Genomic DNA, 49,825 nt, shown 5'->3' on the forward strand with positions numbered 1-49,825 from the left:
GCGGGCCGACATCTTCGACTACATCGAGCGCTTCTACAATCCCACCCGGAGGCACTCGACCCTCGGCAACAAGAGCCCGATCAACTTCGAGCGGGCGGCAGTAGCTTAACTCCCTGTCTACCGAACCCAGTGCATCTCAGCGGAGGCAGCCGGCACCGCACGTCGTCGAGGCTAGGCCGAGGGCGATGAGGTGCACTTTGCGAAGATACGGGACTTGGGCCAAGGCGCCAGTGATCGATCCGAATCCGGACAGGCGGGAGGACGCGGCACCACCGCCGTCCATTCGTCACGTGCCTGGGAACGCTGTAGCTACGTCGAGCGCGCCGGTCGCAGCGCATCACGAGCTTGCGGATTCGGCAAGAACACTCCACTCTAGCTGTCCCAGAGCGATGGCGGTGCCTGAATAGTCCTCGCCAAAACTCTCATGCCCCCCGGCTGAAGTGGGGAAGGATGGCAGGATGCGGATGCAGACGCGAGTGCTATTGCTCGGCACGATGATCGCGACGCTCGGTGCGGCGAGCGTCGCGCGGGCGCAGGCGAGCGACCCCGTGATTGGAACGTGGGTGCTGAACGTCGCGAAGTCGACCTACAGTCTCGGCACGGCACCGAAGAGTTCTACGCGGAGCTACACTGCCGTCGAGAACGGCTACACGTTTACCTCGAAGGGCGTGGACGCTACGGGGAAGGCCGTGTCCACCACCTTCACCGTCCACTTCGACGGTAAGTATGCGCCGATGACCGGTGGTGCCGATTCGGATGCCATCATGGTGAAACGCATCGATGCGAACACCACCGAGTCCACACAGAAGCGGGGCGACAAGGTGGTCATTCACACGCGCCGAGTGGTCTCGAAAGACGGCAAGACGCTGACTGGGACCAGCTCGGGGACGAACGCGGCCGGCAAGGAGTACAAGAATGTGGAGGTGTTCGACAAGAAGTAGCGGTTTCGATGGCGTCGATGATCGGGCGACGTGCGGCCGAAGTGCGCGCGGTCCGAGGTTCACGCTTCGATCATCCGCTGATACGAACACAACGCCCCACCGGCAGATGCCGGTGGGGCGTTGTTGTTTTTCCTGTTCTCCGATGCGCTATTTACACCCGCGTATTCGAAACGCCCCAATCCGACTCGAATAGCTCGTTGCATCCTTCTTGAAATAGTCCCCCACATACCAAATCGTGCAGTCATCGCTCGGATCCACGCCGGTCTGCGTGTAGTCCTCCCAGCGGAGCGTAGTGGTCTGCGGCGCCGCACCTTCCGCGAGACGCACTTCGCGCAGCGAGAGCGTTCCCGTTTTATCGCCCGCGAGTCGCCCCGCCGCGCGCTGGCCGGCGTAGATGCCGAGCCCGCCGTGCGAGTAGCCGATGAGCATATTGCCAAGTTTGTCCATCGCGGCGCTGCCCATCCAGCGATACGAGCTGTCCGGAGCGAAGGTGCCCTGCTGATGCAGCGTGACCGCGCGACTTTTGCCGGCGACCCGGAACTCGTACCATCGCACGCCGCCGGCACCGGCGGTGGTGTTCACCGAGTGTGTGGCGACAATCGACTCGTGCCCATTCACGTTGCGGTATGCGAGGCGCGCCATGAGTTTGTCGCCCTGCGAATCGAGTCGACGATCGGTGCCTTGCTGCGGCACGCAGTTGCTGAGCTGGCCATCGCAGAGGTAGTGATACGGCGCCACCGGGATCGCGGATGGGCCAGTCGCTTTCGTTTTGGATGGATCAGTCCAGTCCACGTGGAACTGCCACACGTTAATGATCTGGTCCTCGAAGTTCTTGTCGAGTTGCCGGCCACCGGCGGCCATCATGATGTTCGGTGCTCCAGCGGGGGGGAGTCTCGTACCGTCTACATCCGCGTTATTGAGAAAATTCACATTTTCAATGATGAGGCACTGCTCCGTGGCCGGCTCGCCTTTGAGCATCCGCGCGCGATCGGCGACGCAGGCATGCTTCTGCGTTGCCACTGACTCTGAGATGCGATCATCGCTCGTGCTGGTGGGCACGTAGTAGCCGTCGGGCCACACGGCGGGGCGCGGGTAGTCGGGGAAGAGCGGGCGCAGAAATTCGTAGCGGAAGTATGCACCCATCGGATCGGCCGTTTCGCTGACCGCGTAGCACATCGAGTATTGGCCCTGCGGCTGACCCGGCGCCGGAGCGGCGGGCGCAGCAGCCCCGGCGCGTCCACGCCCGGGCTGCGCGGCCGGCGCGTTGGGATCCACCGGTGGCGGGGGAGGCGGCACAAAGAGTGCGGCCGCGCCGCCCGGTTGCCCCGCAACGCCTGGCACACTTAGCTGCGCGGGGTCACCGACTTTTGATGCCTCGATCTGATCAGGGCGCACGGCGCCGCGCTGAAAGATTGGCAGCACGAACAACCAACGCTTGGCCAGTTGATCGTAGCGCACCACGGCGTCGCCGCTGAGTCGCGACTCGCAGGGGCCGGTGAAGTTTTTGAAGATGGTGTTCGTCGCTACGGGGCCGTATAGCACCACGCCGGTGGAATCGTAGCGTTTACCTTTCTTGGTGAAGATCGCCATGCGCGAATTCACAATCTGAACAATGTGATCGGGACCCACGGCCACGCTGTTGTCCGACGGATTGCGGAGCGTGGTGGTGCCTTGCGGTCCGGTGAAGCCAACGCCGAGTCCGTCGAAACTGACGACGATGCGGATGCCGTCTTTGCTCCCGTGCTTCTTCTGCTCAGCGGCGCCTGATCCTTTGGGCGTCGTGATGACGGGGATCACGATTGGCGCCTGCTGCTGTGGAGTGGGCACGGGCATGGCGATCGCGCTATTCCATGTGGTCGCGGCGGAGATAACGGTCGCCACAAGCGATCCGGCGAGCGTGCGGGGCAATCGCGGCATTCGGGTTCCTCTCTGAGGCTGTGACTGCAAAATACCGACGCTAACTACCGCGGCACACTCGCTCATCGACACCGGGCACGCGAGACCAAAGGTATACATCCACCAGCGCCGGTGAGCGCAAGAACTGTATGTTGAGCGGCATACCATTGCGCGTAATGTCCAGCGCGAGCTTCCTCGCCTCTGGACTCGTAAGCACTTCAACGGCAAGCGGAGTGAGTACCACATCCCCGTTACGCAGCCCCGCGATCGACGCGGCCGAACCGGGCACGAGACTCACGACGGTGCGCGCCTCCGGCACTCGGCGATCAAACGCGAAGTCAGGGCGAACATGCTTTTCGATTCGCCGTTCGAAACACGGCCCAAAAGCATCCGGTGCAAGCACGACGGTCTTGGTGCCTCGCACAATAATCGAGTCAAAGTCTGCCGCGGCGGAGGTGCCGAGCTCGCGCCTTAACGTTTCAATCCAGGTCTGTACAGTGACGTTTTCACCGCCGCTCCGGCGCCGGTTGAGGTCGAACATTTCCTGCGCGAGTGTCCGGCGCCCGCCCGTCGCTTTGCGGAGTTTGTCGTCGAGATCAAAGAAGTACAGCGCGCCGCGATTGTACGGGAGCACTTCGCCATTCTTGTCAGCCCAGAATGCGGCAGCGGCGGCTTCCCCCGACGCGTTGCGGTACGGGTTGGCGTAGTAGTCGCGGGAAATGCGATTGACGTCGCGCACGAACTCTTCAACAGGTTGCAGCCCGGTCCGAAGCTGCACGTACGCTGTGTAAAATGTGGTGAGCCCTTCCGTAGACCACTGGCCGCCGCCGGGGCCGCCAGCCCATCCGTGAATCATTTCGTGCGCAAGAACTCCACGAAGACTTGGCGCCGCTCCTGCGGGCCGCACGGGAGGATGCAACGGCACTTGAATCATGAACGAGCGATAGCCGGCGTTGCCACCTGACGTTGTTGTTTCAGGCAACACGCGCAGGAAGAGACGGTACGGGCGAACGGCCGTGTCGCCGAAAAAACGGCTCAGGGCATCATACGCACGAGATGACCACTGCATGTCGTCCTGCATCTGCAGACTCGGCGACTCGCCTGCCCAGTACGCGCTAAACGCTCCGGTATTGCCACCCACGGGATAGCGGCCGAGCTGCCCAGCCATAAAGAAGGTGGCATTGAGCAGGCTGAGTGGGCCTTCCGTATCAGCGTCACCGTCAGCGAGGCTAGACGCACCGATCGCTCCCGCGCCGAGCAGGGTGAGGTCCCAGTGGAGCACGATGTGGTAGGTGCGGTTGTCGTCGGGCAACGCGAGAAAGCCGGGGCCTCGGCCACTCACGCCGCCTGCGAATGTGCGAAGATCCATTGGCGGCCCAGCGCGAAATCTCCGTGGCGCGACCACCGCGCGGTAGCGCACTTCCACCGGGAGGGCGAGCGCGCGACCCACGCGCCAATGGCGCATGAATCCCGTGGCCGTGGAGTCGGGCGAGTCGTCGACGACGGTGAGCGGAACGTTCCCCGCGCGGTCCGTGACACGGAACTGTTCCATGCGGTCGGCGATGCCCGGCAGGTTATTAAGCACCACCGCCGCGCGAAATTCGCGGATGGATGTGCCCGTATCCGTAATGACGTAGCGTACGTTGATGGCCGCCACATTTCCTACGGGGTCTCGTTCCGGCTGCAGCGTAATCTGGATTTGCGACGAGGCCGGCTTCGGTGGCTTCTGCGAATCGCTTTGTCGTGGCGCGGCCAACGCGCGTCTGCTGGCGAGTGCCAGTGAAATGGCAACGATCGCACGGCGAGTGAGGGAGCGCATGGGAGTGGCCGAAAGAATGGGACGGCGTACGGCGGCGCGATGCATCGGTGCACCACCCCGAGCAGACGGATCGCGGCAGATTGGCCGCGGCGAACTTATCGCAGCGTGTCTCGCATACGGAGCGCGCGCATGCTCCGGCTCGCGCGATCGCCGAGCATCACCCAGTAGACGCATCCGGCGGCAATCCAGACCGCGAGCACCGCGTAGAGCCGACGGTCGGCACCCGCACCGGCGGCAATAATCAGCACGCCGAACACAATGCCGGCGGCAGACCAGAGTTTTACGGCTCTCCGGCTCAACCGGAAGTGTGCCGCCGCGTGCAGCGCAGGATGCTGGTCCACCAGACGCCACGCCGACCAGCAGGTGCTGATGTACTTCAGCAATGTGGGAATCGTGACGGCGAGAAAAAGGAACACGAGACTCGTCGGCAGTAACAGGCCAATCACGGCAAGCACGAATACCGCGGTGATCGCCACATGCGGCGTCGACCAACGCGGATGAATCTTCGCGAGCGCGGCGGGGAATACGCCATCGCGTCCCATTGCAAACAAAAAGCGTGCGAAGGTGATGTAGATGGCGTTGATGGATGTGCCGATGGACGCGACGGCTGCGACGAGAATTAGCGGCGTGTTCCAGCGACCGAGAAACACCGCGCCCGCGTCGAAGAGCGGGGCGTCGCTGGTTCCAAGTGCGGTGGCGCCGAGCGCTCCGAGCGCTACGCCTGATACGCTGAGGTACACTACGATGGTCACGATGAGCGCGACGCCGAGTCCGCGTGCGATCACGGCCGTGCTGTCGATGATTTCCTCGCCGACCTCCGTCGCACTCTCGAGGCCCATGTACAGGGCCATCAGAATGGGCAATACGGCGAACAGCCCGCCGGTACCGGTGCCGAGCACCGGCTGGAGATTCGCGGTATGCACGGAGGTCGCGCCGACGACTACAAACGTCGCGAACGCAATCAACTTGAACGCCACGAGAATCCGCTCCACGCTAGCGGCGAAGCGAACGCCGAGGAGATTCGCCAGATAAAACAGGAACAGTAGCGCGATCATAGTCGGCACACGTGGCAGTGCGACAACGCGTGACGCGTAGTTCACGAGCACGAGTGTCAGTAGTGTCATGGCGCCGACGTTCGCCAGAATTCGCAGCCACGCGATCATGAAACCGACAAACGGATGCACGAACCGCGTTGGCCAGTCGAATGAGGCGCCGGATCGTGGTACCGCGGAGCCCATGAATCCGTAGACTACGGCGAACACAATCATGGGGACGGCGGCGATAGCAAAGGCGAGCAGCATTCCCGAACCGGCGACCGTTGCGGCTGGTGCCATCACAGAGAAAATGGACACGCCCACCGCTGAGCCAACGCCTATCGATACGACATCGACGAGGGTGAGCGCACGCTTTAATTGGGGTGTTCCGGTGCTGCTATCCGTCACCGGCTGGGTCGGAAGAAGGCGTTGCCCGAGCGTACGGTGTCACCGTGCCGCGGGGTAGTGGCTTCGAGGAAGTCCATGCGCCAGTCCAACGCCTGCGCGGTATCGACCCCAACGCGCACGCTCGTGGCACCAGTCGCGTTGAGGGTGGCTTCCATTCCTTTCTCGAGCATGTCGCCGGGCATCGCAACTTCGAGTTCGGAACGCACGGTCGCCTTTCCCTCGGTCACGAGCACATGCACCGCGGTATCAGCCGAGTAACCCCGCACGACGAACTTGGTGCCGAAGTCGCGGACCATCACGTTCTTGACGTGCACAATGAATGGGAGCGTGTTCCGGTGTTCCACTTCAAAATATCCACGGCCGTCCAGCGTGACCTCACGCGTGGTGCGGTCGAATCCGACCGGCACGACGAGCCGGCTCTCCGGTGCGAGCGTGACTCGGGTTCCGTCGGTCAGACGGATGTCCGTGCGCGCCTCTGCGGTCGACACAAAGATTTGCGGTTGCGGGCCTGATCCTGTGCCCGGCATCCCAAGCTCAAGTCGCGCCCACCACGCCGAACCAGCGAGGAGAACAACGGTAGCCGCGCGTACGCTCACGTCACGCCAACGACGCGCCGGTGCTTGGCGGTGCGCACCGAGAAGACCGTTGCGCTCCGCATGAATGGTCAACGCGGACGGGAGTAGATCAGGCGCGGTCGACGCGTTCACCTCAGCGCGGAACCGGTCCCACGCGGCATCGACGTGCTGCGGTGTGACTCGTACGGCCGCCGCTTCGCGGATGGTGCGCAGGTCGTTCAGGACGTCGAGCCGAGCTGGGTCGCCCGCGAGCCACTCGTGCACGGCATCAACCGCCGTCGAATCGCCGTCAAGATAGCGATCCAGCAGCAGCCAGATGTGTTCGTCGTGAGGAAAGCCTTCCTCAGGTGTATCGATCAGCACTGCGAGGTCTCCGAGGTCCTGTGACTCAAAGTGAGGACAGGGCGGGGTACGATTCTCCCCCAAGGGGAGCCGCCGCGGAGGGAGACCGGAGCGAGCCGGCGTGCGTGTTCGAGCGAGGTCACGGGACTACCCCAACAGCAGGCGCATACGCTGCCGAAGGAACTTCAAGCCGCGCGCGAGTTGTGTCTCAACAGTCTTGGGCGCGATCTGCAGGCGCTGTGCGATTTCGGCGTAGCTGAACCCGTCGACGAGTCGCATTTCGCAGATGACCCGGCGTTTTTTCGGCATCTCCGCGAGCGACGTGGCCAGGGCACGATCGATATCCGAGACCTCGAGATCGTCGTAGTTCGGTTCTTCTAATGGTACGGACGCGAACTCGATCGCCGCTCGTTCCATGAACCGTGTGGTCGTCCGGTCGTGCTCAATCCTATTGAGGCTCACGTTGCGCACCGCGTAGAGCAGGTACGCACGTACGGAACTCTGAGGGCTCCAGGTGGCGTGGTTTCGCCACACGCGCATGAAGACTTCCTGCGCGGCTTCTTCGGCGGCCTCTCGGGTACGCAGGAGCCGAAAAGCGTACTGGTAGAGCGCTTCCCAATGCGTGCGAAAGACCAACTCAAAGGCCGCCGCATCGCCCGCGCGCACACGCTCCGCTACCGCAACATCCGTCTCAGGTTGAGTCGGGATGGCCAATGGACGCGTGAGAGGGATCACGCGCGGATAATGCCGTTTTGGTAAGGCGCTGTCAATCGGTGCGTCGCTCTGATTTGGGGGCGAAACGCCAGCTGTGCGGTTTCCCGTTGGTGATGGCGCGTGCGGCGCCGCCAACAATAACACCTCGAAACAGGGTGATCCCCATGCCTCGCGACCTCGTTCCTGCTACGCCCGCGCATTCGCCTGAGGCGTTTCTCCTTGCGGCTGGCATCACGCTGCCGAACGCCTCTCCGCCAGCCGCCAACTATGTACCGGCGGTGCGAACGGGGAACCTGATCTACCTCGCGGGACAGGGACCGATAGCGAATGGAAAGCCTGTGATGACGGGCAAGGTGGGCGGGAGCCTCTCCGAGGACGAGGGCTATCAGGCCGCTCGGCTCGCCGGATTGAACGCGCTTGCGGTGCTACGCGCGGAACTCGGATCGCTCGACCGCGTGCGCCGGATCGTGAAGCTGATGGCGTGGGTGAATAGCGCTCCCGGCTTCACGAGGCAACCGGCGGTGGTGAATGGCGTTTCCGACCTCATGGTTGAGGTGTTTGGAGACGCGGGGCGTCACGCCCGGAGTGCCGTTGGGGCGAATGAGTTGCCGTTCGACATCCCCGTTGAAGTCGAAATGATTGTCGAAGTGGACTCAGTTCCGGCATAGATGAGCGGCGCTGCGCTCTCCGATTTGGGGGTATCCAGCCGGTCGCCTTGTCTGTGCCTGTATTACGAGCGTCGCAGGTGGGAATCGCTGCACAGTGAACTCGAGATTGGTCTCAATCACGGATGCACCATCGTCAGGAGACGTTAAATGGGATACGGCATTAATCGACGCGCACGCGGATTCGCAGTCGCTCTCGCAGTGCTGGCGGGAGTCTCTGCCGCAGGCGCGCAAACGAACCGGCCCGCCGGAGGAGTGAGCGGGAAGGTCACGGACAAGGGATCGGGTGCGCCGATTGTCGGCGTGGCGGTTCAGGTTGAGGGCTCCAGCGCCGGAGTCGTGACGGGTTCGGACGGTTCCTACCGTATTGCGTCGGTGGCGTCGGGAGCACAGACCATCACGACACGACGCATCGGCTACGTGTCCGCGAAGAAGACAGTGACGGTGGCCGATAACCAAACCGTCACCGCCGACTTTGCCCTTGAGGCAGCGGCAACGTCGCTCCAAGCTGTCGTCATGACAGCGACGGGCGCGCAACGCCGCATCGAACTCGGCAACGCGGTCTCGACCATTGAAGCGTCCGCGCGCATCGCCGAAACGCCGGTCAAGAACATCGGCGACCTGCTGTCGGCGCAGATGCCTGGCGTGCAGGTCTCGACCGCGGGGCTCACGGGCGGCACGAGCCGCATCCGTATTCGCGGCCAGAGTTCTTTGGCGCTGGCGAACGATCCGATCTACATCATTGATGGGGTGCGTATGACGAGCACCTCGAGCGGCAACGGCACGGGCGGCGGTACGGTGCCGAGTCGCGCCAACGACATCAATCCCGAAGAAATCGAGAGTATTGAAGTCGTGAAGGGTCCCTCCGCCGCCACCCTCTATGGCACGGATGCCGCGAACGGCGTGATCGTGATCACCACCAAGCGTGGCCGCGCCGGGAAGCCGGTCTTTGCATTCCACACGGAGCAAGGGCGTCTCGACGACCGCAACAACTATCCGGCGACGTATTCGCTCCTCGGGCATTCGCCCGGCGCCACGGCGCAGAAGCGTTGCTTCACGTACGACATCGCCGAAGGGTCGTGCTTGCTGGACAGCGCGACCGTGCTCAACCTGTGGAAGAACCCCGCGACGACCACCATCAAGTACGGCTCACGTCGTCTGGTTGGCGGGCAGGTTTCCGGCGGCAGCGAACAGGTGCGCTACTTCATCAGTGCCGATATGAACGAAGAGACCGGTCCGGTGGGTCTCCCCGCAGTGGACAAGCAGCGGTTTGACTCGCTCGGCGTACAGATCCGGCCGAATATGCTCCGGCCGAATAATCTGCAGCAGCTGTCGTTGCGCTCAAATGTCGATGTTGCGATCACGCCGCACCTCGATGTGTCGGTGTCGGCTGGGCTCACCTCGCTCGACCAGCGTTTTCCGCAGAGTGAAAACGGCAATGTGGCGAGTTATGTGCAGCAGATGACGTTCGGCCCTGGCTACCGCACCGGCCCTGGGTACAGCGGCGTTGGCGCGGCCGGCGAGCCGCTCTTTGGCTACGCGGCCATGACGCCGGGCGAAGTCTTTCAGTTTGTGTCGTCGCAGAACGTGGTGCGTTTCGTCGGAAGCTCCACCGTCAACTGGCGGCCAATGAACTGGCTGCAGGTGCGCGGCGACGTGGGCTACGATATGGCGAATCAGGACGACTATACGCTCCAACGCTTCGGCGAAGGCCCGACGGGCGGCACGAACCTGCTCGGCTCCTCCGGCGACACCCGCACGACGCACGTGAACTTCACGTCGAACCTCGGCGCCACCGGGACATGGCAACTGCGCCCGTGGGCGCAGCTCCGGTCGACGGTCGGAACGCAGTACGTCGTCAACTCGCGCAACATCACGTCGGCGCGCGGCACGCAGTTGGTGCCCGGCGGCGAACTGCCGAGTCAGGGCACGATCTTCTCGGTCACAGCGAGCAGCGTGCCGTCGAAGACGCTCGGTATGTTCATCGAAGAGCAGTTGGCGTTGCGCGACCGTCTGTATTTCACGGTTGCGGTGCGATCGGACAAAAACAGCGCGTTCGGTGTCAACTACGCTGGCGTCTATTATCCCAAGGCGTCGGTGTCGTGGATATTGTCGGACGAATCGTTCTTCCCGCACATGAAGTACCTAGAGCAGCTCCGGGTGCGTACGTCGTTCGGTGCGTCGGGCGTGCAGCCTGGCGCGACGGCGGCGTTGCGGACGTACACGAGCGCCACGGTGAACTTCGGTAATGCGGCGGTGGCAGGTTTGGCGGTTTCCAATCCAGGCAATCCGAACCTCCGGCCGGAGCGCACGAGCGAAGTTGAGGCTGGTATCGATGCCAAGCTGTTCGGTGGCCGTGCCAACATCGAACTCACGTACTACAAGAAGAACACGAACGACGCCCTCATCAATCAGCCAGTGGCGCCGTCTGCAGGCGTGAGCGGTTATCTGGCCAATCTCGGCGGCGTGCAAAACTCCGGTGTGGAGTACAGCCTGCACGCGCAGCTGATTGATCGGCGCGACCTCGGCTGGGATGTGACGTATGCCGGTTCGTACAACGCCAACAAGGTTGTTTCGCTCGGTGGCATTATTGCCGCTCCGTTTGCGAGTGCGAGCGTCGGCTATCCGGTGGGCTCGGCGTACGGGCGCATCCTGACGTACGCAGATGCTAACAATGACGGGCTGCTCTCGCGCGGTGAGGTGACCATCTCGACCGCAGCGAATCAGGTATTCCTTGGCCCCTTCAATCCGCCCACGCAGGTGTCCGTGTCGACGGGGGTGGAACTGTTCAGTCACCGTCTGCGTCTCTCGGCGCTCGCCGATCGTCGCGCGGGTGGCCGTATTGCGAACCTTGAGTTGATGCTTCCCTGTCTTGTGGCCATTGGGTGCGGCGACTTGCAGCGGATGAACGCGCCGTTGGCCGTTCAGGCTCGTGGCATTGCGGTGAAGCAAGGGGTCACGTCGGTCTACAATCAGGATATGAGCTTCACGCGTCTGCGCGAGATCACGGCCAGCTATACGCTGGACGAGACGCTCGTGCGTCAGCTCATGCGTGGTTCGTCGGCGCGGATCAGTCTGTCGGTCCGCAATGTCGCGCTCTGGAAGACGTCGTATGACGGGACGGATCCGGAAAGTTCGTACGGCAGCTCGGCCGACCTTGGCTCAGCCGCCGCACAGAACGTGGCCGCGACCTCTCCGCCGATGTACCTCATGCTGCGCCTCAACATCACTTACTGACGACTGGGGATTCCTAACGATGACGCCCATTTACGTGCGTATCCGCTCTGTCGTCACCGCGGCGGCCGTCTTGCTCGGCTCGACCGCGTGCGACAAGTTGCAACACGACCTGCTGACGGCGAACATCGTCGGCACGGTCACGCCGGCGAGTATCAATAACGCCGCCGCCGCCGACGCGCTGCGCGTTGGTGCGCTCGGTGCCTTCAATAACATCACGGGCGCTGGACAAGTCTGGACATTCAGCGATCTCGCCACCGATGTGTGGAAGACCGCTGATGCCCGCCAGCAGAGCGGGGAGTTCGATATTGGATTGGTGTTCAATACTGACGTCGACCTCCAGGCCAACTACGCCAGTCTGTATGTGGCGATTGCACGGTCCAACGAAGCCATCACCGCGCTTCGGACCTATATGCCGAACCCCGCGTGGGGCATCGGCCAGATGTATCTCGTCAAGGGTTTTGCTGAGATGCAGCTCGCCGAGTACTTCTGCAACGGCACGCCGCTCACCACTATTCAGAACGGGGCCATCGTCTACGGCACGCCGCTCTCGAACCAGCAGGTGTTCACGATTGCGGCGGCGCATGTCGATTCGGCGATGGCGTTGTTCACGGCCACGGACGCCACGACCGCAGCGCTCCTGAGTGCTGCCAAAATCACGAAGGGGCGCATTCTGGTGGATATGGGTCGCTTTAGTAATGCCGCAACGGCGGTGGCAGGCGTTGCCACTTCGTTTGCATATCAAAACACGTTCGCGCTCGCGACCGGCGACAACGGTGTGTGGAACATCAATAACAATCTCAAGCGGTTTACGGTCGGCGACAGCATGGACGCGTCTGGCGTTATTGGTAACGCGCTTCCGTTTGCGTCGTCGGGCGATCCGCGGGTGAAGGTCACCGGCACGACGCTGGGCACCTCGCCGCTTGGACGCGGGAATGACGGATCCACCAACCTGGTCGGGCAATCGATCTGGGGTCGGTCGGACGCGATCAACATTGTCTCTGGCTTGGATGCGCGTTTGATCGAAGCCGAGGCGGCGCTGAACGCGAGCGATCTCGCCGGAATGACGGCCATTCTCAATACGTTGCGATTGACGCCACCGGCGTTGTCGCCCACGTACACGCCTGCGGCGATGGCGCCGCTCGCCGTGCCGGCCTCGGCGGCGCTCGCCGCCACGCTATTCTTCCGCGAAAAAGCGTTCTGGACGTTTGGTCGCGGCACGCGGCTCGGCGACCTGCGCCGTTTGATGCGCCAGTATGGGCGTACCCACGATGCGGTGTTTCCGACCGGTGTCTACTTCAAGACGTCGGCGCAGTACGTGAGCGAGGCCAATCTGCAGATCAGCAGCCTCGAGGCGACGAACCCCAATGTGGTGCTCGGTGCCAACTCGTCGTACTGCACGGACCGACTCCCATGACCCTCGACACGCGGACCGCCGCATGAGCTCCAAAGCTACCGCAGTTCCTGCGTCGACATTGACGCAGGGGCTGACGATGGTCGATGTCATCTCCTTTGGCGTCGGGTCCGCCGTTGGTGTTTCGATATTCTCGATTATGGCACCGGCCGCGCAGTTGGCCGGGAGCGGTATGTTGTTGGCCTTGGCCGTGGCCGCGGTGCCGATGGTGATTTTTGCTGTTGTCTACGCCTTTATGGGATCGACGGTTCCTCGCTCGGGCGCATCGTTTGATTGGCCCGCGCAGTTTATCCATCCGTTTGTAGGATTTATGGTGGCGTGGTTGCGCGTCATCGGGAACACGGGCGCGCTGACGGTGCTCACACTCGTGCTCGTGAGTTACGTCGGACGCGTGTATCCGCTTCCGCAGAAGCCGGCGATGTTCGCGTTGCTCGTGGTCTTCACGCTCGCGAATCTCGTTGGCGTGAAGGTCGCCGCCGGTGTGGAGCGGGTGCTCGTGGTGGTCAAACTCACGGCGTTCGCGATCTTTGCTTTTGTGGGAATGTCCTCTGTGAGTTCTGTGAACTTTCACCCGGTCGTTGGTCATGGGCTGGGTGGCGTGTTCATGTCACTCCCGCTGCTTGTGTCGCTCTACATGGGCATCGAGGGCGCGACAGAGGTTGGTGAAGAAATCAAGAACGGTCCCGCCGTCATCGCACGGGGACTCGCAGTGGCCGTCGGCATCACGATTGTCGTCTACCTGTTGGTCTCGAGTGTGGCCCTCGGTGTGCTCGGCGCTCCGGCGCTCGGCGCGAGCGATGCTCCGCTGTTCGACGCGGGCAAGCATTTCCTCGGTGCGTGGAATACACCGCTGATGCTCATCGCGGCCGTCGCGTCCATCAGCACTTCCATCAACGCCGTGTTCTTGACTTTTACCCGGTTTCTCTTTGCGATGGGGCGTGACGGGGTGCTCCCAGGCGCCTTTGCTCGCGTGCATCCGAAGTGGGGCACGCCGCACGTTGCCGTGTTCGCCGTTTTCGCACTCGGCGTGGCTGGGCTGGCGCTGCCGTCGGGACTCGTGTTCCTTTTCTTAGCCATCAGTATTCCTACCACGCTGAAGTACGTCAGCAACTGCTGGTCTGCGTGGCGGTTAGTGAATCATCATCCTGCGCTGCACGCCCGTGCGAAATTCGCACTGAGTGCGCGCGCCGTAAAATTGTGGTCTGGTGCAGGGATCGTCTGCGGCCTTGGAATTATCGTGGCGGGAATCGAAGCCGACTGGCGCCCGTACGGGATTCTGGGCGCTTGGTTCGCAATCGGCTGTGTGTATTGGCTTGTCAGGGGGCAGCGTATGAGTCGTAGCATGCAGGCACTTTCGGCCACGCCCGCGCCGTGAACTATCGGCGGGGGCAGTGCCTAGCGGTGGTCATCGCGGTGGCCTGCGCTAGCGCCACGGCGCCCGCGCAAGTCGCCGACTCGCTCGTGATCGCCGCCGCTCGCTGGCGCACGATCGGTCCGGCCCTGAGTAGCGGGCGGCTGGCCGACGTGGTGGGCATTCCAGGGCCTTCCAAAACGTTTTTCATTGCCGCGGCAGCAGGCGGCGTGTGGAAATCGGGCAACAATGGGATCACTTGGCGCCCTGTCTTCGACGACAAACGCATCGCATCCATGGGCGCGCTCGCCATCGCACCATCCGACACGCAGACCGTGTGGGCTGGGTCGGGTGAACCGAACGTGCGCTATCCATCAGAGCCGGGCGGTGGCGTCTTCAAGTCATCAGACGGTGGCGCGACCTGGCGCCTGATGGGCCTGAATAAATCGGAACGAATTGGGCGCATCGTGGTGCATCCGCGAGATCCCAACATTGTGTATGTGGCGGCACTCGGCGCCCTGTATGGCCGCAATGCGGAACGCGGACTCTACAAGACCACCGACGGCGGAAAAACGTGGGTCCTCAGCAAGTTCATTGACGACCGCACGGGCTTTGTCGATGTCGTCATGGATCCCCGCAATCCAGAGGTGCTGTACGCGGCGAGCTGGCAGGTACGCCGTACGGCCTACTCCCTGGAGAGTGGTGGCCCAGGGTCGGGTCTCTGGAAAACCGTCGATGGTGGCCGCACGTGGACGGAGATCGTCGGCTCCGGATTCCCCACTGGGGTAAAGGGGCGCATCGGACTCGCACTGGCGCCGAGCAACCCCGACGTCGTGTACGCGCTCACAGAGGCGGGCCGGCCGACCACAGACAAGTCGTACGTGCCTGAGTATCACGCGCCGAACAGCGGCTTGTATCGTTCGGCCGACGCGGGGCGGACCTGGACCAAGACGAGCGACTACAACGATCGGCCATTTTACTACTCGCAGGTCCGCGTCGATCCGCGCGACAGTGACCGCATCTATTTTTCGTCGAGTCCGCTGCAGCTCTCAACCGATGGCGGTAGAACCTCCCGGTTGGCCTCGGAAGGCGTGCATTCCGATACGCACGGCATCTGGATTGACCCCAGTGACCCCGAGCGATGGGCGATCGCTGGGGACGGTGGCTTCTCCATCACGTTCGATAAAGGGGGGACGTTCCTCTCCCCAATGAATCTGCCGCTGAGCCAGTTCTATCATGTTGGGCTCGACAATGCGATTCCGTACAACGTGTGTGCGGGCGGTCAGGACAATGGCGTGCACTGTGGGCCGAGTCGCCGAAAGGGCGGCACAACCACGAACGCGGACTGGTCGTTGGTGCAAGGCGGGGACATGGCCTACGCCATTCCAGATCCGTTCAATCCATCGCTCTGGTTCACGGAGTCGAGCAGCGCGTTGATCACGCGCCTGAATCTGAACACGAGCGAAGGGATGACGGTGCGTCGCCCGCACTGGGAAGCCCGCTATCAAACGTGGGAGGATTCCATTGCTACGGTGCGTGGTAATCCGTTGACTCCTGCCGCGCCAACGGTGGTTGCCGCGATCGCCGCGCTACGCGCCAAGCAGCATCAGGATTCGCTTGACCTCGACATCCGCTTTGGCTGGGATGCGGGACTCGTGGTATCGGCGCACAAGCAGGGAGTCGTCTACTGGGGCGGAAGTCGGGTGCTCAAGTCGACGCAGGGCGGAGAGCATATGACGCCCATCTCGCCAGACCTCACCAAGAAACTCTACGCCAAAATTGACACGTCGCAGCATCTCACCGGCGGCGTGAACCTCGAGACGACGTACACGGAGTCGTTTGGATACACGGTCGCGCTCGCGGAGTCACCAATTAAAGCCGGCCTGCTGTACGCGGGGACAGATGACGGCAACGTCTGGGTGACGCACGATGACGGCGCGAAGTGGGAAGATCTCTCCGATCGTTTTCCGGGCCTGCCGGCTACGGAGCCGTATGTGGCAAGCATCGAGCCTTCGCATGCCGACACGCTGACGTTCTATGTCGTGTTCGACAACCATCGCGTCAACGATGGAAAACCATACCTGTATGCCACGCACGATGGTGGCCGCACCTTCCGTCGCATCTCCAGCGGACTGCCCGCTGACGGGCCCGCCGACTATTTGCATGTGGTGCGTGAGGATCCGCACAACGCGAGTCTGCTCTTCGTCGGTTCGTCGATCGGCGTCTTTGTGTCGGTCGACGGCGGAGCAACGTGGGGACGTTTCATGACTGGGCTCCCGTCCGTCCCAGTGTTTGATTTGCAGATCCACGCACGCGACCACGAACTGGTGGCGGCGACCCACGGGCGTAGCATCTGGGTGGTAGATATTGCGCCGCTCGAAGATCGCGATGCCCGTGCGCGCACCGCGCAGTCGTATCTCTTTTCCCCACGCTCGGCGCTGCAGTGGTCGGAGCCCGCCACGCGCGGCAACGCAGAGGGGAACGCGACGTTCGAGACCATCAGTCCGCCATACGGCGCGCGCATCACCTATCGTCTCGCGGCAGCCGTCCCAAGCGGAGTCGTCTCCATTAGTGTGGCAAACGCCGCCGGCGACGTGCTGACGACGCTTCGCGGCCCAGGCGACGGAGCAGGCGTCCGTTCTGTAGTGTGGGACTATCTGATTCCCGCACCCGCGTCGGCTCCCGCTCCGCTGTCAGCCTCGATGCGCCGCGATAGTGTCTTGCGTGCCGTTCGAGTGCCGGTCGTTCTCGACTCCCTCCGGAAGGCAGGGTATGATCCGGTCTCACTCACGCGAGCCAGTGAACTGATCGCGAGCGCGCGGTTCAGCGGCACCTCTGCCGGTGGTCGAGGAGCGCGCGGCGGACGTGGGGCGAGTGTCGGCGGCGCCTCAACCGGATGCGAGCGGCCGTCGACGCCGCAAGAACTGTTCTGCCCACGCCCGGCGGAAGGTGGTCCACAAGGACCGAGAGGCATCCAGGGCCCCTTCACAAGCCCGTTGGTCGTCAACGGAGCAGATCCCAAGCGGGTGCTCCGTGTGTTTGATATCGTGGGATTCTCCTACTTCAATACTCCCAGCGGACGATCGTGGCTCGGCTCCGGAAATGAGGGCGCGCCGAGTCCTTCGTTAGCCCCTCCGGGGGAGTACACGCTCACGCTTATCGCGGGTAGTGACACCACGAGGCAGCGTTTGCGGGTGGAGCGTGCATCGAGTGCGTCCGGCGGGATCCCACGAAGACACTAATATTGTGTTGCAGGTTGAGCACGGCGAACGCCCTTCCGAGAATTACTATGTCCGTCCGTTCATCTAACGGTTCGCTGTGCGGTCGCCGCACCATGTGCTCCGCCATCGTCTCGGTGCTCTTGGTCACCGCAGCGGCCAACCGAAGCCTGTACGCGCAGGGCACTCCAGTCGTCGCGGCGCCCGTGCACGCCCCAGTCGTTACGCATCGGGAGGGCGTGTTCAACGGAAAGAAGGTGGCGTACACTGCGACAGTGCAGGAGACGGTCGTTCCCAACGCCGCTGGCGCTCCAGGCGCGCGCATCGTGAGCACCGCCTACACGGCAGACGGCAGCAGCGCGCCCGCGCGCCCGGTGCTCTTTGTGTGCAACGGCGGTCCGATTGGTCCGTCGAATCCATTGCATATGCTCGCGATGGGGCCACGCCGACTTGCGATCCCATCTGATCTGACGGCAGCTGCGGCGTCATTTACGCTGGTCGATAACGGATATGCGGTGCTCGATGTCGCCGATATTGTGTTCTTCGATCCGGCCAGCACAGGGTGGAGCCGCGTGATGGACGGCGTGAAGCCAGAGTCGTACTACACAACGGATGACGACGCCCAGCAGTTTGCGGCGTTCATCGATCGTTGGCTCCGCGAACATCACCGCATGGCGTCGCCGAAGTATGTCCTCGGCGAGAGCTACGCTACCATTCGCGTTCCGGAAACGGCGCGGCAGTTGCTGCACCTTCCAGCGCCGATCATCCTCGACGGCGTGTTTCTCATGGGACAAGCCGCGAATCAGCTCGAGATCAACACGCGTCCCTACAACATCCTCGCCCCAGTTGTCGGCCTGCCCTCCGTGGCTGCCACCGCGTGGTACCACAATAAAGTGGATCGCAAAGGGCGCACGGTGTATCAGGTGATGGCCGAGGCCGCGCAGTTTGCGAACGGCGAGTATCTGACCGCGCTCTTTAAGGGCAATGCGGCCCTATCCGAGCGGGAGCGGTCGCGGATCGCGGAACGGCTCGAATCATTCACCGCGATTCCTGCCTCGTACTTCCTGGCGAACAATCTGCGCATCACGCGGCCAACGTTTCAAAATGAGTTGCTCAAGCAACAAGGGCTCAAACTCGGCTCCGATGACGCGCGATACGTGGGACCGGTGAAGGGGCCGGAGCCGGATGCGGTGCTCGCATCGGCAGCCTACGCAGCAATGTTGCGCTATTTTCGGGACGAGCTGAAAGTTGACCGCCCCGATGAGTATCGGCGTCGTCAGTTTCCGGCCGAAGTGTCCGATCGCAATGGGTGGGCGTATGCACCCGCGGGATCGCCCTTCTCGGATTTTCCGTACACCGCCTCGATTACCGAAGTCATGAACGCGAATCCAAACTTCCGCGTGGTGGTGGGTTCCGGGATCTACGATATGAAGACGACCACCGGCGCCGCCGAATACCTGATCGCGCAATCCGGGTGGCCCGCGACTCGCGTTCGCATCTCGTACTATGAGGGCGGTCATATGGCCTACACCAACGAAAGCGCCCTCAAAGTTTTCGCGGCCGACGTGCGAGCATTGGTGACGGGAAAATAAGGTGCCAGCGAGAATCTCCACGGCGTTGGCGTACACACTCGCGCGGAAAGCGCTCTCATGACACCACCCGAAACATCCGTTCTGTCCGACGAGGCCCGTCGTTTGCGCCGCGACTTTCCGTACGTCGACGAATGCGTCTATCTCAACACGGCGTCCGCGGGGCTCTCGTGGCAGGGGCAAGGAACCGCCGCCGCGGCGTTTTATGATATGGCGAAGTCACGCGGCATGAACGGCATGCCCGTCTGGCAGACCTCCGCAGCGGCCGTGCGCGAGCGTCTCGCTCGGCATCTTTCGGTGCAACCCGATGAGATCCGTTTTGCCGGCAGCACCACTGAGGCGCTGAATCTGGTTGTCGGTGCGGTGCGCTGGCTGCCGGGCGACGAAGTGGTCTGGACGGCGGATGAATTTCCTTCCGTGGCGCTCGCATGCGAAAGCGCAGGCCGCGCGGGCGCGACGCTCTGTCCCGTTGTCGTCCACTCCGAGGAAGAACGCCTAGCGGCCATCTTGGATGCGCTCACGCCAGCGACGCGTGTCGTCGCGGTATCGCACGTGCATTGGGTGACAGGCACGCGCCTCGATCTCGTGCGTCTTTCAGCGGCGTGCCATGCCGTAGGCGCCATGCTGGTGGTGGACGGCATTCAGGCGCTTGGGGCTGTTCCCGTCGATCTTGGCGAAACGGACGTGTACTGCGCGTCGGTATTTAAATGGCTGCTGTCAGGTTTCGGTCTCGCCGTGCTCGTCGTGCGCGATCGCGTGCGCGCGGAGCTGACGCCCGGTATTCGCGGGTACAATAACGAATCACCGTCGAGCGATCTCCACTACAGTCACGTGAACTATCCGGGTCTCTACGCGCTCGCTGCGTGTTTGTCGTATCTCGAAACCGTCGTCGGCTGGGAAACCGTGCATCGGCGCGTACGGACATTGACTGGGGAACTTGCCGTCGATTTATCGAATCGCGGATTTCGCGTGATCACACCGCTGGACGCACGGGCCGGCATCGTCAGCTTCGCGCTCCCAGGGGCGGATCCAGTTGTAGGGCGCGACCGCCTTGCCAAAGAAGGCATCTATGTAGAGGCGCGCGGTGGACTGATGCGTGTGTCGCCTCACTTCTACAACACGAGTAACGAACTCACCCGGTTCATCGACGCCGTCACGCGGCTCTGACCGCGCTCGTCGTGTTGAACGTGATCAAAAGGAGCATCGTCGCATGATTCAGACGTTCCAGAGACTCGCGCGTCGCTCGGTACGCGTAGGGCTTGCGGCTCTTGCCGCGACATCAGTGAGCGGTGCGCAGGACAACGCCGTTGTGACAACGCATCATCAGGTGAAAGTGGGAGGGCGCACCATCGCCTATACCACGCGCGCGGGGCGGCTCCCGATTATCGACAACGACGCGGGCGATGTGCACGCCAACATCTTCTTTGTCGCGTACACGGTTGATCGTGTCGCTGGGCAGCCCGCGAGGCCGCTCACCTTTGCGTGGAACGGCGGCCCTGGTTCAAATGCCGGGCTCGTCCACTTGCTCGGCTTCGGGCCGCGTCGCATTCGCCGAGTGGGCGATGCGTCTCGCCCTGAGCAGCAAACGTCGGTCGTCGAGGATAATCCGGGCACCTGGATCGATCAAACTGACCTCGTGTTTGTGGATCCCGTTGGCACGGGGTATAGCCGTCCAACCAAGCCAGAGTACGCTGCCGAGTTTTATCAAACACGCGGCGACAATGAGTCGATCGCCGAGTTCATTCGCACGTATCGCAATCGCTTCGATGCGTGGGATTCGCCGCTCTTCCTCGCCGGAGAATCCTACGGGGTGACGCGCGCGGCGGGCGTGTCGGAAGCACTCACGCGGCGTGGCGTCAAGCTGAAGGGCATTACCCTGATCTCGCTCGCGCTGCCGCTCGGACCGCTGCCTGCGACGATGGCGACCGCGCTCTCTCTGCCGACGCTGACAGCGGCAGCGTTTTATCACAAGAAGCTCGCGCCGGATTTGATGGGCAATCTCGAAAATACGCTGCGGCTGGCAGGCACCTTCGCCGAGCAGGAGTACGCGCCAGCGCTCGCGCGTCGCGACAGCCTGACCGCATCGCAGCGCTCCGCACTCCTCGCGCAGCTGTCGCGCTTTACCGGTCTTGACGCCCGAACGTTTGACGTGCCAGCGCTCGGCATTGGTATGTCGCAGATCGACGACCAACTGTTGCGGCGAGAAGGCCGCTACGTAGGACGATACGACACGCGACTGACCTCCGTGCTCGATACCACACCTCGACCGTACGATCCCAAAGAGGATCCGAGTCTCAGTAACTTGCTGAGCGACGTGGCAGTCATTCGGTACCTGCGGAACGAGCTGGGATATAAGAGCGATTTGTTGTATCAGGGGCCGTGGGGCGGGGGATACCCTGCGCCGACCACGTTTCGTGGTGACTGGATGTCGATGCGATGGGGCGCCCGTCGAGAGTCCGCAGCCGGAGGGCGAGGGGGCGCCGATTCAACCGCCAGCCGCCCAGGCTCCGGCAGAGGCGCCACGCCGTCCACCACAACGGTTGAGCCACTGCGAGCCGCGCTCCTCGCCGATCATGATCTCCGCGTGCTCTCCGTATGCGGCTACTACGACTTGATGTGCGCCTACGCAGCCAATGATTGGGTGGTGAACCACCTGGATGCATCGATTCGTGATCGTGTGGTGACCCGCGTGTATGCGGGTGGACATGCTATCTATACAGACCCCGCAGCACAGGCCGCACTCAAGCGCGATGTCGGGAAGTTGCTGCAGGGGACGTTGTCGCGCGGAGTGCAGCCGTAGGCAGCCTCCGACGGCGCGGGCGCCGAGCCCGTGCGGTGGACAACAGAACGCACCGAGTCTCCGTTTCTCGTTGAGGAGTATCGCTCGCATGAGCCAGCACCCGCAGTACCGCCGCATCGCCCCGTTGGCGCTCCTCGCGCTACTCGCGCTACTCTCCGCCTCCGCGCCAGCCCAGCGGCGCCCGCGCACGACCGGCGCCGTCGTCGGTACCGTGGAGCACGTCTGGAAACCGGTGCGCGACGGTGGCGCCGAGGTCACGGCCATCGAAGTGCGTACCGTTGTGCAGATACAATCGGACTCCGTCGCTCAGGCGTTCAGCTTAAACGCGCCTATCACGTATGCCGGCGTTGCGGGCATTGCTGAGCGCGTGCGAAACTTCGAGGTCAAAGACGCCCTTGGCACCGTGCCCTTTCGCATTGAGAACGACGCGCCGAATGCCGGAGGCTTTCCGTTCTATCGTCACTGGCGTGCGGAACGAGCGGTGCGTTTCCCTCTCACGATGACGTACCGGTCGCTCGCGCCCGACAAAGCGCTCCGCGAACCGCCCTTTGGTTTGTTTGCCACCGCCGGCGGCGTGAGTGGTGCCGGCTCCGGCTTCTTAGTGCTTCCCGAAACACCGGCGCGCGTCACCACGCGCGTGCATTGGGATCTCAGTGACCTCGCGGCGGGCTCCAGCGGCGTCACCTCTTTCGGTGACGGCGACGTGCAACTCGATGGCCCCGCCGACGGCGTACGGCAGGGATGGATCATGGCGGGCCCCTTGGGCAAATACCCAGCAAAGAGCGGCGCCGAGGGCTTTAGTGCGGTATGGCTCGGCACACCGGCGTGGGACCCGGAACCGGAAATGCGTTGGACGGCTACCATGTACGAATACCTCGGCAAGAGCTACCACTATTTGAATCCGCTGCCGAGTTACCGCGTCTTCGTGCGCGTCGGCGCACAGGGCGGTACGGCACTCGGCGCATCCTTTATGGGTGGCGCGGCAGCGCGGCAGCCGGGTGCGGCGCCGCAGGGGCTGTCACCCCGTGAGACCTTTACTCACGAGATGGGCCATCTCTTTGTGGGCGCGGTCAGAGCACCGGACGGCATTTCCAGCTGGTTCAGCGAGGGTTTGAACACGTACTACACGAGACTATTGCCGATGCGCGGCGGCTTCACCTCGGTGGACGATTACGGCAAGGACATCAATCGCGCCTTCCGCGAGTACTACGACGGCTCCGCTCGTAACTTCTCGGCGGATTCCATCACGCGCGTCGGTTTTACCGACAACACTGTCCGGCACATGCCGTATGTGCGCAGCAGCCTCTATTTCGCCGACCTCGACTCACGGATCCGAGCACATTCCCGCGGCGTGCGCAACCTCGACGCGGTGATGCAGGAGCTGTTCGTGCGTCGAGCGAGTGGCACCGCGTTTGATCATGCGGCGTGGATCGAGATCGTCGTGCGCGAAGCCGGCGCAGAGGCGGCGGCCATGTTTCAAAACATTATCATCGCCGGCACACAAACACTGGTGCCCGCCTCCGATGCATTCGGGCCATGCTTTGAGCGCCGCGATGTGTCGGCGCAAGTCGCGGACGGTAAAGAAACCCGACGCGCCGGATACGAGTGGGTGCGCGTGCCGGGGCGCTCGGACGAGCAGTGTCGCGCGCCATGGTGACAGCGCTCACCATCACCCCCGTCGCTCCGCACGAGTGTGACGCCCTCGCGTCCCTCATGCGCCGCACTATCGAGCCGCTCTCGTACTACAACGCGCGCGCCATCCGCGCCGAGCTCATCAAATACACCGCCGACACATTGCGCACACTCGCGGCCGCCGAGCCACAGGCCGTGCTCGTGGCCCGGCGCGGCGCCGAGATCATCGGGTTCTGCGTGAGCCGCTTTGACGACGGCACCATTTGGCTCTCCTGGTTTGGCACCGACGCCAGTGCGCGCGGCCAAGGCGTGGGCGCAGCACTCCTCGCCGCGCTGGCGAGCACACTCCCGGCTCGACACGCGCACAAAATCTGGTGCGACTCGCGGGTGGAGAACGTGGAATCGAAGTCCGTCCTCGAACGTGCTGGTTTTAAGCGCATTGCCACGCTCGCCAATCACTGGTACGAGCAGGACTACTTCCTGTGGGAGTGGTACCCGTCGTAAGTCGAGAGCGGTGTGCCCGCGCGCGCAAAAAGAGAACGGTCCCCGAGCGATTGCTCAGGGACCGTTCTCTTTGCCATGCAGTCGTCGCCACCCAACAAGGCTACTCGTTTACGTGCACCACCTTTGCCGGCGAAAATCCGTTGAATGTCGTCGCCGATGCGTAGGTGTACGCGCCAATCTTTTCGCTATACACCAAGTCATCTCGATTGAGCGCCGGCAAATACTCTGCCTGAGAAATCACGTCAAAGGCGTCGCACGTGGGCCCAAAGACCGCCGACAGTTGCGCCTTGCCGCGTTTGAACGCTTTCACGGGATACATGCAGTGGTCAAAGACCTGACCGGAATACGTGTGATACACGCCGTCATCCAAATAGTAGGACGGCTTGCCGTCGCGAATGGCGCGGCCAATAATCTTCGACACCGAGTAGCCCGCTGTCGCCACAAAAAAACGACCTGGCTCAGCGAGAATCTCAATGTTCTTTGGGAACAGGCGCTTGATCTCGGAGTTGATGAGTCGCGCAAGTTCGCGGAAGGGACGCACCGTCTTGTCGTACGGAGCGGGGAAGCCGCCGCCAATGTCCACCAGGTTCATCTTGGTGTAGCCGCGAGCCTTGGCTTCCGCGTAAATGTCCGCGGTGAGGTTCAGCGCCTCGACGTAGTTCTGGAAGTTCGTCGTCTGGCTGCCCACGTGAAAGCTGATCCCCTCCACCACGAGCCCGCGTCGGTCGGCTTCGAGAATCAAATCCACCGCCTCGCCGGGCGACGCGCCGAACTTTGACGACAGCTCAACCATCGCGCCCGTGTTCGACACCTTGAGCCGCAACACGAGCCCAGCCTTGGGCGCGTGCTCCTTGATCTTCTCGATTTCGTCAAGGTTGTCGAACGTCACGAGCGGCTTGTACTTGTTGAGCTCCCGCAGCGTCTCAACCGGCTTGATCGGGTTGGCGTAGATGATCTTGTCCCAGATCCACTGCTGACGCTCGCGCGCCGGCAAATGTTTGATCTTCTCGTACACAACTTTGAACTCGGGCATCGACGCCACGTCAAAGCTCGCCCCTTCTTCAAAGAGCGTGCGCACGATCGCCGGATCCGCCCCTGCCTTGACGGCAAAATACGGTTGCACGCGCGGCAGGTACTTCCGAAACATCTGGAAGTTTTTCCGCAGCTCGTCGTGGTCAATCACGAGCAGCGGCGTGCCGTGCTCCTCAGCCAGTTTCTGCAGCCGAGCCTTCGAAATCATTCGCCGTCCTTCATGAGGAAGTTCTTGAACTGCCACGGGTCTTTCTTGTCCATGTCCGGTTTGTTGTACCCCGGGAACGGATTCTGGTAGTTCTTGAGCGGTGTCCAATCCGACGGCGTCGAGATGAACTTACCGAGGTACGGCTTGGCAATGCCGAGGATGTACTCGTGCGGCAGGTCGTCCGGCACCACCACGCCCATATCCGGATTCTCGATCATCCACGAGGTGGCGGCCACTACGGAAATGGCGACCTGCATGGTGGTCGCATTCTGGTGCGGCACCAAGCGGCGCGATTCTTCAATGCTCAAATCACTGCCCGTCCACCACGACTGATACGGGTGGCCCATCAGCAGGGCGCCGAGGATGTCGGAGCCGCTGGTGATTTCGTCATTCATGATGCGCTGATTGTCGTTCAGCTTGTAGTCGTAGCCGCGCATTTCGTTGAGCGAGGCAATGGCCGCGTCGGTGGGGCAGTAGGCGTAGTGCACCGTCGGGCGGTACACGGCTTTCCCCTTCTCCCACACCGTGAGATGATCGGAGATGGTGAACGCTTCGCCGTGACGCACGACCATCCCGCGGATGGTGTAGTTCGGCACCCAGGTGCGGACCCACACATCCATGCCCATACGCGCGAGGCAGATCTGATTCTTGGGGCCTTCCTTGTGCTTGAAGGCGTGCGCGGGCAGTTCCTTCTCGTGCGTGCCCCAACCCATTTCGGAAGTGGTCTGTCCTTCCTCGCGGAAGCCTTCGATGCTCCACGTATTCACGAACTCGTCCACGAGCTTGGGCTTGTTCGAAATTTGCGTGTCGCGCTCGGAGCAGTGGATGACCTTCACGCCGAGTTGGTGCGCGAGGTGGTTCCACGCCTGCGTCTGCGCGAGTTCGCCAATGAGTTCGGCTTTTTTGCCCTTGAACTTCTTATCGGCCAGCGAGGCGGTGGCAATGTCGAGGAGCCCCTGCTTGGTGAAGTGCGAGATCAGTCCCGGGTTCGCGCCGTGTTCGAGCACGGCCGTCGGGCCCTTGGTTTTCCACTTGGCCATCATACGGCGGACGTTCATGTGCCGCCAATAGAGCGTCTTCTCGGTGGGATGCTGCTTGGGGCCAGCGGCGTAGGGGTCCCACAGTTCGGTGGAGGTGTTGATGTAGAGCACGCCGTGCGTGTGGCACCAGTCGAGGATTTCGCAGGCGTCAATGTTCCACGCGAGGTCAATCACCACATCGCCTGCGCCCACATACGAGGCGAGGAGCGAGCCCATATTCTTTTTGGTCACGCGGTCGCGCACCCAGTGGACGCCCTTGGCGGTCCATTTCTTGAGCTTGTCGGCGCGATCCTCAAAGTCCATGACCGTGACGTTCTCGGGCGCGACCTTGATGTGCTTGAAGAGAATCGGCAGCGCGCATTCGGCCACGGCGCCGTAGCCGACGAAGAGAATCTTATTCTTGAATCGTGTCATGACATGTCTCGGGATGAACGCGAGCCGTTGGGCCGCGCAGGCACAATAAGGATGCGCGGATTGGCCGCGCAGGCACAAACAGGCACAAGCAGGACGCGCGGATGGGCCGCGCAAACATCGATACCACCGCGATACCACCGCGATACCACCGCGCGGTTCCCGCGCGACTGCAATTGAACAGAAGAGCAGGCGTTTTGCCAGCGAAAATCCGGCGCGGGCCACAAGCCGGCCACAAGCCGGCCACAAGCCGGCCACAAGCCGGCCGCAAGCGGGCCGCAAGTCGGCCGGCGGTGCCGCCGCCGGTGGTGGTCGGCGACACCAGGCGCGTTATCTTGCCCTCAGCTCCACCACCCTCAGAGGCAGGCCACATGAAGACCAGCGCGCCGCACGACGGCGTCTACGCCCGCATCGGGCCCTCGCGTATCCACGGCGTGGGCGTGCGCGCCATTCGCGCGATTCCAGCCGGGACGCTCGTCTTCCACGGCGAGAGCGAGCGCGTGGTGTGGCGGTCGCGGGCCGCCGTACGGCGGATGCCCAAGGCCATTCGCGCCCTCTACGAGGACTTCGGCATGGTCTCCGGCAGCCAGATTGGCGTGCCGCCCACGCTCAACATGCTCTCAGTGGGCTGGTACGTGAATCACGCCGACCGCCCCAACCTCGAGGCGGGCGAGGACGGCCGCTTTCGCGCGCTCCGGCGCATCAGGGCGGGGGAGGAGCTCACGGCCGACTACCGGACTTTTGTAGACGAACCCCTCCCGTTCCGCCCGCGGCGCGCGCCCTAGTGCTTATGCGCGTCCGCATCCCCGCGCGCCAACGCGAGGTGATGCCGCACGTGGTGATCCCCTTCCGTCATCATCCCCATAAACCCAAGGCCGCGAATCCGCGCCACCTGCGCCGCGTCGTTGGCATCCGTCGCCACCACAACCATCCGCGCGCCACCCTTGATCTCCGTGGCCGTGGCGCGATACGGCATCCCTTGGCTCAACATCTTGGTATGCGTGCCCAGCATCCGGCGAATCGCCCCCATCGTCTTGGCGTTCCCCGTGACATCGGCTTCAAATCCGCCGGGGACGGAGCGCTGCGCCACGCGAGAACGCATCGTCACCTCGTCCATGTCAATCAAATGCTGCCGTAGCGCCTCAATGTTGACCTTCGACCAATCCGTCTTGGGATCGGCCTTGAGTAATCCAACAATCTCTGAGATCGCGCCGAACGCTGCCTGCCCTGGCCGCGTCGGAAGTTTTTCCGGCACGGCGCACTGTTGCATGAGCGCCTGATGCGCCGCGTGATCCATGTTGGCGTGGTCGGCTGCTGGAGCGTTCAGCGTGGAGCAGTCCACCGCCTGCGCCTCGAGCGCGGACGGCGCAGCCAGTACTACCAGCAGAGGCACGGTAATCAGGAACCGGCGCATCAACGTACCCTCACCAATTGAATGTTTTTCATCCGCGACGCGTCGAGTACGAGCGCCGTCACTCTTCCGGATTTATCGCGCAACACCGTCGCCTTGGCCTGCCCAGTCGAGAACTGATCCGGTTGAAACGGCTCCATCGACATCCAATCGCCGTAGCCGCCGCGCACCATCAGCTGCCCATCGCGCTCTTTCACGACGTACGTCGCCTGCAACTCCTCACTGAAATACGAACCAACCAATCGCGCACGGTCAGCCGCCGAGAGCACCGGTGCGGGTAACAACGGTGCGGCCGGCGCATCCATCGTCGCGGACGCCATCAGCCCCGTGCGTCCATCGGCGAGCCTGCGAAACGCGAGCGTGCCCGGTAATCCATCAGCGGAATACGTCGAGTCGTTGAGCGCCGCGAGCGGCCAGTCGCGCCCCATCGCCTTCATGCTGAGGCCGTTACCGGCTCGTTCGATGCTCGCGGCCACGCCGGGAAGGAACTCAAAGCGTCCCACAAAGCGGTCGCTCGGGCGTTGCGCGGCCTGAGCGCTTGCCCCCGCACCGCTCTGAGCCGTCGCACTCGGCGCCGCGCTCCTCGCAAACGCATCCCGCAGCACCACATTCGCCACCGCCAGCGCCATCGCCGAGGGGTCGGCCGTGTAATCGTTGCACAGAATGCCGACGGACGTGTGCGCCGACGGAAACCGGAGCAGCTCCGCTCGGAATCCAATGAACGATCCACCGTGACTCACCGTTGGTAGCCCGAGGTACGGCTTTATGAAAAGGCCTGCCGCGTACTCCGTGGTGTCGCCGCTGCTCAGCACCCCACGGGTATATAGGCGCTGCACAAACGACGCGCCGCCGCCCACCGTCGTATTGAAAAAGTTTTCATCCCACTTGGCCAAGTCTTCGACCGTCGTGTGAAGACCGCCGTCGCCCACCAGTGCGAAACTCGTTCGCACAATGCGATATCCGCCGGTGCCATTGGGCTCATACCCTTCGGCGCGGCGCGGCACGATCATCGTGCGGTCGTCGTGAAAGTGCGTGTCGCGCATGCCGAGCGGCTCAAACAGGCTGTGATTGGCATAGTCGCGCAGCGACTCACCAGTCACGCGCCGCACGATCACCGAGAGCAAGAAATAATTGGAGTTGCTATACGCCCAGTGGCTCCCCGGCGTAAAGTCGAGCCCCTTCTGGCGCACAATTAGATCGAGCGCTTGTTCTTCGGGGATTTCGTCGCCCCCCAAGCGGCCCGATATCGCCCAGAGCCCGAGGTAGTCGCGGATGCCACTGAGGTGATGCACGAGGTGGCGCAGCGTGACGCCGTCTGCATAGGCGGGAAGTTCGGGAACGTACTTCCGCACGGGATCGTCGAGCGACAGCTTGCCCTGCGTGGCGAGTAGCATCACACTCGCCGCCGTGAACTGCTTGGACGTCGAGGCGATGTAAAACACCGTCTTGGGAGTTATGGCGATCCCTTGGTTGAGCTCTGCCATGCCATAACCGTGGGAGTACACCACGCGGCCATTGCGGTACACCCCCACCGCGCACCCCGGCCGATCCGTGCGATTGTATACCGAAAAAACCGAGTCCACCGAAGCGGACGGAAAGCTGCCCTGTGCCACGAGCCGCGGTGCGGGGAGGAGCAGAGCAAGGCCGACGAGCACCGCCGGAAAACGAATGCTGACCATGGGTTCTCTCTATGGAAGAAGCGCAACTGGCAACATATGCCGCAGCGGCCCGCCGTCCAGTAGAAAGCCAGGTTCCCCTGCAGGGATAACCTGACTGCCGGGACGGACATTTTGCCCTATCACGAGAACCACTCCAATGAGTTATGTATTCCACTCACTCGATTGTGACTGCATTTGGCCGTATCGAAGGACGAGCCCTTAGTGCCTCCGAAAAAACGTTCCGCGCCGCTCGCAAACGAGCTCCCCCCGGTGCCGGCAACGCCTACGCCTGACACGGCGGAAGCCAGCACGCTTGGTTCTCCCCTCCGCGCGGCCGCCGAAGCGCGGTTTGCCGAACTGGCATCGATTGCAGATCGCCTTCCAACCGAACTCTCCCCTGCGGCCGATGTGGTGAAGCGCGCCTTGCACGAACTGCGTGTGCACCAGATTGAGCTCGAGATGCAGAATGAGGAACTGCGTGTGGCGCAGGCCGCTCTCCAAGAGTCGCGTGCGCAGTTTGTGGATCTCTATGATTTTGCGCCGGTCGGCTACGTCACGGTGGCGGAATCGGGACTCGTCGTGCACGCGAATCTGCTCGCCGGAACCATGCTGGGCGCCACCCGCTCAGCCATAGTGGGTACGGCATTCTCGCGCTACCTCGATCCACGCGATCGCGACACATTCTTTCTGCTACGCCAGCGCTTAGTCTCGCTCGGTAGCACCCCACCCGTTGACGTGCGGGCAGATAAGCGCGACGGGACTACGCTGTGGGTGCATATCGCGGCGAGTCTCGCCCCAACCACCGACGGCGCCAAGGTTTGCCTCCTGTCGATCACCGATATCACCGCGCGCATCAAGGCAGAGTCCGCGCACCATGCGAGCGAAGAAAAGCTGCAGAGTTTGGTCGAACTCGCTCCGGTCGGCATTGCGATTGTGCACCCCGATAACACCATGTCGTCGTACAACCCAGCATTCGAGCGGATGCTGGGTGCTCCGCCGGTTCAGCTCAAAACCGGGCATTTTGTCTCGCCGAACTACCTGCGCGCCGACGGCACCCCCATGCCGCCAGAAGAGTTTCCTGCCGCACGGGCCGTGCAAGAACAGCGCGCGGTGCGGAACGTGGAAGTGGGGCTCGTCGGGGCTCACGGCGCCATTACCTGGGCAGAGGTCAGTGCCGCGCCGCTCCGCTCCGCCTCCCCGCCTACAACTGCGTGGTGGTGTACACCGATCTCACCGCGCGGAAGCGAGCCACGGAGCAACTGCGCCAGGGCGAAGCGCGCTATCACGGGCTCGTGGAGTGGTCGTATGAGCCGCTGATTGTGCACCGCGACGGCGTGATCGTGTACGTGAATGCCGCCGCCGTGCGCCTCTTCGGAGCAACGTCCGCGAGCCAGCTGGTCGGCACCCCCATATTGGATCGGGTGCATCCGGAGTACCGCGAGCTGTCGAGCGGGCGCATGCGCAAAGTCTCCGCCGAGGGCATTGATGCGTTGCTGCTCGAACTCGTCTTTCAGCAACTCGACGGCAGCAATCTGAACGTGGAGGTGCAGCAAACGTCGGTCGTATTCGACGGTATCCCCGCCATGCTGGCCTCGCTGCACGACGTGACGGCCGCGCGCCAAGCCGATGCCGCCATCCGCCTGCACAGCGCCGCCCTCTCGGCGGCAGCGAACGGCATTGTCATCACCGACGCGAAGGGCGTGATCGTGTGGACCAACGCATCCTTCGGGGCGATGAGCGGATATTCGCCTGAGGAAACCGTCGGCAAGACGTTCCGCGAACTGATCAACTCCGGTGCACAGGGACCCGGATTCTACCAGAATCTCTGGTCCACGATTCTCCGCGGCGAAACCTGGCGCGGCGAGCTCGTCAACCGGCGCAAAGATGGCACCCATTACACCGAAGCGGAGACAATCACGCCGCTGATCGGCCTGCAAGGCGCCATCACACATTTTATTGCCGTCAAACAGGATCTCACCGAACGCCTCGTACTCGAAGAGCAAGTGCGGCAGTCGCAAAAAAAATGGAGTCGGTGGGGCAGCTGGCCGGCGGAATCGCGCACGACTTCAATAACATGCTGGCCGTCATCCTCGGTCAGACAGAACTTGCCCTCGCGCATGAGACCGCAGATTCACCGCGGCGCGCGGGGCTCCTCGAGATTCACGCCGCTGGCTCTCGCTCGGCCGACCTCACGAGATCGCTCCTCGCCTTCGCGCGAAAACAACGCTTGGAGTCGCGCGCGTTAAACGTGAACGACGTCGTGAACGGCTCGCTTGAAATGCTGCGGCGCGTCATCGGCGAGAACGTGCATCTCGAGTTTGCGCCGGCCGCGGATTTGTGGCCGGTGCTCGCCGACGCAATCCAACTCGACCACATCCTCACAAACCTTTGTTTGAATGCCCGTGACGCGATCGGTGATTCGGGCTCGGTCGTGGTGACCACCAGCAACGAAATCATTGGCGAGGCAGGGCACGTCGCCAAGCCCGAGGCGGTTCCTGGCGACTATGTGCGCCTGACGGTGCGCGACGACGGATCCGGCATTTCCCAAGAGGTACTCCCGCACATCTTCGAGCCGTTCTTCACCACCAAGGGCGTAGGCAAAGGCACAGGGATCGGCCTCGCCGCCGTGTACGGAGCGGTGCACCAGATGCACGGATTCATCACCGTGCACAGCGAACGAGGAAGGGGCGCCGCCTTCGACATCTATCTGCCGCGCTACGGAAAAGATCTAGTGGAATTCCCCCAACCCGTTGCGGAAGCCGATGCGGAAACCCCTCGGCACGGGTCGCGTGGTCAGGAGACGATTTTGCTCGTCGAGGACGACGCGGGACTCCTGCTCTTTGCGCAGCGTGTGCTGGAAGAGGAGGGATACTGCGTGATCGCCGCTCGGAGCCCGGCCGATGCTGTCCGCTTCGCGGCCGCCGAGCCGCGACTCGATCTGCTCCTGACCGATGTGGTCATGCCCGGAATGAACGGCCTAGATTTGATGCGCACCTTGCAGGCCACGCGCCCCTCGCTCAAGTGCGTGTTTATGTCCGCGTACCGCGCCGACGACATGATCGAACGCTACGGACTGCCTCCGGAAGGCCCGTTCGTGGCCAAACCGTTTAGGTTGCAAGAGATTCGAGCAACCGTGCGCGCCGAACTCGACCGCTCATAGCGCGCCATTGCGCGCGCTTGGTGGGCGTTCACCCGCCTGCCCACCGCGGCCGGCCGGCGCGTAGCATATTCTCTTCGACCGCCGACGCAACATGCCCAGCAAGAAAAAGAGCGGGAAGCGGGGCGCGACCCCGGTGCACGAAACGCCAGCGACGCCAGCGACGCCGGTCGTGGCCGACACCGCGATGGACAACACCGCCCTCACTGAATCGTCACTCGCGCAACTCGCGGCCAGCGCCGCCGCGGCGCGCGCCGCACTCGCGCCGACGTCCCCAGGCTTTCCGGTGGTGGGTGTCGGCGCGTCGGCCGGAGGGCTCGCCGCATTTGAGGCATTCTTTGCCAGCATGCCGGCCGACGTAGACACCGGCATGGCGTTCGTGCTCGTGCAGCATCTCGCGCCCGATCACAAGAGTTTGCTCACGGAAATCATTCGGCGCTACACCCGGATGCAGGTGTTTGAAGTCCAAGACGGCATGGCGGTGCGCCCCGACTGCGCGTACATCATTCCGCCCGGACGCGACATGGCGTTCCTCAACGGACGCCTCCAACTGCTCGACCCCGTCGAACCGCGCCACCAGCGGCTGCCAATCGATTTCTTCTTCCGCTCCCTCGCGGACGACCAACGCCGCTTTGCCATCGGTATCGTGCTCTCCGGCACAGGCAGCGACGGCGCGCTTGGCGTGCGTGCCATCAAGGGCGCGGGCGGCATGGTGCTTGCCCAAACGCCAGAGACCGCGGCCTTCGACGGCATGCCACGGAGCGCCATTGCGACCGGCATGGTGGATCATCAACTCGCGCCGACGGATATGCCCGCCAAGTTGATGGGCTACGTCAATCGTGCGTTCGGGCGCCTTGAGCCGATGACGGGCGCGCTCGGCGCCCTCTCGGATTCAACGATCAAACGAATTTTCGTGCTGTTGCGCGCACACACAGGCCACGATTTTTCGCAATACAAGCCGAACACCGTGAACCGTCGCATCGAACGCCGCATGAGCGTGCATCAGATTGAATCGGCGGAAGAGTATGCCAAATACTTGCAGCAAACGCCCCACGAAGTTGAGGCGCTCTTTCGCGACCTGCTCATTGGCGTGACGAATTTCTTTCGCGACGCCGACGCATTCCGGGTGCTCGAGAAAGAAGGAATTCCCGCGATCTTCAAGCAGTCGTCACCGGGCGCCGTCATTCGTGTCTGGTGCGCGGGCTGTTCCACCGGCGAAGAAGCGTACTCCGTGGCGATCTTGCTCGCCGAGCACATGGAGTCGGAGAAGATCAGCCGACCGGTGCAGCTGTTCGCGACCGATATCGACGGGCGCGCCATCAATATTGCCCGCGCGGGCGTGTATCCGGCCAATATCGCCGCCGACGTGTCGCCGGAACGGCTCGCGCGATTTTTTACGACGGACGCGGACCAGGGCACCTATCGCATCAATAAGTCCATCCGCGACATGATGGTCTTCTCGGAGCAGGATCTCATCAAGGATCCGCCCTTCTCCAGGCTCGACCTGCTCTGCTGCCGCAACCTGCTCATCTATTTGAACTCGGATTTGCAGAAGCGGCTTATGCCGATCTTCTACTACGCGCTCAAGCCGGGGAGCCTGCTCTTTCTCGGCTCGAGCGAAGGGGTTGGCGAGTTCGAGAATCTGTTCGCCCCAGTGGATCGCAAGGCCAAAATGTTTCGGCGGCTCGAGACGGTCGCCGGCGCGCCTGCGCCCACCTTCAGCCAGAGTCTGTCTCCGGTCTCCCCCTCACTCCCGGCGAGCGGCGTTTCCGTTCTGCATCCGCCTGGAAAACCATCGCTGCGGGAACTCGCCGAGCGCGTGTTGCTACAGCAGGTGGCACCAGCCGCTGCGCTCGTCAATGAGTGGGGCGACATCCTGTACTTGCATGGCCGCACGGGAATGTATCTGGAGCCAAGTCCTGGCGAGGCCGGCGTCAGCAACATCCTCAAGATGGCGCGCGACGGATTGCGTCACGTCCTGTCCGCCGCCCTCCACCATGCAGTGACCACGCGCGAAATTACGCGACACTTTGGGTTGCGCGTGAAAACAAACGGTCATCACACGCTCGTGAATTTGACCGTGTGCCCTGTCGTGGCCGTCACGGCCCATCCTGGCAGCGGCGACTCATTGTTCTTGGTGGTGCTCGACGAGGCGCCCACGCCGCCCGCGGTCGAACCCGCTGGCCCAATCGAGGGGCACGGTGACAGCGACGCACGCATAGCGGCGCTCAAGCAGGAACTGCGATACAAGGAAGAGTACCTCCTGGCCGCCAACGAAGAGTTGCAGAGTTCCACCGAAGAACTGCGCAGCGCCAACGAAGAAATGCAGTCGGTCAACGAAGAGTTGCAGTCCACGAACGAGGAAATGGAAACCTCGCGCGAGGAGTTGCAGTCGGTGAACGAAGAGTTGTCAACGGTGAACGTCGAGTTGCAGACGAAGGTCACGGACCTCTCGCGCTCGAACAACGACATGAACAACCTGCTCGGCGGCACCGGCATCGGCACGGTATTCGTGGATCACCAGTTGCGCATCTTACGGTTTACGCCGGCGGCGAGTGCCATCACGAATCTCATGCCGAGTGATGTGGGGCGGCCGGTGTCGCACATCGCGTCGAATCTCGTTGGGGTTAACCGTCTCGCCGATGACGCGCGCGCGGTACTCGAAACGTTAGTGCCGCGCGAGGCCGAAGTCGCCACCGTTGACGGGCGCCGGTACACGATGCGCATTCAACCGTACCGCACGCTCGACAATGTCATTGAAGGCGCCGTGATCAGTTTCCTCGACATCACGGAGATGACCAAGGTGCGCGAGGCGCTGGCCAAGGCCAATGAACTCATGCGACTCGCGGTGGTGGTGCGCGATGCGCACGATGCCATTACGGTGCAGGATCTGACTGGGCGCATGATCGCGTGGAACCCAGGCGCGGTCGCGTTGTATGGATGGAGCGAAGCCGAAGCGTTGCAGATGGATGTGAACGATCGCATTCCGGAGTCGCAGCGCTCGGGTGCGCTCGAGAAGCTCATGCAGTTGAGCCGCGCGACGGTGTTGCAGCCGTATCGCACCGAGCGGTTGACGAAGAGTGGTGCGACAATTCCCGTGATGATCGTCAGCACGGCGTTGACGGATGAGTCGGGGAAGCTGTACGCGGTTGCGACGACGGAGCGCGCGATTGAGGCTAACTGATTGCTATGTATGGAGTTACGGTGCATTGCGGCAAGGCCCTTCATTTAGGGGGTTGCGAACATTCGCTTTTTCCGCGGCCATACCACATACTTATGGACAGGCTAAGCGCGCATAGGGCGCGCCGGCCCGACTGATCACAGGGGCCTCGCTCTTGCGCGAGGCCCTTTGTCTTTGATCAGGCGTCAGCGGACGTACGGCTTGGCCGGACTCCGAGGACTTTTTTAACACACCAGGAGTTTTGCAATGCGTACGACAGGCACGGTCAAGTGGTTCAACGATGCGAAGGGTTTTGGCTTCATCACGCCGGAAGACGGCAGCAAGGATTGCTTTGTGCACCACTCGGCCATTCAGGGCACGGGTTTCAAGTCGCTCGGCGAAGGCGAGCGCGTGGAATTCGACGTGGTCCAGGGGCAGAAGGGTCCCGCCGCTGAGAACGTCACCAAGATTTCCTAAGTGACGTCTCGAACTTCCCGCGGAGATCAGTTGATGAAGCAGGGATTCACGTTCGACCACGACGGCCGCACGTACGAATGCACGGTGGAGCGCCGCACGGCTGCACCGGCAGGATGGTGGTGGTGGTTCGCTGTTTCTAGGGACCAGCAACGCTACGCGCCGTTCGAAATGGCTGATGGAGACAAAGAAGCCTCGGTCAAGGCGCGCATCATTGCTTACTACGAAAACCTGCTGGAAGTCCGCGCTCGGCCACCCGAACCGCGACATCACTTTTCGCGGCCCGGTCGGCCAAAGTCCGTTCCTGCTGCTGACGCGGCAGAACTGTAGCGGAAACGTCGATCGCTGACGGAACAACGCCCCATCGTCTTCGGACGATGGGGCGTTGTCGTTTTTCGGACACACTAGCGACATGTCCTCGCCCTCATCATCATCAGGGATGTACAATCACCTACTAGGGGGTTTCTCGATGCATCGTTTCGCTCGTGCCACTGTCGCTGGTGTCGCTCTTTCCGCCGTGGCCCTCTTGGTGCCGGCGCGCGCGCAGTCGCAGGCGCAGCCCGCGGAAGTTTCGCGCACCGTGGCCGGTGGCGGCATTTCCGTTGCGGGATGGGCGGGGAAGATCGACGCCAGCGAGGAGAAGGCTGGCCTCACGATTGCCAGCGCCAAGTTCGCCGCTGAGGGCAAGGGTTTTCATGTGACCACGGGGCCGGCCACGACGTATTGGAATCCCGCCAACAAGGCGTCGGGGAACTACACGGTGAAGGCCACCTTTACGGAGCCGCAGTACCAGAACTTGAACGATCACCCGCATCCGTATGGCATCATGATTGGCGGCAATGATCTCGGCACCGATGGGCAGAGCTTGTTGTACTGCGCGGCGTACGGCAGCGGTACGTTCATCGTGCGCGGCTTTGGGCCCGCGGCGTTTCGTCTGAACGGTGGCCGCGGCGGCGCCAGCGATGCGGTGCACAAGGCCACGGCCAAGGGGCAGCCCGTGACACAGGAGATTGCCGTGTCGGTGAAGGGTGATCGCGTGGAGTGCGCGATCAATGGCGTGGTGGTGGCGGGTTATGACAAGGCGGAAGCGGTTGGGGCCGGCAAGCTCAAGTCGTACGATGGTGTGTACGGGCTTCGCTTTGGGCACAACACGGAAGTGGTGGTGAGTGGGTTGGCGGTGACGAAGAATTAATGGCAGCCGGGGCGTGACACGCTGTGCGTGTCACGCCCCGGCTGTTGTTGCTGCTGTTGTTGCTGTTGTTGCTGATGTTGCTGATGTTGTTGCTGTTGTTACTGCTGGTCGTGCTTCGATTGTTGCGGTTGCCGTGCTGGGCCGGCGGCCGTGCCGCGTTATGGTCTCGAGTATTGCGCGCCGACGCTACTCGGCGACCCCGAGGCGTTGTGCGTGATTTCGAACCAGTCGTTGTGCGGCCCCGCTTCGTTGCGTGCCGTCGCACCGCTGATGGTGACGGTAAAGGTGCAGCTTTGATTGGCGCTGAGTGACGCGCCTTGGCAGCCGTTGCTCACGGTGAAGCCTTCGGTGCTCGTGGTGTTCCCCGTGCCCATGGTGGTGGACCACTCAAAGTTTGAGAAGGTGAGCGAGCCGCCGCCGGTGTTGGTGACGGTGAAGGTTTTGCTGACGGCGGGTGAACCGCCCGTGATGGTGCCAAAGTCGTGGTCGGATGGGCTGACGGAGAAGGTGGGTGTGCCGCCGCCACCACCACCACCACCACCACCTGAAGTGCCCGTGCCGCTCAAGCGCACCGACTGCTGACCGATGTTGGCGTTGTCGGTAATTTCGATTCCGCCGGTGAGATCGGCGGCGGTTCTCGGCGCGAAGGTCACGTTGATCGTGCAGACGTTGGGGCGCGGCAAGATGGCGTTCACGCAATCGGAGGTCTGTGTGAAGTCGCCGCCGATGACCCGAACGTCGTTGATGCGCAGGGGCTGGTCGCCGAGGCTGGTGATTGTGATGGTTTGGACGGCCGACTGCGAGCCGACGGCGGTGGATGGGAACTGCAGGCTCGACGTGCTGAGTTGGACGGTGACCGCAGAGGTGGCGGTGCCGCTGAGCGCGACCACGGACGTGGTGTCGGCCCCGGTGCTACTGCCGGTGTGTACGATGGAGATACTCCCCGTGACCGGCCCCACTGCGGCGGGGGTAAACAGGGGGATCACGGTACACGAGGCGCCGGCCGCCAAACTATTTGAGCAGGCGTTGCTCACGGCGAAGATCGTACTGCCGGTGGTCATCGACTTGATGGTGATGGCGCTTGTGCTGCTGTTCCGGAGCGTGACATTACTGTTGCCGTTGATTGTCACGCCGACCGGAACGGATGCAAAGGTCACGGACGACGGCGTGACGCTGAGTTTTGTGGTCGCGGCGGTGGCGGTGCCGGTCACGCGGAGGGTGTCGTTCTTGTATCCCTCAGCGAGGTTGGTGCGACGGCGCACCACGTACGGCCACGAGCGGGAACCCGTGGTACCTGTAGGACTAAAGGTTAGGCTGACGGAACAGGATTTATTGGGATCGAGCGAGGGAGGGCACGAGTTCGTCCCATTGAGTTCCGGAAGCTGGGTGGGACCGAGGACGCCCACCTCCACGGCCGAACCTCCCGCATTCGATATCGTCACGGTCTTGGTTGCCGTGGTACCAATCGGAACATTTCCGAAGGCCGGCGCCGAGTCCGAGTAGGCGAGCCATCCTGGATGGTGCGCATCCAACGACAGCGGAACCTTGGTGGGGCTCGACGCGGCGTCTGACGCCACTGTGAAAGTGCCGGTGGAGGGCACCGTATTCGTGGGAGCCGCATACAGTGTGAAGGTACACTTCGCGAGCGGCTCAAGCGTTTTTCCACAGTTGGTAGCGCGCAGCGAAAACGGCGCGCTCGCGTCAACGGTACTGATGTGGAGCGTCGCGTCACCGGTATTGGTCAGCGCGAGCACTTTTGACGCGCTCGTATCGCCGACGGTCACTCGGCCAAAGTTGAGCGAGGTGGAGTCGAAGACGGCTTTTGGCTCCGCTGTTTTTCCGGTGAGCTTCACCACTTTTGGGCTACCGGCCGCATCGAAGGTAAAGGTGAGCGAGCTGGCAAACGAGCCGACTACGGTCGGCTCGAAGAATACGGGGACGCCACATCCGGTGTTGGGGGCGATTTCATAGAAAATGCCGTCGGCGCCGTAATGATAGTTGCACGTTAGCCCCACGAGGGGCAGGAAGAATGGCGGCGCGAGGTTTGCGGACGGATGAACCGTGAGCGTCGTGTCACCCCCATTGGAGATGTGGACCAGGGCGCTCTGCGTCGCGTTCACGGCTGTCGGGGCAAACCCGATGCTGTCCGGGGTGATCACCGCGATCGCCGTCTTGGGCGTATGTCCGGCGAGAGCGACTTTGTACTCCACCTCGCCGTCGGTGAGATCGAAGATGCTAAATGTGCCGGATTGGCTTCCAATGTGCGTTGGCTGGAACAGCGCGGTGGCAGTACACGACGCGTTGATGGCCAACGTCGTGGGGCAGTTGCCGTCCTGCCACGTGACGATGAAATTGCCTGGCGTCGCCTGGTCGCTGAGCAACCCTGGGCGCCAGTGAAGGAGCGGCGCGTCTCCGACGTTCGAGAAGACGATTGATTGTGGTGAGCTTGTCGCACCGAGCTGAACGGCGCCGAAGTCAATGCTCGACGGCTGGAGTCGGACCTCCGGGACTGGCGGGCCACCGAGGCCGGTGAGCGCCATGCGGTGCGGACTTCCCTCCGCGTTATCGGTGAAGCTCAGAGTGCCCAAACGGCGCCCTTTGCCAGTGGGTTTGAACCACACCAGGATGGTACAGGCGGTATTGGGACGTATCGAGTTCACGCACTCGCCGAGGACGCTGAACTCAGGGGACGCCACGATTCTTGTTACATCAAGATTCGAGTTGCCGCTGTTGAGAATTTGTACGTACAATCCGGTGCTGTCGCCGATCGCGGTGCGGCTGAAGTTGAGGCTTGCGGGTGTTGTTCCAAATGACGGTGCCACGCTCACACCCGTGAGCACCGCCGCGAACTGGTTGCCGCGGTTATTGCGCACGAGGAGCTGGGTGGAGTCCTTGCCAGCCGCCTGTGGGGTGTACGAGACGGTAAGCTTGCAACTTTGCTGCGCCGCAAGGACTGCTGGCGTAGAACAACCGCCGGTAGGGGGGTATTGGAGCATCCACGTGTTTGGAAATCGCGTGGTGGCAACACTGACCGTCGCGATCGTGTCCGTGTATGACGAGGTGTTCGTAATGTTAAAGAAGTAAAAACGCATCTCCCGCACCGCCACGGAGCCGAAATCATACGGACTTGGTGAGATGGAAAATGCGCTTGGCAGACGGGAGGGCTCTGCTTGGATCGCGGTGCCGAAAACGAGTGCCGTCAGGAGCGTGTCAATCCCTTCACTCCTGGTGGCGTGAATCTGAATGACCGCACTGTCGGGGAGGGTGCCGGCAACCGCGCGCGTCGGTGGCCGATATGTGATTTCGAGATTGCATTGGGAGTGCGCCTTGAGCACGCCGCTGTCGGTGCATGGCCTGGCGGTGAAACTTGGAGACCCCGAAATGGTGGTGGTCAGCGTCCAATCATCTCGGCTTGACGTCGCATCTACCGTCATGATGGCGAGCGAAGAGACGCCTGTCGCCTGAAGCTCAAATATCAAAAGCTTTGGGGATACTTTCAGCGGTATTTGGACGGGACCGGGTTCCGTGGGGTTATCGGAACACGCGAGAGCAAGGGCCGTGGTCGCACCGGCAAGCAAGGCAAGCGTTGCGGCACGCCGGCGCAGGCGCGAGCGAAAGCGAAGGGGCACGGAGGTGGCCTCGAGGTGGGAGCGGCGTCCGCGATCCGATACTCAGATCGAAGCAATAAAGCGGTGCCGCTGGGGGAAGCCGCATCCGTTTGAACGGTGACGGCTTGCAAAATGTCTCCCCGAGTCTACGGTGCGCAAGGAGACAAAATGTCCCCGTCAGCTCTGCTGAAAAACGCGGTGTGCCGGATGAAATAACGAAAGCGTGTAACCGCCTTGCCGGTTGTCTAGAGCACCCCGCGATGCCAAAGGGAGGCCGCGTCCATCGTGAGCGCTACCGCCCAGTGCAGGAGTACGCCGAGGACGATGGAGCGGCTGCGGAAACTCAGCGAACCCAGCACCATTCCGGCAATGATCGCGCCCACCGTTTCGGGGAACGGCTTGTTGAAGTGGATCATTGTGTACGGCACCACCATCACCGCTACGCTGAGCGTGCCGAACCGCTCGCGGAGTCCTTGGACCAGGAGGCCGCGGTAAAAAAACTCTGTGCCTGCAAACTGCACGAGGTAAAACGCCTCCCAGGTCAAAAGCGCGGCGCTCAGGGGTTCCCCCGGTGCCAGTCGGTAAAACGGATAGCGGTTCTGAAAGGCCGGCGTCGCGGAAAAATGCCAAATGATCGGCAGGACGATGACCAACAGCGCGAGAAAGATTTTCCAGTCGCGCAAGGCCCCGCGGAATCGCACACCGTAGTCGGCGAGCGACTCGCGAAAGAGGCGCGTCACCAGGAGCGCCGGGAGCACGATGTACGTGAGGACAAAGAACGACACCCACCATTGCAACGCGAGCAACTGCGGGTTGGCGCTCTCTGACACAAATCGCGCCGCCGCGTCGGCGCCGCGCGCAATGCCGAACAAGCGGAGCGTGGCCACTGCATTCGCGTGGCGCGCGAAGTAGTAGTTCACGGTCATCGCCACGGCCGTGTAGAGCAGGATCACCAGCGCCTTGCGGTCCTGTGGCGGCCACTGCTCCTCAAACGCGCGGCGCAGCGAAAACGACGGCGTCGACTTTGGGGCAACCGGTGAGATGGACATTGGCGGAGCGAGTGGCGTTATCGAGGATGCAAGGACAGGCGGGAACCGTGCACCAATAGTATCTGCTCGGCACAGGATGTGATACCGGATTCCGCAGCCCCCTCACCATTCGCCGAAAGCGGCCGAAACTACTGAGGGTAGAGCGGCTTCACGCATCGGGGAGAGTCATACGGTGGCTGAATCGATACACATGGTTGACCCGCTGGAAGCCGGCGGCGACCACGATGAACTGCGGACGATCGTCTACGACGTCCCGATTGAGGGGACGCTGGACTGGAGCTACGAACCCGGCTCCGACGGCGTACGCTGGGCGTTCACCACCGATTACTCCACGGCCACGCGGCCGTACCAAAACCTGCACATCCTCCACGATGGCGACACGCTCACCATTCTCGCCGAGGACGGCTCGGTGCGTTGGAGCGGCGTGATCAGTTTTGAATACGAAACAGGCTGGCGTCCGTTCTCACGTCGGAGTGAGCCGGGCTTTGGGCAGCAGGAAGTGGGCGGCTTCTGGGTGAACGGCGTGCAGCGCGGCTGGGCGTTAGCCGACTGGGCGGATTTGTTTTTTGGGCACGAGGTGGCGCTGCCGGCGGTGCGGGAGACGGTGCGGGCGTTGCCGTTGAAGGCGGTGTTGGTGGCGACGCCGTAGGCTGGCTTGCGTGACTACGGCGTAAGCGAGTGGTCAACGCCGCTGGTGTCGTGCCGTACCTACCAGGCGATAAACTCCCAGTCGGCGCGCACCTGGCCGTTCACCTTGTGCACCACGGCCTCGCCCTCGCCCAGTACCTCGGGGCCGAAGCGTTCGTGGAACCATTCGAGCCGTTGGTTCTGGGATATCCCCTTCAGTTGTGCTACGCCCTCAGCGCCGACCTGCACCGCCACGTGCATGTGATGGCGCCAGAGCGCGCCCATCCAGTTGACGGCGGGTCCGTAAATGATCGCGCCACTCACAGGACGTCTCGCGAGTTGTTCGTCGAGATAGCGGTGCCGGTCGGCCTCGAACGCGACGTTTTCCGTGAGGAGTTTCGGGAGCGGCGCCACGTACATGGCGAGCTGTACGATGGTTGCGAGCATACACGCGTTGAGCGCCCATGCAAAGCGCTCGTGTGATTTGTATCGCGCCGTTGCGGGCCACGCACCGAACAGGCAGAGCAACGCCGACGGAGCGAGCAACCGCGTTTCGGCGTGCGTGGCGCAGAACACCAGTGTGCCAAGAACGCCAACCAGTACCATCGGTCGATCGAGAAGCGCTTCGGTGCGAGTCTTCCCCGAGGCAGGCGCGCCGAGCCAGAGCACACACCACGCGAGGCCGACGCCCAGTGGTACCATCCACCGCCCGACGATGCTTGCGTTCTCCGTCCAACTCTTGAGCGCCTGACGCACGCTCAGCGACGGTCGTGCCGCCTCGGGAATCCCACGCGTCCACGCCTCGGGGTCGGACCACGGCGCATAGGTGCGCGTGCTGCCGCGAAGATCGTGGTAGGGAAGCGAGGCGCTGATGGGAATGTGCATCGTGGTCTTCGTCGCGTGCGGGCCTCGATCAGTATCGGGTGTGCGACGGTCGAGATCTCCGAGATACCAGCTGGCGTTGAGCGGCCCAACGCTTCCGATCGTCGGGCGCCCAGCGTGCACGCTCATTACCACCACAAACGCGGCGATAATTGACGTGCCTATCGCCATGGAGCGGCGAGGAAGCGTCGAATAATCACCAGCGCGCCACGCGCGAAACAACGGAATCGCGGCAGCCGCGAACAGCCAAGGCCAGATGCTGGTTTTGACGAGAAAGCCGGCGCCGGCCAACAGACCGAGCCACAGTTCGTCTCGCACTGAGTTCGCGGGAAAGCGCGAGACAAATGCCAGCACAATGACGCACAGCAAGAGATCAGGTGTGAGCAGTTCCTGCGTGAGCCAGCGCACGATGATCCATGCGCAGGCCCAGAACACCGCACGCTGCGCCATCGCCGGCACGTGCTTCCGCACGGCAGCGACCGAGAGCCAAAGGGCCACACCGCCGAGCAGAGCCTGAACGAGGTGAGCGAGCGCGAGGAAGAGCGCGCGGTCGTCGCCGGCAATCCATACCACCGGCATCAGGAGCCACGAATACCCCGGCGACCAATACCCCTGAATCGCCTCCCACCATTGCCCACGCGCAAATAGTTCAGCGTTTTCAAAATACGCCACGCCGTCGGGCGTCACCGCGGCGCGTGCGAGATACGCCACCACCGCGAGCACCAATGCGGCGACCGCCGCGTCGATCCACAGACGCGGCGGCTCCGCTTGCGCAGGCTTTGCTGCCGCTTCACGCGGCTTGGCCCGGCGACTACTCATCCGTTCAACTGCGTCCCAATCGGCAACGACCGGATTCGCTTACCCGTCGCCTCAAAGATCGCATTGCACAACGCCGGAATCACCGGCGGCAATGCTGGCTCACCGAGCCCGGTCGGCGGATTGTCGGTCATTCGGAAATGCACTTCAACCGGCGGCGCCACCGGCATGCGGAGCAACTGGTACGTGTCGAAGTTGTTCTGCACCACACGCCCAGCATTGATCGTGATCTCCTGCCCCAGCGCTTCGGAAATGCCGTCGATGGCCGCGCCCTGTCCCTGATTCTCGGCGCCACTCATGTTCGTGATTTGACGGCCGATGTCGCCGGCGACCCACACCTTGTCGATCTTCAGCACGCCCTTGGCGCTGACGGTAGCCTGCACGACTTCCGCGAAGTATCCCGCATGGCTGAAGTGGAAGGCCACACCCATTCCCGTGCCCTTGGGAAGTTTCTTCTTTCCCCAGCCAGACTTTTCGCGCACCAGTTCCAGCACGCCCTTCATGCGTTCGGCGTCCAGAATGCGTGCGTCCGCCGGACCCGTAGACGCGACGAGCGTCTGGCTCAGGAGATCAATTCGGAACTGCAGGGGATCCTTGCCAGCAGCGTGCGCGAGTTCGTCAATGAACGACTGAATCACAAACGCGAGGCCGTTGCTGCCCGGCGCGCGCAGTGCGCCAATCGGCACGCCGTGCGGCAATGCCGACGTCTCGAGCTGATAGTTGGGAATGAAGCGCGCGGGGAACTGATTCGCCGCGACGCCATCCATCACGAAATGATTGCGCCATGCGACGAGCGCACCATTGGCGTCCACGCCACCCTTGAGCCAGTAGTAGCCGGCCTGGCGATAGTGATCGTGATGCATATCGTCTTCACGCGTCCAGAGCAACTTCACCGGCAAACCGGACTGACGCGCAATCCACGCGGCCTCAACCATATAGTCGTTCTTGAGACGACGACCAAAGCCACCGCCAATACGCGTGAGGTGAATGGTGATGTCGTTCTCCGCGATCCCCATCGTCTTCGACACGAGCTGACGACCTGGCTGCGGCATCTGCGTGGGCGCCCAGATTTCGAGCTTGCCATCCTTGAAGTTCGCCGTGCAGTTCTGCGGCTCGAGCGTCGCATGCGAAATAAACGGATAGTAGTACGCCCCCTCGGCGGTGTGCGCGGCGCCCTTGAGCGCGGCATCAATGTCGCCGTCCTTGCGCACGACTTTTTCGGCCGGGAGCTTGGAGAGCTCCATCGCGCGCTTGGTGTAGCCGTCGCTGCTCTCTTGCGCCGTGGCGCCTTCGTTCCACGTGATTTGTAGCTGAGCGCGCGCCGTCTTGGCGTGCCACCAACTATCGGCCACAATCGCCACACCGCTGAGCAGCCCGTCGAGCGCGTCGCCGCCTTCCACGACGAACGCGGCCTTCACGCCCGGCATCGCCTTGATGCGGTCGACATTAGCGCTCACGACCTTGCCGCCGAACACGGCGCACTTTTCAAACACGGCGTAGTGCATGTTCGGCACCACGACGTCAATGCCAAAGAGCGGCTTCCCCGTGACGATCTTCTTGTCGTCGACCTGCGGCACGCGCGTGCCAAGGATCTTGAAGTTCTTGGGGTCTTTGAGCGGGAGTTTGGAAACGCCCGGCGGTCCGTTCACGGCCGGCACCATCTCCGGCGGAGTGATGGTGGCCGCAGTGGCGAGGAGTTTGCCATAGGGCAACGTGCGCTTGCTCGCGGCGTGCGTCACGGCGCCGTGCGCGGTGGTGCACTCGCTCTCCGAAACGCCCCACGTCTTGGCCGCTGCTGCGACGAGCATGAAACGCGCCGCCGCGCCGATCTGGCGCATGAGGTCGTAGTTCATGGGGGTGGACAAACTGCCGCCCTCAAACTGAATGCCGTATTTGGACTGATCGCTGATCGCCTGTTCAACGGTGACCATCTTCCAATCCACATCGAGTTCTTCGGCGATGATCATCGGCAGCGACGTCTTGATCCCTTGTCCCCCTTCAGGATTTTTGCCGATGATCGTGACTTTGCCGTCCGGCATGATGCGAATGAAGGCGTTGGGCACGAACGGATCGTCGGCGAGGTGCGCGCCCGCGGGGGCAGCGTCGAGCCGGCGCGCATACGCGCCAAAGAGCACGCCGCCGCCGGCAATGGCTACGGCGCGCAGAAAATCGCGGCGATCAACAATCGGAGAAATAGTCATGATGGCGTCTCCTTACTTGGCTGCGCCGCTGGGCGCCGCAGTGGAGGCGCCGCCGTTCTTGATGTCGGCTGCGCGGTGAATGGCTTTGCGAATGCGATTGTAGGTGGCGCAACGGCAGATATTGCCACCCATCGCTTGGTCGATGTCGGCGTCGGTGGGCTTCTTTTTCTGCTCGAGGAGCGCGGCGGCCGACATGATCTGGCCGGCCTGGCAGTAGCCACACTGGGGCACGTCAATCTCTTGCCACGCAACCTGTAGTGGATGCGTACCGTCCTTGGAGAGCCCCTCGATGGTGGTGATTTCCAGCCCCCCGAGCGATGACACCGGAATCTGGCACGACCGCACCGGCACGCCCTTCAGGTGCACGGTACAGGCGCCGCACTGCGCCACACCGCAACCGAACTTGGTTCCTTTGAGATCGAGCACGTCGCGTAGCACCCAGAGCAGGGGCATATCCGACGGGGCGTCAACCGTAACGGCTTTGCCGTTGACCTTGAACGAGACCGACATCGCAGGGAACTCCGTGCAGCAGGGTGTGGGCGAGCAACTATAACTACGTACAAACGTATAACAGGAGCCGGACGTTACCTCGGCACCGTTGTCGGTCGTCTCTAAGTGCGGGAGCTCGGCGGCGATTGAACACAATCTCGGTGTGCTCGCCGAGCGCTAGCTGTTTTGGCGCTGTACCCAGTACTAGGGGACGCTGGCTGTTGATGCGCGAGTCCTAATTTTGCCACTTATTTGGGTGGCCTGAAAGGGCAAATCTGAGATTATTCGCACGCCTTTTTCCTGCCGATACTGGAAACTAGGGCAACAATGTCGTATCTATATACACTGTCTATAGTTGTCACCCCCGGGACAGCCCGAGGGGGATTTTACGTGCGAGGAGATTGATGAAGCACTCCCTGTGGTCGCTGTCATTAGTGGTGTTTGCCAGCGCCTGCCTCAAGGACACCAGTGCGCCGAGTGCGGAGATTCCGCCGATCAGCAAGATCGCGGTGACGCCTGGCGCGACGAGTCTCCTCGTGGGGAAGAGCACAACCTTTGCCGCGACGGTCACTGGCGGCACAGGGAAAGAGGCGATGACGTGGTCGCTCGATAACAGCGCCGTTGGCTCCATTAGCACGAGTGGTGTGTTTTCCGCCAAGGCCGTAGGCTCGGCGATCGTGAAAGTGCAGGTGGACACGTTCAGCGTGACCGCCGCTGTTTCCGTGTTGCCGGCTGGGTTGAATCTCTCGCCGGGGGCGGTCACGCTTCCGGTTGGCCAAACGGTGCAGCTCAAGGCTGATGTCCTCGACGGGCTCGGCGGCTCCACTCCGGTCACCTGGTCATTTTCAAATGCTTCGGCTGGGCTTATTTCGTCGAGCGGTTTCTTTACGGCGCGTGGGAGTGGCACCGGCACTGTTACGGTGACCGCGCCGGGCGATCTGAAAGCCACCGGGACAGTCACCGTGACACCATCGGGGATCACGGTGTCGCCGACGACACTCAATCTTCAGGTGGGTAAGACGGCGCAACTGCGCGCCTCTGTCGCGGACGGCACGGGTGCGGCGTCGGATGTCAGTTGGTTCATCTCGGATGCCAGCGTGGGGACCGTTTCCTCCACAGGGCTCTTTACGGCGACCGGCTCGGGCGATGCCAACATCACGGCATCTGCGGCGTCGGGCGCGATCAGTACCTCCGCTGCGGTGCATGTGTCGCCCACGAGCATCACGGTGACGCCTGGGACTGCTGTGCTCACGATTGGATCCACCAAGCAGTTTGCCGCCGCCGTTTCTGATGGAACGGGTGCGGCATCGGTGGTGCAGTGGACCTTCTCTGATCCGCTCATTGGGTCGGTGTCGTCGACCGGATTGTTTTCCGCAAAGGGCACTGGCTTTGGTACGCTGTTCGCGACCGGAAGTGGTTTGACGGCGAGCGCTGCCATTTCGGTGACGCCCACTGGCGTGAACATCACGCGTGGGAGTGATTCGCTGATTGTGGGGCGGACGCAGCAGTACTTCGCGGATGTGAACGATGGGACGGGGCGGACGTCGACGGTGCGGTGGAGTTTTTCGAATCTGAATGTTGCGACGATTTCGGAGGCGGGGGTGCTGACGCCGCTCGCTCCGGGTACCGGGAAGGTGACCGCGTCGGCGGGTGGTGCCGCGAACACTGTGGATCTGACCGTCACCGCAGGATCTGTGGATCGCCTGACCGTTTGTGATCGGGCCGCGACGGGTTGTAGTGCTGTCATTACACTCTCGACCAACAACACGGTCGCGTCAGTACGTGCCACCGCTTTCAACTCGCTCGGTGCCGACATCAGCAGCTCCTGCACGTTCAACTGGACTGCTCAGACGCAGAGCATCGTCGCGATTAATGTGTCGTCCGACGCAGCCCATCGCGATGCGCTGATCACTCGACAGTCGGCAGGCACGGTGCAGATCCTCGTGACGTGCGGTGGCCAAACCGCCGTCCTCACGATCAACTAACCGTACCGCAAAACAAAACGGCCGGCCGCCTCACGGCGACCGGCCCTTTTTGTTCACCGCATCACGCGGCGCCCGAACTCACCCTTCTTCGTCGTCCTTCCCGGCCTTCCCCTTGATCGCATCAGCAATGCGATGGCGGAGATCCGTCAGGTGCGCCTTCGTCACCTTGTCGCTCGTCTTCCCCTGCGCCGCCTTCAGCTCCGCGTCGAGGGCGCGCAGCTCCGCGCGAACGGACGGGTTGATGTCGGTGAGCTTCGGATCAAGCGTCGGCGACACGGGACGGCCAGCA

Annotated in this window: 36 protein-coding genes; 21 read left to right on the forward strand and 15 right to left on the reverse strand. The window is 62.6% G+C overall.

The features are described 5' to 3' along the window. The first annotated feature begins 458 nt into the window (after positions 1-458). Positions 459-941, forward strand: coding sequence for a hypothetical protein (locus NTZ43_02260; GenBank protein MCX5766034.1), 483 nt, complete (start codon positions 459-461; stop codon positions 939-941). 147 nt (positions 942-1,088) lie between these two features. Here the strand turns inward: NTZ43_02260 and NTZ43_02265 are convergent, their stop codons facing one another. The 5 genes from NTZ43_02265 to NTZ43_02285 form a co-directional block, all read right to left on the reverse strand. Further along, on the reverse strand, positions 1,089-2,858 hold the full coding sequence (locus tag NTZ43_02265) for a hypothetical protein (GenBank protein ID MCX5766035.1): 1,770 nt from the start codon (positions 2,856-2,858) through the stop codon (positions 1,089-1,091). A gap of 40 nt (positions 2,859-2,898) precedes the next feature. Then, a complete protein-coding gene (locus NTZ43_02270; GenBank protein ID MCX5766036.1) occupies positions 2,899-4,656 on the reverse strand; it encodes a hypothetical protein in 1,758 nt (585 codons plus the stop codon). 95 nt (positions 4,657-4,751) lie between these two features. Next, a complete protein-coding gene (locus NTZ43_02275) occupies positions 4,752-6,098 on the reverse strand; it encodes an amino acid permease (GenBank protein MCX5766037.1) in 1,347 nt (448 codons plus the stop codon). Then, positions 6,095-7,036: a FecR domain-containing protein gene (locus NTZ43_02280; protein ID MCX5766038.1), complete on the reverse strand. Its 942-nt coding sequence runs from the start codon at positions 7,034-7,036 to the stop codon at positions 6,095-6,097. Before NTZ43_02280 ends, NTZ43_02275 begins: the two co-directional genes overlap by 4 nt. Positions 7,037-7,162: 126 nt before the next feature. After that, positions 7,163-7,729, reverse strand: coding sequence for an RNA polymerase sigma-70 factor (locus tag NTZ43_02285; protein ID MCX5766039.1), 567 nt, complete (start codon positions 7,727-7,729; stop codon positions 7,163-7,165). Between the two features lie 164 nt (positions 7,730-7,893). Here NTZ43_02285 and NTZ43_02290 point away from each other — a divergent pair, with 164 nt between their 5' ends. The 10 genes from NTZ43_02290 to NTZ43_02335 all read left to right on the forward strand — a co-directional run bounded on the left by NTZ43_02290 (position 7,894) and on the right by NTZ43_02335 (position 24,136). Further along, entirely contained in the window at positions 7,894-8,397 is a 504-nt protein-coding gene (locus tag NTZ43_02290; GenBank protein MCX5766040.1) for a RidA family protein, read from the forward strand. Positions 8,398-8,544: 147 nt separating this feature from the next. Beyond that, complete coding sequence (locus NTZ43_02295; GenBank protein MCX5766041.1) at positions 8,545-11,631, forward strand: SusC/RagA family TonB-linked outer membrane protein; 3,087 nt, start codon at positions 8,545-8,547, stop codon at positions 11,629-11,631. Between the two features lie 19 nt (positions 11,632-11,650). Continuing rightward, on the forward strand, positions 11,651-13,045 hold the full coding sequence (locus NTZ43_02300) for a hypothetical protein (GenBank protein ID MCX5766042.1): 1,395 nt from the start codon (positions 11,651-11,653) through the stop codon (positions 13,043-13,045). Positions 13,046-13,067: 22 nt separating this feature from the next. After that, complete coding sequence (locus NTZ43_02305; protein MCX5766043.1) at positions 13,068-14,417, forward strand: amino acid permease; 1,350 nt, start codon at positions 13,068-13,070, stop codon at positions 14,415-14,417. After that, positions 14,414-17,635, forward strand: a complete 3,222-nt coding sequence (locus NTZ43_02310; GenBank protein MCX5766044.1) for a hypothetical protein — start codon at positions 14,414-14,416, stop codon at positions 17,633-17,635. Before NTZ43_02305 ends, NTZ43_02310 begins: the two co-directional genes overlap by 4 nt. A 47-nt stretch (positions 17,636-17,682) precedes the next feature. After that, a complete protein-coding gene (locus tag NTZ43_02315) occupies positions 17,683-19,203 on the forward strand; it encodes a peptidase S10 (GenBank protein MCX5766045.1) in 1,521 nt (506 codons plus the stop codon). Between the two features lie 57 nt (positions 19,204-19,260). Further along, entirely contained in the window at positions 19,261-20,367 is a 1,107-nt protein-coding gene (locus tag NTZ43_02320) for an aminotransferase class V-fold PLP-dependent enzyme (protein MCX5766046.1), read from the forward strand. A gap of 43 nt (positions 20,368-20,410) precedes the next feature. Further along, positions 20,411-22,000 carry a hypothetical protein gene (locus tag NTZ43_02325; GenBank protein ID MCX5766047.1) on the forward strand — a complete coding sequence of 530 codons (1,590 nt, stop codon included), beginning with the start codon at positions 20,411-20,413 and terminating at the stop codon, positions 21,998-22,000. 88 nt (positions 22,001-22,088) lie between these two features. Continuing rightward, complete coding sequence (locus tag NTZ43_02330; protein ID MCX5766048.1) at positions 22,089-23,657, forward strand: hypothetical protein; 1,569 nt, start codon at positions 22,089-22,091, stop codon at positions 23,655-23,657. Continuing rightward, positions 23,639-24,136, forward strand: coding sequence for a GNAT family N-acetyltransferase (locus NTZ43_02335; protein ID MCX5766049.1), 498 nt, complete (start codon positions 23,639-23,641; stop codon positions 24,134-24,136). The genes NTZ43_02330 and NTZ43_02335 overlap by 19 nt, the downstream gene beginning before the upstream one ends. Positions 24,137-24,236: 100 nt before the next feature. Here the strand turns inward: NTZ43_02335 and NTZ43_02340 are convergent, their stop codons facing one another. Together NTZ43_02340 and NTZ43_02345 are read right to left on the reverse strand one after the other, a co-directional pair. Further along, complete coding sequence (locus tag NTZ43_02340) at positions 24,237-25,376, reverse strand: type III PLP-dependent enzyme (GenBank protein ID MCX5766050.1); 1,140 nt, start codon at positions 25,374-25,376, stop codon at positions 24,237-24,239. Then, the gene (locus NTZ43_02345) at positions 25,373-26,830 is read right to left on the reverse strand and encodes a saccharopine dehydrogenase NADP-binding domain-containing protein (GenBank protein ID MCX5766051.1); all 1,458 of its coding nucleotides are present in this window, start codon (positions 26,828-26,830) and stop codon (positions 25,373-25,375) included. The genes NTZ43_02340 and NTZ43_02345 overlap by 4 nt, the downstream gene beginning before the upstream one ends. A 368-nt stretch (positions 26,831-27,198) precedes the next feature. Between NTZ43_02345 and NTZ43_02350 the strand changes: the two genes are divergently transcribed. Beyond that, on the forward strand, positions 27,199-27,612 hold the full coding sequence (locus NTZ43_02350) for an SET domain-containing protein (protein MCX5766052.1): 414 nt from the start codon (positions 27,199-27,201) through the stop codon (positions 27,610-27,612). Here NTZ43_02350 and NTZ43_02355 read toward each other — a convergent pair. Both NTZ43_02355 and NTZ43_02360 read right to left on the reverse strand, forming a co-directional pair. After that, the gene (locus tag NTZ43_02355) at positions 27,609-28,241 is read right to left on the reverse strand and encodes a hypothetical protein (protein MCX5766053.1); all 633 of its coding nucleotides are present in this window, start codon (positions 28,239-28,241) and stop codon (positions 27,609-27,611) included. The two genes, NTZ43_02350 and NTZ43_02355, sit on opposite strands and share 4 nt — an antisense overlap. Then, positions 28,241-29,917 carry a serine hydrolase gene (locus NTZ43_02360; protein ID MCX5766054.1) on the reverse strand — a complete coding sequence of 559 codons (1,677 nt, stop codon included), beginning with the start codon at positions 29,915-29,917 and terminating at the stop codon, positions 28,241-28,243. The genes NTZ43_02355 and NTZ43_02360 overlap by 1 nt, the downstream gene beginning before the upstream one ends. A 201-nt stretch (positions 29,918-30,118) precedes the next feature. Here NTZ43_02360 and NTZ43_02365 point away from each other — a divergent pair, with 201 nt between their 5' ends. The 7 genes from NTZ43_02365 (at position 30,119) to NTZ43_02395 (ending at position 37,879) form a co-directional block, all read left to right on the forward strand. Further along, positions 30,119-31,213, forward strand: coding sequence for a PAS domain-containing protein (locus NTZ43_02365; GenBank protein MCX5766055.1), 1,095 nt, complete (start codon positions 30,119-30,121; stop codon positions 31,211-31,213). Further along, complete coding sequence (locus tag NTZ43_02370) at positions 31,189-32,142, forward strand: PAS domain S-box protein (GenBank protein MCX5766056.1); 954 nt, start codon at positions 31,189-31,191, stop codon at positions 32,140-32,142. Before NTZ43_02365 ends, NTZ43_02370 begins: the two co-directional genes overlap by 25 nt. Before the next feature lie 2 nt (positions 32,143-32,144). After that, complete coding sequence (locus NTZ43_02375; GenBank protein MCX5766057.1) at positions 32,145-33,056, forward strand: ATP-binding protein; 912 nt, start codon at positions 32,145-32,147, stop codon at positions 33,054-33,056. A 91-nt stretch (positions 33,057-33,147) separates the two neighbouring features. Beyond that, a complete protein-coding gene (locus tag NTZ43_02380) occupies positions 33,148-36,237 on the forward strand; it encodes a PAS domain-containing protein (GenBank protein MCX5766058.1) in 3,090 nt (1,029 codons plus the stop codon). Positions 36,238-36,480: 243 nt separating this feature from the next. Continuing rightward, a complete protein-coding gene (locus tag NTZ43_02385) occupies positions 36,481-36,690 on the forward strand; it encodes a cold-shock protein (protein ID MCX5766059.1) in 210 nt (69 codons plus the stop codon). Positions 36,691-36,723: 33 nt separating this feature from the next. Beyond that, positions 36,724-37,017, forward strand: coding sequence for a hypothetical protein (locus NTZ43_02390; protein MCX5766060.1), 294 nt, complete (start codon positions 36,724-36,726; stop codon positions 37,015-37,017). Positions 37,018-37,156: 139 nt separating this feature from the next. Continuing rightward, positions 37,157-37,879: a hypothetical protein gene (locus tag NTZ43_02395; GenBank protein MCX5766061.1), complete on the forward strand. Its 723-nt coding sequence runs from the start codon at positions 37,157-37,159 to the stop codon at positions 37,877-37,879. 158 nt (positions 37,880-38,037) lie between these two features. On the opposite strand, the gene NTZ43_02400 is transcribed toward NTZ43_02395, so the two are convergent. Both NTZ43_02400 and NTZ43_02405 read right to left on the reverse strand, forming a co-directional pair. Then, positions 38,038-41,313 carry a choice-of-anchor D domain-containing protein gene (locus NTZ43_02400; GenBank protein MCX5766062.1) on the reverse strand — a complete coding sequence of 1,092 codons (3,276 nt, stop codon included), beginning with the start codon at positions 41,311-41,313 and terminating at the stop codon, positions 38,038-38,040. A gap of 419 nt (positions 41,314-41,732) precedes the next feature. Beyond that, a complete protein-coding gene (locus tag NTZ43_02405; GenBank protein MCX5766063.1) occupies positions 41,733-42,536 on the reverse strand; it encodes a type II CAAX endopeptidase family protein in 804 nt (267 codons plus the stop codon). Between the two features lie 172 nt (positions 42,537-42,708). On the opposite strand from NTZ43_02405, the gene NTZ43_02410 reads away from it, so the two are divergent. Next, positions 42,709-43,185: a hypothetical protein gene (locus tag NTZ43_02410; protein MCX5766064.1), complete on the forward strand. Its 477-nt coding sequence runs from the start codon at positions 42,709-42,711 to the stop codon at positions 43,183-43,185. 59 nt (positions 43,186-43,244) lie between these two features. Here the strand turns inward: NTZ43_02410 and NTZ43_02415 are convergent, their stop codons facing one another. From NTZ43_02415 to NTZ43_02425, 3 genes are read right to left on the reverse strand one after another with little or no spacing between them, the layout of a single operon-like run. Then, positions 43,245-44,864, reverse strand: a complete 1,620-nt coding sequence (locus NTZ43_02415) for a hypothetical protein (protein ID MCX5766065.1) — start codon at positions 44,862-44,864, stop codon at positions 43,245-43,247. Continuing rightward, positions 44,861-47,062, reverse strand: coding sequence for a molybdopterin-dependent oxidoreductase (locus NTZ43_02420; GenBank protein MCX5766066.1), 2,202 nt, complete (start codon positions 47,060-47,062; stop codon positions 44,861-44,863). The genes NTZ43_02415 and NTZ43_02420 overlap by 4 nt, the downstream gene beginning before the upstream one ends. A 12-nt stretch (positions 47,063-47,074) precedes the next feature. Continuing rightward, positions 47,075-47,572 (reverse strand): (2Fe-2S)-binding protein, encoded by a 498-nt coding sequence (locus tag NTZ43_02425; GenBank protein MCX5766067.1) that lies wholly within the window; start codon positions 47,570-47,572, stop codon positions 47,075-47,077. Positions 47,573-47,955: 383 nt separating this feature from the next. Here NTZ43_02425 and NTZ43_02430 point away from each other — a divergent pair, with 383 nt between their 5' ends. Continuing rightward, positions 47,956-49,536, forward strand: coding sequence for an Ig-like domain-containing protein (locus tag NTZ43_02430; protein MCX5766068.1), 1,581 nt, complete (start codon positions 47,956-47,958; stop codon positions 49,534-49,536). A 78-nt stretch (positions 49,537-49,614) separates the two neighbouring features. Here the strand turns inward: NTZ43_02430 and NTZ43_02435 are convergent. Next, positions 49,615-49,825: hypothetical protein (locus NTZ43_02435; protein ID MCX5766069.1), on the reverse strand; the 211-nt coding region annotated here is incomplete at its 5' end.

The sequence above is a fragment of the Gemmatimonadota bacterium genome (assembly GCA_026387915.1).
Taxonomy (GTDB): domain Bacteria; phylum Gemmatimonadota; class Gemmatimonadetes; order Gemmatimonadales; family Gemmatimonadaceae; genus Fen-1231.

What these genes read in the sequence shown, in the direction of transcription:
- NTZ43_02260 (MCX5766034.1), top strand. Translation starts at nt 459, where the DNA reads ATGCGGATGCAGACGCGAGTGCTATTGCTCGGCACGATGATCGCGACG.
- NTZ43_02265 (MCX5766035.1), bottom strand. Translation starts at nt 2,858, where the DNA reads ATGCCGCGATTGCCCCGCACGCTCGCCGGATCGCTTGTGGCGACCGTT.
- NTZ43_02270 (MCX5766036.1), bottom strand. Translation starts at nt 4,656, where the DNA reads ATGCGCTCCCTCACTCGCCGTGCGATCGTTGCCATTTCACTGGCACTC.
- NTZ43_02290 (MCX5766040.1), top strand. Translation starts at nt 7,894, where the DNA reads ATGCCTCGCGACCTCGTTCCTGCTACGCCCGCGCATTCGCCTGAGGCG.
- NTZ43_02295 (MCX5766041.1), top strand. Translation starts at nt 8,545, where the DNA reads ATGGGATACGGCATTAATCGACGCGCACGCGGATTCGCAGTCGCTCTC.
- NTZ43_02300 (MCX5766042.1), top strand. Translation starts at nt 11,651, where the DNA reads ATGACGCCCATTTACGTGCGTATCCGCTCTGTCGTCACCGCGGCGGCC.
- NTZ43_02305 (MCX5766043.1), top strand. Translation starts at nt 13,068, where the DNA reads ATGAGCTCCAAAGCTACCGCAGTTCCTGCGTCGACATTGACGCAGGGG.
- NTZ43_02315 (MCX5766045.1), top strand. Translation starts at nt 17,683, where the DNA reads ATGTCCGTCCGTTCATCTAACGGTTCGCTGTGCGGTCGCCGCACCATG.
- NTZ43_02320 (MCX5766046.1), top strand. Translation starts at nt 19,261, where the DNA reads ATGACACCACCCGAAACATCCGTTCTGTCCGACGAGGCCCGTCGTTTG.
- NTZ43_02325 (MCX5766047.1), top strand. Translation starts at nt 20,411, where the DNA reads ATGATTCAGACGTTCCAGAGACTCGCGCGTCGCTCGGTACGCGTAGGG.
- NTZ43_02330 (MCX5766048.1), top strand. Translation starts at nt 22,089, where the DNA reads ATGAGCCAGCACCCGCAGTACCGCCGCATCGCCCCGTTGGCGCTCCTC.
- NTZ43_02340 (MCX5766050.1), bottom strand. Translation starts at nt 25,376, where the DNA reads ATGATTTCGAAGGCTCGGCTGCAGAAACTGGCTGAGGAGCACGGCACG.
- NTZ43_02345 (MCX5766051.1), bottom strand. Translation starts at nt 26,830, where the DNA reads ATGACACGATTCAAGAATAAGATTCTCTTCGTCGGCTACGGCGCCGTG.
- NTZ43_02350 (MCX5766052.1), top strand. Translation starts at nt 27,199, where the DNA reads ATGAAGACCAGCGCGCCGCACGACGGCGTCTACGCCCGCATCGGGCCC.
- NTZ43_02355 (MCX5766053.1), bottom strand. Translation starts at nt 28,241, where the DNA reads ATGCGCCGGTTCCTGATTACCGTGCCTCTGCTGGTAGTACTGGCTGCG.
- NTZ43_02360 (MCX5766054.1), bottom strand. Translation starts at nt 29,917, where the DNA reads ATGGTCAGCATTCGTTTTCCGGCGGTGCTCGTCGGCCTTGCTCTGCTC.
- NTZ43_02380 (MCX5766058.1), top strand. Translation starts at nt 33,148, where the DNA reads ATGCCCAGCAAGAAAAAGAGCGGGAAGCGGGGCGCGACCCCGGTGCAC.
- NTZ43_02385 (MCX5766059.1), top strand. Translation starts at nt 36,481, where the DNA reads ATGCGTACGACAGGCACGGTCAAGTGGTTCAACGATGCGAAGGGTTTT.
- NTZ43_02390 (MCX5766060.1), top strand. Translation starts at nt 36,724, where the DNA reads ATGAAGCAGGGATTCACGTTCGACCACGACGGCCGCACGTACGAATGC.
- NTZ43_02395 (MCX5766061.1), top strand. Translation starts at nt 37,157, where the DNA reads ATGCATCGTTTCGCTCGTGCCACTGTCGCTGGTGTCGCTCTTTCCGCC.
- NTZ43_02400 (MCX5766062.1), bottom strand. Translation starts at nt 41,313, where the DNA reads ATGACGGTAGATGCGACGTCAAGCCGAGATGATTGGACGCTGACCACC.
- NTZ43_02405 (MCX5766063.1), bottom strand. Translation starts at nt 42,536, where the DNA reads ATGTCCATCTCACCGGTTGCCCCAAAGTCGACGCCGTCGTTTTCGCTG.
- NTZ43_02415 (MCX5766065.1), bottom strand. Translation starts at nt 44,864, where the DNA reads ATGAGTAGTCGCCGGGCCAAGCCGCGTGAAGCGGCAGCAAAGCCTGCG.
- NTZ43_02420 (MCX5766066.1), bottom strand. Translation starts at nt 47,062, where the DNA reads ATGACTATTTCTCCGATTGTTGATCGCCGCGATTTTCTGCGCGCCGTA.
- NTZ43_02425 (MCX5766067.1), bottom strand. Translation starts at nt 47,572, where the DNA reads ATGTCGGTCTCGTTCAAGGTCAACGGCAAAGCCGTTACGGTTGACGCC.
- NTZ43_02430 (MCX5766068.1), top strand. Translation starts at nt 47,956, where the DNA reads ATGAAGCACTCCCTGTGGTCGCTGTCATTAGTGGTGTTTGCCAGCGCC.